General features: G+C 71.6%; 54 protein-coding genes and 1 riboswitch (2 of these 55 running past the window's edge). Of the genes, 15 read left to right on the plus strand and 39 right to left on the minus strand.

Features of this window, described 5'->3' with window-relative positions; all coding sequences use genetic code 11:
* The 7 genes from hisG to ribD all read right to left on the minus strand — a co-directional run.
* On the minus strand, positions 1-721 hold the 5' portion of the coding sequence (gene hisG / locus ABZ934_RS21775) for an ATP phosphoribosyltransferase (RefSeq protein ID WP_361315657.1). 128 nt of this gene lie to the left of the window's left edge; 721 of the gene's 849 nt are visible here — the first part of the coding sequence; it begins with the start codon at positions 719-721; its stop codon lies off the left edge, out of view.
* 73 nt (positions 722-794) lie between these two features.
* Positions 795-1076 (minus strand): phosphoribosyl-ATP diphosphatase, encoded by a 282-nt coding sequence (locus ABZ934_RS21780; RefSeq protein ID WP_136210765.1) that lies wholly within the window; start codon positions 1074-1076, stop codon positions 795-797.
* Positions 1077-1111: 35 nt separating this feature from the next.
* Positions 1112-1597: a 6,7-dimethyl-8-ribityllumazine synthase gene (gene ribH, locus ABZ934_RS21785; RefSeq protein WP_007262951.1), complete on the minus strand. Its 486-nt coding sequence runs from the start codon at positions 1595-1597 to the stop codon at positions 1112-1114.
* A 57-nt stretch (positions 1598-1654) separates the two neighbouring features.
* On the minus strand, positions 1655-2956 hold the full coding sequence (locus ABZ934_RS21790) for a bifunctional 3,4-dihydroxy-2-butanone-4-phosphate synthase/GTP cyclohydrolase II (protein ID WP_361315659.1): 1302 nt from the start codon (positions 2954-2956) through the stop codon (positions 1655-1657).
* A complete protein-coding gene (locus tag ABZ934_RS21795) occupies positions 2953-3606 on the minus strand; it encodes a nicotinamide mononucleotide transporter family protein (RefSeq protein ID WP_361315662.1) in 654 nt (217 codons plus the stop codon). The genes ABZ934_RS21790 and ABZ934_RS21795 overlap by 4 nt, the downstream gene beginning before the upstream one ends.
* Positions 3603-4226, minus strand: coding sequence for a riboflavin synthase (locus ABZ934_RS21800; RefSeq protein ID WP_361315664.1), 624 nt, complete (start codon positions 4224-4226; stop codon positions 3603-3605). The genes ABZ934_RS21795 and ABZ934_RS21800 overlap by 4 nt, the downstream gene beginning before the upstream one ends.
* Positions 4227-5306 carry a bifunctional diaminohydroxyphosphoribosylaminopyrimidine deaminase/5-amino-6-(5-phosphoribosylamino)uracil reductase RibD gene (gene ribD, locus ABZ934_RS21805; protein WP_361315837.1) on the minus strand — a complete coding sequence of 360 codons (1080 nt, stop codon included), beginning with the start codon at positions 5304-5306 and terminating at the stop codon, positions 4227-4229. It lies immediately after the preceding gene.
* A 216-nt stretch (positions 5307-5522) separates the two neighbouring features.
* Positions 5523-5653: riboswitch (FMN riboswitch) on the minus strand.
* A gap of 322 nt (positions 5654-5975) precedes the next feature.
* On the opposite strand from ribD, the gene ABZ934_RS21810 reads away from it, so the two are divergent.
* From ABZ934_RS21810 to ABZ934_RS21835, 6 genes are all read left to right on the plus strand, one after another.
* Positions 5976-8330, plus strand: coding sequence for a chitinase C-terminal domain-containing protein (locus ABZ934_RS21810; RefSeq protein ID WP_361315667.1), 2355 nt, complete (start codon positions 5976-5978; stop codon positions 8328-8330).
* 95 nt (positions 8331-8425) lie between these two features.
* Positions 8426-9346, plus strand: a complete 921-nt coding sequence (locus tag ABZ934_RS21815) for an RNA polymerase sigma-70 factor (protein ID WP_361315840.1) — start codon at positions 8426-8428, stop codon at positions 9344-9346.
* Positions 9347-9376: 30 nt separating this feature from the next.
* Positions 9377-10117 carry an NAD(P)H-binding protein gene (locus ABZ934_RS21820; RefSeq protein WP_361315669.1) on the plus strand — a complete coding sequence of 247 codons (741 nt, stop codon included), beginning with the start codon at positions 9377-9379 and terminating at the stop codon, positions 10115-10117.
* A 202-nt stretch (positions 10118-10319) separates the two neighbouring features.
* On the plus strand, positions 10320-11540 hold the full coding sequence (locus tag ABZ934_RS21825) for an MFS transporter (RefSeq protein ID WP_361315671.1): 1221 nt from the start codon (positions 10320-10322) through the stop codon (positions 11538-11540).
* Between the two features lie 78 nt (positions 11541-11618).
* Positions 11619-13022: a solute carrier family 23 protein gene (locus tag ABZ934_RS21830; protein WP_361315674.1), complete on the plus strand. Its 1404-nt coding sequence runs from the start codon at positions 11619-11621 to the stop codon at positions 13020-13022.
* A 75-nt stretch (positions 13023-13097) separates the two neighbouring features.
* A complete protein-coding gene (locus tag ABZ934_RS21835; protein ID WP_361315676.1) occupies positions 13098-13772 on the plus strand; it encodes a DUF5995 family protein in 675 nt (224 codons plus the stop codon).
* A 110-nt stretch (positions 13773-13882) separates the two neighbouring features.
* Here the strand turns inward: ABZ934_RS21835 and ABZ934_RS21840 are convergent, their stop codons facing one another.
* The 3 genes from ABZ934_RS21840 to ABZ934_RS21850 all read right to left on the minus strand — a co-directional run bounded on the left by ABZ934_RS21840 (position 13883) and on the right by ABZ934_RS21850 (position 17063).
* Positions 13883-15577, minus strand: coding sequence for an NAD(P)/FAD-dependent oxidoreductase (locus ABZ934_RS21840; protein WP_361315678.1), 1695 nt, complete (start codon positions 15575-15577; stop codon positions 13883-13885).
* 55 nt (positions 15578-15632) lie between these two features.
* Positions 15633-16433, minus strand: a complete 801-nt coding sequence (locus ABZ934_RS21845) for a carbon-nitrogen hydrolase family protein (protein ID WP_361315681.1) — start codon at positions 16431-16433, stop codon at positions 15633-15635.
* 234 nt (positions 16434-16667) lie between these two features.
* The gene (locus ABZ934_RS21850) at positions 16668-17063 is read right to left on the minus strand and encodes a hypothetical protein (protein ID WP_361315684.1); all 396 of its coding nucleotides are present in this window, start codon (positions 17061-17063) and stop codon (positions 16668-16670) included.
* Between the two features lie 474 nt (positions 17064-17537).
* Here ABZ934_RS21850 and ABZ934_RS21855 point away from each other — a divergent pair, with 474 nt between their 5' ends.
* Both ABZ934_RS21855 and ABZ934_RS21860 read left to right on the plus strand, forming a co-directional pair.
* Entirely contained in the window at positions 17538-18290 is a 753-nt protein-coding gene (locus ABZ934_RS21855) for a GNAT family N-acetyltransferase (protein ID WP_361315686.1), read from the plus strand.
* A gap of 275 nt (positions 18291-18565) precedes the next feature.
* Positions 18566-18856 carry a WhiB family transcriptional regulator gene (locus tag ABZ934_RS21860; protein WP_361315689.1) on the plus strand — a complete coding sequence of 97 codons (291 nt, stop codon included), beginning with the start codon at positions 18566-18568 and terminating at the stop codon, positions 18854-18856.
* Positions 18857-18875: 19 nt separating this feature from the next.
* Here the strand turns inward: ABZ934_RS21860 and ABZ934_RS21865 are convergent, their stop codons facing one another.
* Positions 18876-19331, minus strand: a complete 456-nt coding sequence (locus ABZ934_RS21865) for an Lrp/AsnC family transcriptional regulator (protein ID WP_069919364.1) — start codon at positions 19329-19331, stop codon at positions 18876-18878.
* Between the two features lie 10 nt (positions 19332-19341).
* Positions 19342-20796, minus strand: a complete 1455-nt coding sequence (locus tag ABZ934_RS21870) for an amino acid transporter (RefSeq protein ID WP_361315692.1) — start codon at positions 20794-20796, stop codon at positions 19342-19344.
* 369 nt (positions 20797-21165) lie between these two features.
* On the opposite strand from ABZ934_RS21870, the gene ABZ934_RS21875 reads away from it, so the two are divergent.
* From ABZ934_RS21875 to ABZ934_RS21900, 6 genes are all read left to right on the plus strand, one after another.
* Positions 21166-22182 (plus strand): GDSL-type esterase/lipase family protein, encoded by a 1017-nt coding sequence (locus tag ABZ934_RS21875; RefSeq protein ID WP_361315694.1) that lies wholly within the window; start codon positions 21166-21168, stop codon positions 22180-22182.
* A gap of 102 nt (positions 22183-22284) precedes the next feature.
* Positions 22285-23244, plus strand: a complete 960-nt coding sequence (locus ABZ934_RS21880; RefSeq protein ID WP_361315697.1) for an SCO0930 family lipoprotein — start codon at positions 22285-22287, stop codon at positions 23242-23244.
* Between the two features lie 122 nt (positions 23245-23366).
* Positions 23367-24203, plus strand: a complete 837-nt coding sequence (locus ABZ934_RS21885; RefSeq protein ID WP_361315699.1) for a LytTR family DNA-binding domain-containing protein — start codon at positions 23367-23369, stop codon at positions 24201-24203.
* A 212-nt stretch (positions 24204-24415) separates the two neighbouring features.
* Positions 24416-24691, plus strand: coding sequence for a hypothetical protein (locus ABZ934_RS21890; RefSeq protein WP_361315702.1), 276 nt, complete (start codon positions 24416-24418; stop codon positions 24689-24691).
* 151 nt (positions 24692-24842) lie between these two features.
* Entirely contained in the window at positions 24843-26585 is a 1743-nt protein-coding gene (locus ABZ934_RS21895; protein ID WP_361315705.1) for a cation acetate symporter, read from the plus strand.
* A gap of 20 nt (positions 26586-26605) precedes the next feature.
* Positions 26606-27841: a histidine kinase gene (locus ABZ934_RS21900; protein WP_361315842.1), complete on the plus strand. Its 1236-nt coding sequence runs from the start codon at positions 26606-26608 to the stop codon at positions 27839-27841.
* Between the two features lie 606 nt (positions 27842-28447).
* Here ABZ934_RS21900 and ABZ934_RS21905 read toward each other — a convergent pair.
* The gene (locus ABZ934_RS21905) at positions 28448-29890 is read right to left on the minus strand and encodes a GuaB1 family IMP dehydrogenase-related protein (RefSeq protein ID WP_361315707.1); all 1443 of its coding nucleotides are present in this window, start codon (positions 29888-29890) and stop codon (positions 28448-28450) included.
* Between the two features lie 253 nt (positions 29891-30143).
* Here ABZ934_RS21905 and ABZ934_RS21910 point away from each other — a divergent pair, with 253 nt between their 5' ends.
* Positions 30144-30509, plus strand: a complete 366-nt coding sequence (locus tag ABZ934_RS21910; RefSeq protein ID WP_361315709.1) for a hypothetical protein — start codon at positions 30144-30146, stop codon at positions 30507-30509.
* Between the two features lie 5 nt (positions 30510-30514).
* Here ABZ934_RS21910 and ABZ934_RS21915 read toward each other — a convergent pair whose 3' ends face one another.
* From ABZ934_RS21915 to ABZ934_RS22040, 26 genes are all read right to left on the minus strand, one after another.
* Positions 30515-31672, minus strand: coding sequence for an XdhC family protein (locus ABZ934_RS21915; protein WP_361315712.1), 1158 nt, complete (start codon positions 31670-31672; stop codon positions 30515-30517).
* Positions 31672-32952 carry a transposase gene (locus ABZ934_RS21920; RefSeq protein WP_361315715.1) on the minus strand — a complete coding sequence of 427 codons (1281 nt, stop codon included), beginning with the start codon at positions 32950-32952 and terminating at the stop codon, positions 31672-31674. The genes ABZ934_RS21915 and ABZ934_RS21920 overlap by 1 nt, the downstream gene beginning before the upstream one ends.
* Positions 32953-33024: 72 nt before the next feature.
* A complete protein-coding gene (locus tag ABZ934_RS21925; protein ID WP_361315718.1) occupies positions 33025-33672 on the minus strand; it encodes a TMEM175 family protein in 648 nt (215 codons plus the stop codon).
* Between the two features lie 84 nt (positions 33673-33756).
* The gene (locus tag ABZ934_RS21930; protein ID WP_361315721.1) at positions 33757-34098 is read right to left on the minus strand and encodes a nuclear transport factor 2 family protein; all 342 of its coding nucleotides are present in this window, start codon (positions 34096-34098) and stop codon (positions 33757-33759) included.
* An 82-nt stretch (positions 34099-34180) separates the two neighbouring features.
* Complete coding sequence (locus ABZ934_RS21935) at positions 34181-35659, minus strand: ATP-binding protein (protein ID WP_361315724.1); 1479 nt, start codon at positions 35657-35659, stop codon at positions 34181-34183.
* On the minus strand, positions 35656-36915 hold the full coding sequence (locus ABZ934_RS21940; protein WP_361315727.1) for an MFS transporter: 1260 nt from the start codon (positions 36913-36915) through the stop codon (positions 35656-35658). The genes ABZ934_RS21935 and ABZ934_RS21940 overlap by 4 nt, the downstream gene beginning before the upstream one ends.
* Positions 36916-36945: 30 nt before the next feature.
* Entirely contained in the window at positions 36946-37767 is an 822-nt protein-coding gene (locus ABZ934_RS21945) for an FAD binding domain-containing protein (protein WP_361315730.1), read from the minus strand.
* Complete coding sequence (locus ABZ934_RS21950) at positions 37764-40169, minus strand: xanthine dehydrogenase family protein molybdopterin-binding subunit (protein ID WP_361315732.1); 2406 nt, start codon at positions 40167-40169, stop codon at positions 37764-37766. Before ABZ934_RS21950 ends, ABZ934_RS21945 begins: the two co-directional genes overlap by 4 nt.
* Positions 40170-40173: 4 nt before the next feature.
* A complete protein-coding gene (locus ABZ934_RS21955) occupies positions 40174-40722 on the minus strand; it encodes a (2Fe-2S)-binding protein (protein ID WP_361315734.1) in 549 nt (182 codons plus the stop codon).
* Complete coding sequence (locus ABZ934_RS21960; RefSeq protein WP_361315736.1) at positions 40707-41321, minus strand: NAD(P)-binding domain-containing protein; 615 nt, start codon at positions 41319-41321, stop codon at positions 40707-40709. The genes ABZ934_RS21955 and ABZ934_RS21960 overlap by 16 nt, the downstream gene beginning before the upstream one ends.
* A 9-nt stretch (positions 41322-41330) precedes the next feature.
* Positions 41331-42824, minus strand: a complete 1494-nt coding sequence (locus ABZ934_RS21965) for an aldehyde dehydrogenase family protein (protein WP_361315739.1) — start codon at positions 42822-42824, stop codon at positions 41331-41333.
* A 34-nt stretch (positions 42825-42858) separates the two neighbouring features.
* Positions 42859-43599, minus strand: coding sequence for a type 1 glutamine amidotransferase domain-containing protein (locus ABZ934_RS21970; protein ID WP_361315741.1), 741 nt, complete (start codon positions 43597-43599; stop codon positions 42859-42861).
* A 70-nt stretch (positions 43600-43669) separates the two neighbouring features.
* Entirely contained in the window at positions 43670-44416 is a 747-nt protein-coding gene (locus ABZ934_RS21975) for a MinD/ParA family protein (protein ID WP_361315744.1), read from the minus strand.
* On the minus strand, positions 44416-45666 hold the full coding sequence (locus tag ABZ934_RS21980; protein ID WP_361315747.1) for a PP2C family protein-serine/threonine phosphatase: 1251 nt from the start codon (positions 45664-45666) through the stop codon (positions 44416-44418). Before ABZ934_RS21980 ends, ABZ934_RS21975 begins: the two co-directional genes overlap by 1 nt.
* 12 nt (positions 45667-45678) lie before the next feature.
* Complete coding sequence (locus ABZ934_RS21985; RefSeq protein WP_361315845.1) at positions 45679-46119, minus strand: anti-sigma regulatory factor; 441 nt, start codon at positions 46117-46119, stop codon at positions 45679-45681.
* A 14-nt stretch (positions 46120-46133) separates the two neighbouring features.
* Positions 46134-46445 (minus strand): STAS domain-containing protein, encoded by a 312-nt coding sequence (locus tag ABZ934_RS21990; protein WP_361315750.1) that lies wholly within the window; start codon positions 46443-46445, stop codon positions 46134-46136.
* Between the two features lie 16 nt (positions 46446-46461).
* Positions 46462-48609, minus strand: coding sequence for a glycogen debranching protein GlgX (gene glgX, locus ABZ934_RS21995; protein ID WP_361315752.1), 2148 nt, complete (start codon positions 48607-48609; stop codon positions 46462-46464).
* A complete protein-coding gene (locus ABZ934_RS22000) occupies positions 48606-48938 on the minus strand; it encodes an STAS domain-containing protein (protein ID WP_361315755.1) in 333 nt (110 codons plus the stop codon). Before ABZ934_RS22000 ends, glgX begins: the two co-directional genes overlap by 4 nt.
* A gap of 52 nt (positions 48939-48990) precedes the next feature.
* Positions 48991-50811, minus strand: coding sequence for an AGE family epimerase/isomerase (locus tag ABZ934_RS22005; protein WP_361315758.1), 1821 nt, complete (start codon positions 50809-50811; stop codon positions 48991-48993).
* 3 nt (positions 50812-50814) lie between these two features.
* Complete coding sequence (locus ABZ934_RS22010) at positions 50815-51270, minus strand: VOC family protein (RefSeq protein ID WP_361315761.1); 456 nt, start codon at positions 51268-51270, stop codon at positions 50815-50817.
* The gene (locus ABZ934_RS22015) at positions 51270-51881 is read right to left on the minus strand and encodes a DJ-1/PfpI family protein (RefSeq protein ID WP_361315764.1); all 612 of its coding nucleotides are present in this window, start codon (positions 51879-51881) and stop codon (positions 51270-51272) included. The genes ABZ934_RS22010 and ABZ934_RS22015 overlap by 1 nt, the downstream gene beginning before the upstream one ends.
* Entirely contained in the window at positions 51874-53478 is a 1605-nt protein-coding gene (locus ABZ934_RS22020) for a GMC oxidoreductase (protein WP_361315766.1), read from the minus strand. Before ABZ934_RS22020 ends, ABZ934_RS22015 begins: the two co-directional genes overlap by 8 nt.
* 10 nt (positions 53479-53488) lie before the next feature.
* Positions 53489-53869: a nuclear transport factor 2 family protein gene (locus ABZ934_RS22025; RefSeq protein WP_361315769.1), complete on the minus strand. Its 381-nt coding sequence runs from the start codon at positions 53867-53869 to the stop codon at positions 53489-53491.
* 13 nt (positions 53870-53882) lie between these two features.
* Entirely contained in the window at positions 53883-54338 is a 456-nt protein-coding gene (locus tag ABZ934_RS22030; RefSeq protein ID WP_361315772.1) for a nuclear transport factor 2 family protein, read from the minus strand.
* Positions 54339-54367: 29 nt separating this feature from the next.
* Complete coding sequence (locus ABZ934_RS22035; RefSeq protein WP_361315774.1) at positions 54368-54799, minus strand: nuclear transport factor 2 family protein; 432 nt, start codon at positions 54797-54799, stop codon at positions 54368-54370.
* 53 nt (positions 54800-54852) lie between these two features.
* Positions 54853-56368, minus strand: the 3' portion of a protein-coding gene (locus ABZ934_RS22040) for a thiamine pyrophosphate-binding protein (RefSeq protein WP_361315776.1). It continues 122 nt past the right edge of the window; 1516 of the gene's 1638 nt are visible here — the last part of the coding sequence; the start codon falls outside the window, past its right edge — the gene reads right to left on this strand; the stop codon is at positions 54853-54855.

Below are 56368 nucleotides of genomic sequence, written 5' to 3' on the forward strand. Positions count from 1 at the left end.
GCAGCGGGGAGACGGTCGGCGACTCCAGGCCGGGGGTGAGGGCGACCGCGCGCTCCAGGTGCTCGGCGCGGCAGTCGTAATCCATCATCACGTAGCTGCGGGCCACCAGGACGCCCTGGAGGCGGCGCAGGAACTGCTGGGCCTGCGGGTCGTCCTGGTCGGTGCCGTTGCCGCGGATGACGACGGCCTCGGAGGTGAGGATCGGCTCGCCGATGACTTCCAGGCCGGCGTTGCGCAGGCTGGTGCCGGTTTCCACGACGTCCGCGATGATCTGGGCGACGCCGAGCTGGATGGCGGTCTCGACCGCGCCGTCGAGGTGGACGACGGAGGCGTCGATGCCCTTCTCGGCGAGGTGCTTGGCGACGATTCCCTCGTACGAGGTCGCGATCGTCATGCCGGTGAAGTCTTCGGGGCCCTTCGCGGTGCCGGGCAGCGTGGCGTAGCGGAAGGTGGACCGGCCGAAGTTGAGCGGCAGGATCTCCTCGGCGCTGGCGCCGGAGTCGAGCAGCAGGTCCCGGCCGGTGATGCCGATGTCGAGCTTGCCGGAGGACACGTAGATCGCGATGTCCTTGGGGCGGAGGTAGAAGAACTCGACCCCGTTCTCGGGATCGACGACCACGAGCTCCTTGGACTCCTTGCGCATCCGGTAGCCGGCCTCATGGAGCATCGCCGACGCCGGTCCGGAGAGTGAACCCTTGTTGGGGACGGCGATGCGCAGCATGGGGCTTCCTTGGGTGCGTAGGTGCGAGAACGGGTGCGGGCGGGGGACCCGCGGGATGTGCTCCGGCCGGGGTCTACAGGTGCGCGTAGACGTCGTCGAGGGAGATCCCGCGCGCGACCATCATCACCTGGACGTGGTACAGCAGCTGCGAGATCTCCTCGGCGGTGGCTTCCTTGCCCTCGTACTCGGCGGCCATCCAGACCTCGGCGGCCTCCTCGACGACCTTCTTGCCGATGGCATGGACGCCCTTGCCGACCAGCTCGGCGGTGCGGGAGGAGCCGGGGTCGCCGTTGGCGGCCTTGAGCTGGAGCTCGGTGAAGAGCTCTTCGAAGCTCTTGGTGGGTTTGTTCGCCATGATGGTCCTCAGAATAAGGGGTCCCCCGCCGCCGCTCAGCGCCAGGGTTCGCTGACGGTCCGCAGGGTCATGGCGGTGGAGACGGCGGCGGTGACCGCTTCGTGCCCCTTGTCCTCGTTCGACCCCTCAAGGCCGGCGCGGTCCAGCGCCTGCTCGTCGTTGTCGCAGGTCAGGACGCCGAAGCCGACGGGGACTCCGGTGTCGATCGACACCTGTACCAGGCCCTGGGTGACGCCCTGGCAGACGTAGTCGAAGTGCGGGGTGCCGCCACGGATGACCACACCGAGGGCGACGATGGCATCGTAGCCGCGACCGGCCAGTACCTTCGCCACGACCGGCAGCTCGAAGCTGCCGGGGACGCGCAGCAGGGTGGGCTCGTCGATGCCCAGCTCGTGCAGGGCCCGCAGGGCGCCGTCGACCAGGCCGTCCATGACCTTCTCGTGCCACTGGGCCGCGATCACGGCGACCCGCAGGTCGCCACAGTTCTTCACACTCAGTTCGGGTGCGCCCTTGCCGCTCACAGCTCTGCTCCTCGTGGTTCGTGTAGTGGGTCGGTACGGGGTGGGATGGTGACGGGGTTACTGGTTGCCGCAGGCCGAGGTGGTCACGGGCCCCTCCAGCCAGGGCAGGTCGTGACCCATCCGGTCGCGCTTGGTGCGCAGGTAGCGCAGGTTGTGCTCGCCCGCCTCGATCGGCATCGACTCCCGGCCGGCGACGGCGATGCCGTGGCCGACGAGGGCGTCCGCCTTGGCTGGGTTGTTGGTGAGCAGCCGTACGCTGCGGACGCCGAGGTCGGCGAGGATCTGGGCGCCGGCCCCGTAGTCGCGGGCGTCGGCGGGCAGGCCCAGCTCCAGGTTGGCGTCCAGGGTGTCGCGGCCGCGCTCCTGGAGTTCGTACGCGCGCAGCTTGGACAGCAGTCCGATGCCGCGGCCCTCGTGGCCGCGCAGGTAGACGACCACGCCGCGGCCCTCGGCCTGAATGCGGGCCATGGAGGCGTGCAACTGGGGGCCGCAGTCGCAGCGCTGGGACTGGAAGATGTCGCCGGTCAGGCACTCGGAGTGCATGCGGACCAGGATGTCGTCGCCGTCGCCGACCTCGCCGTGGACGAGGGCGACGTGTTCGACGCCGTCGACGGTGGAGCGGTAGCCGTACGCGGTGAACCCGCCGAAGGCGGTCGGGAGGTTGACCTCGGCCTCTCGGCGCACGGTCGGCTCGGCGGAGCGGCGGTAGGCGATCAGATCCTTTATGGAGATGATCGTCAGGCCGTGCTTGCGGGCGAAGGGGATCAGCTCGGGCAGCCGCAGCATGACGCCGTCCTCGCCGGCGATCTCCACGATGGCGCCGGCCGGGCGAAGCCCCGCGAGGCGGGCGAGGTCGACGGCGGCCTCGGTGTGGCCGTCGCGGACGAGGACGCCGCCGGGCTTGGCGCGCAGCGGGAAGATGTGGCCGGGGCGGACGAAGTCCGAGGGCTCGCAGGTCCCGGCGGCCAGCAGCCGCAGGGTGGTGGCGCGGTCGGCGGCGGAGATGCCGGTGGTGACGCCGTGGGCGGCGCTCGCGTCGACGGAGACGGTGAAGGCCGTCCTCATCGACTCGGTGTTGTGCTGGACCATCTGAGGGAGTTCGAGCCGGTCCAGCTCGGGGCCCTCCATGGGGGCGCAGATCAGGCCGCGGCACTCGCTCATCATGAACGCGATGATCTCGGGGGTGGCCATCTCGGCGGCGATGACGAGGTCCCCCTCGTTCTCGCGGTCCTCGTCGTCGACGACGACGACCGGGCGGCCTGCCGCGATGTCCCGCACGGCCTGCTCGACGGGGTCGAGGCGGAAGGTCTCCTCTGGGGCGTCTTCGGGCACGTCCGGCACGGGCTTGAGGGTGGTCATGCCGTTGCTCCTTCGAGGGCCGGGGCGGTGGTGGTGCGCGAGCGCTGGTACCAGTCGTACGCGCCCCACAGGACGAGCGCGAAGTAGACGACGTAGACGAGGCCGGAGAAGGCCAGGCCGTTGGTGAAGGCGAGCGGGACGCCGACGAGGTCGACGAGGAGCCAGGCGAACCAGAACTCGACCAGGCCGCGGGCCTGGGCGACCATCGCGACGATGGTGCCGACGAAGATGTACGCGTCGGCCCACGGGCTCCACGACAGGTTCGGGAACAGGGTGAAGAGGCCGCCCACGGCGAGGGTGCCGAGGGCCGCTCCGGCCAGGAGCAGACCGCGCTCGCGCCAACTCGCGGTGCGCACGGCGATGGAGCCGTCCTGGGCCTGCTGCCGGCCGCGCTGCCAGGCGCGCCAGCCCCATACGGCGACGCCGATGACGAGGAGCTGCTTGCCGACGCCGCCGGCGAGGTGGGCGGAGGCGTAGGCGGCGATCAGGATGAGGCCGGACAGGAGCTGGGCGGGCCAGGTCCATATGGAACGGCGCCAGCCGAGCGCGAGGGCGGCCAGGCCCATCAGGTTGCCGATCATGTCGGACCAGATGACCTTCTGGCCCACGATCTCGAACGCCTGGGCGTTGAGCCAGGTCAGGGCGGTCACTGGTGGTCTCCTTCGGTGCGCAGCGGGTTCACTCCGGCGGCCAGCAGCCGTTCCACGTACTTGGCGAGGACGTCGACCTCCAGGTTGACCGGGTCGCCGGGCTGCTTGAGGCCGAGCGTGGTCAGGGCGAGGGTGGTCGGGATGAGGCTGACCGTGAACCAGTCGGCGGCGGCCTCCACGACGGTGAGGCTGACCCCGTCGACGGTGACGGAGCCCTTCTCCACGACGTAGCGGGACAGGTGCGCCGGGAGGGCGACCTTGACGATCTCCCAGTGCTCGGAGGGGGTTCGGGAGAGGATCTCGCCGGTGCCGTCGACGTGTCCTTGGACCAGGTGGCCGCCGAGGCGTCCGCCGAGCGCCATCGGGCGCTCCAGGTTGACCCGCGAGCCCTTGACGAGGGCGCCGAGGCCCGAGCGGTTCAGGGTCTCCTGCATGACGTCGGCGGTGAACTCGCCGTCCGCGGTCTCCACGACGGTCAGACAGACACCGTTGACGGCGATGGAGTCGCCGTGCTTCGCGCCCTCGGTGACGAGGGGGCCGCGCAGGCGGAAGCGCGAGGCTTCGGCGAGCTGCTCGACGGCGGTGACCTCGCCCAGTTCTTCGACGATTCCGGTGAACACTCAGTGCTCCTTGGGGGCGGTGGTGGGGACGGCGGTGACAGGGACGGCGGTGATGCGCAGGTCGGTGCCGACGCGGACGGCCTCGGTGATGTCGAGGCGCACCGCGTCGGCGATGGTGGTGACGCCGGCGTCGGCGAGGGCCGCGGGGCCCGCGCCGAGCAGGGCCGGGGCGAGGTAGCCGACGACGCGGTCGACGGCCCCCGCTTCGAGGAAGGAGCCCGCCAGGGCGGGGCCGCCTTCGAGGAACACGGAGCGCACGCCGCGGGCGTGCAGCGCCGCGAGGAGTTCGGGGACGGCGACGCGACCGTCGTGCAGGGGCAGCCGGAGCAGGTCGACGCCGGGCAGGTGCCGGGTGTCGGCGTCCTCGGCGACCACGAGCAGCGTCGGGGCCGCGTCGTCGAGGACGCGGGCCCCCGGGAGCAGGGCGGCGTGTGTGTCGAGGGCCACGCGCAGGGGCTGGGTGGCCCCTTCGACGCCGCGTACGGCGAGGTGCGGGTCGTCGGCGCGCAGGGTGCCGCCGCCGACGAGGACGGCGTCGGCCTCGGCGCGCAGCCGGTGGACGTCGGCGCGGGACTCCGGGCAGGTGATCCAGCGGCTGCTGCCGTCGGCTGCGGCGCTGCGGCCGTCGAGGGTGGCGGCGTACTTCCAGGTGACGTGGGGGCGGCCCAGGCGTACGGAGGTCAGCCAGGCGGTGTTCCCCGCCTCGGCCTCGGCTTTCAGGAAGCCGCCCTCGGCCTCGATCCCTGCCGCGCGCAGGGTGGCGGCGCCACCACTGGCCTGCGGGTTCGGGTCGGGGACGGCGTAGACGACACGGGCCACGCCCGCCTCGATGAGGGCCTGCGCGCAGGGCCCGGTGCGGCCGGTGTGGTTGCAGGGTTCGAGGGTGACGTAGGCGGTGCCGCCGCGGGCGGCGGGGCCCGCGGCGCGCAGGGCGTGGACCTCGGCGTGCGGGCCGCCGGCCCGCTGGTGCCAGCCCTCGCCGACGACCGTACCGGCGGCGTCGGTGATGACGCAGCCGACGACGGGGTTGGGGCTGGTGGAGCCGAGTCCGCGGGCCGCGAGCGCGATCGCCCGGCGCATGGCGGCGGCACCCGTCTCGGGTGCGGTCTGCGCGGCGTCTGTCGCCACCGGGTCCTCCTGCCTCATCGGGCACGGACTCCGGGGCCTGTCAGGATACGACAGATGAAGCGGGAAGCACACGCGAGGACGCCGGGCCGGAAAAGCGGGTCCCTCCGGTGGTATCCCGTGGGATACGCCCGATGGACCGCCGACGGCGGCGTACCGGTGACTGGCCCGCCGCGCACTGCCTCCCATCCGGACTTTAACCGTCGGTCCAGGAATTTCACCTGGTCAACCGGCCGCCGGCTGCGGACGGGTCGCGGACTATAACCGCCGGTTCGGAATTACACCGACCCCGGAGTGCGCTGCTACTGGTACTAGGGCCAGTGTGCCACGGGCGTTCTGCGCCCATGCGGGTGAGGCGCTGTGGCCTGGATCACAAACCGGCCATTCTCAAGCGGGCCATCGAGCCGGCCGGAGTGCGCGACGGGGTGTGAGCCGGGAGGCGGCCCGGACGGGGTGCGCACTTTGGTCCAGACCTATTGACGGGGTGGTCTAGTCCTCTTAACGTTCCCTTCATCTTCCCCGGGAGGAGGTCCGCCGGCGTGCGCACGCCGCGGGCCAACCAGCGCCATTCCCCTGTGCGTTGAGCCGCCATGTCCTGCCATCCTCCCCTCCCCAGGAGGCACCATGCCGTCCCCCACACGTACGAGAGCGATGCTCCTGGCATCCGGCGCGGCCATCGCCGGACTGCTGGTCGCCGGGCTCTCGACAGGCGTCTCACACGCCGCCGACCAGGAGAGCTGTCGTCCCGACGGGCTCTACAAGACGCCCGGTGTCAACGTCCCGTACTGCTCGGTCTACGACTCCGAAGGCCGCGAGAAGATGGGCGCCGACCATCAGCGGCGCGTGATCGGCTACTTCACCGGCTGGCGCACCGGCAAGGACGGCACCCCCGCCTACCTCGCCAACAACGTCCCGTGGTCCAAGGTCACCCACCTGAACTACGCCTTCGCCCACGTCGGGGCCGACAACAAGATCTCGGTCGGCGCGGACAACGCGAACAACGCCGCCACCGGCATGACCTGGCCCGGCGTCCCCGGGGCCGAGATGGACCCGACGCTCCCCTACAAGGGCCACTTCAACCTGCTGAACAAATTCAAGAAGCAGTACCCGAACGTCAAGACCCTCATTTCCGTGGGCGGCTGGGCGGAGACCGGCGGCTACTTCGGCGACGACGGGAACCGGGTCGCCTCCGGCGGCTTCTACTCGATGGCCACCAACGCCGACGGCTCCGTCAACCAGGCCGGCATCGACACCTTCGCCGACTCCTCCGTCGCGTTCATCCGCACCTACGGCTTCAACGGCGTCGACATCGACTACGAGTACCCCACGACGATGAAGGACGCGGGCAACCCGCTGGACTGGCAGCTCTCGAACGCCCGTCGGGCCGGACTGGTCAAGGGCTACGCCGCGCTGACGAAGTCGCTGCGCGAGCGGCTCGACCGGGCGGGCGCCGCCGACGGCAAGCACTACCTGCTCTCGGTCGCCGCGCCCTCCTCCGGCTACCTGCTGCGGGGCATGGAGACGTTCCAGATGCAGAAGTACCTGGACTACGTCAACATCATGTCCTACGACCTGCACGGCGCCTGGAACGAGTACGTCGGCCCCAACGCCTCCCTCTTCGACGACGGCAAGGACGGCGAACTGGCCGCCGCCGGCGTCTACTCCACCTCCCAGTACGGCGGCATCGGCTACCTCGACTCCGACTGGGCCTACCACTACTTCCGCGGCTCGATGCCGGCGGGCCGCATCAACATGGGCCTTCCGTACTACACCCGCGGCTTCAAGAACGTCCAGGGCGGCACGGACGGCCTGTGGGGCAAGGCCCCGGCCACCGACTGTCCGGCCGGTGCGGGACTGACCAAGTGCGGTGACGGCGCGGTCGGCATCGACAACCTGTGGCACGACCTGGACACGGCGGGCAAGGAGGCCCCGGCCGGTTCCAATCCGATGTGGCACGCGAAGAACCTGGAGAAGGGCGTCGTCGGCGACTACGTCACGAAGTACGGCTTCCCCGCGAACACCACGCTGACCGGCGCCTACGTCCGCAAGTACGACTCCACGCTGGTGGCGCCGTGGCTGTGGAACGACCAGAAGAAGGTCTTCCTGTCCACGGAGGACGAACAGTCCGTGGCCGCCAAGGCCGACTACGTGGTGAACAAGGGCATCGGCGGCACGATGGTCTGGGAACTGGCGGGCGACTACGGATACAACGCCGCCAAGGGCCAGTACGAGACGGGCGACACGCTCACCACGACGATGTACGAGAAGTTCAAGTCGGCCACCCCCTACGGCGCGAAGCGCGCCACGATCCCCATGCCGACCGAAGCGGTCAAGGTGGACGTGGACTTCACCCAGTTCCCGCTGGGCGACTCCAACTACCCCATCAGCCCCAAGCTCAAGATCACCAACAGTACGACGGCGACCCTGCCGGGCGGCACGGAGTTCCAATTCGACTACGCGTCCTCGGCGCCGAACAACGCCAAGGACCAGTCCGGCTGGGGCACGACCGTCATCCGCAGCGACCACACCGGCAGCAACGTGGGCGGGTTGAAGGGCGATTACAACCGGGTCTCGCTCAAGCTGCCGGCCTGGCAGTCGCTCGCCCCCGGAGCCTCGGTGGAACTGGACTTCGTCTACTACCTGCCGACCTCCACCCCGTCCAACTGGACGGTGACCTTCGGCGGCAGGACATACGGGATCGCCGGCGACCTGGCGCGCGGTACGACGGTGGTCGAGCCGGGCGGCACGAGCACCCCCACTCCCACCCCGACCCCCACCACGCCTCCGACCACCCCGCCCACGACGCCTCCCCCAGGGGGAACCTGCACCGCCCCCGCGTACGTCGCGGGCCAGGTGTACACGGGCGGAACGGTCGTCTCCGACAAGGGCCACACCTGGAAGGCCCAGTGGTGGACGCAGAACGAGGAGCCCGGCACCACCGGCGACTGGGGCGTCTGGAAGGACCAGGGCGCCTGCTGACACCGGCGGGTGAGGGCGGGTGACTCCCGCCTACGGGCGAGGACCCGGTGACCCGGCGGCCACCGGGTCCTCGCCCGTAGGCTGCTCCGGTGAACATGCCCGCATCCGCCTCCGCGGCGGACTTCGAGGAACACCGGGGCCGGATGTTCGGCATCGCCTACCGCATGCTGGGCTCCGCGCACGAGGCCGAGGACACCGTCCAGGACGCGTACCTGCGCTGGAGCGCGGCCGACCGCGGCGACGTCGAGCACCCCGGGGCCTGGCTCGCCAAGACCGTGACCCGCCTGTGCCTCACCCGCCTGACCTCGGCCCGGGCGCGGCGCGAGGAGTACGTCGGCCCCTGGCTCCCGGAGCCCGTGCTCACCTCGGACGGCACGCTCGGCCCGCTGGACTCGGCGGAGCGGCGGGACAGCGTCTCCATGGCCCTGTTGGTGCTGCTGGAGCAGCTCACGCCGATGGAACGGGCGGTGTACGTGCTGCGCGAGGCGTTCGCGTACGGGCACGGGGAGATCGCCGAACTGCTCGACCTCACCGAGGCCAACTGCCGCCAGTTGTACCGGCGTGCGGCCCAGCGGGTGGCGGCGCCGCGACCGCGCTTCCGGGCGGACCCGAGCCGGTGGCAGGGCCTGGTGGAGACCTTCATGGCGGCAGCGCGCGACGGGGACGTGGCGCGGCTGGAGAGCCTGCTCAGCGCCGACGTGCGGTACGTGGCGGACGGTGGCGGCGTGGTCAACGCGGCCCGGCGGCCGATCGTGGGGCGGGACAAGGTGGCCCGCTTCCTGCGGGGGGCGCTGGGGAAGTACACGGCGGGCCTGCCGGTCGCCCACGCGGAGGTCAACGGGATGCCGGCTCTGGTGTTCGGCGGGGCGGCGGTGCTGGTCGTGGAGTTCGAGGAGGGCCCGGACGGCGGGGACGCGCTGGTCGGCGGGATGCGGGCGGTCGTGAACCCGCGGAAGCTGGAATTCGTGCTGCGGCAGCTGTCACATCCGGGGAGGCTGCCCGGTCAGGGCTGGTGAACGCACTTTACCGAAAGGACGCACACCACCATGAGCACGATTCTGGTCACCGGAGGAACCGGCACCCTCGGAGCGCTCGTCGTCACCCGGCTGCGGGCGGCGGGCCACGAGGTCCGCGTCCTGAGCCGGCACGCGAAGGAGTACCCGGTCGACCTGCGGGACGGCAGCGGGCTGGACGCGGCGATGGCGGGCGTGGAGGTCGTCGTGCACTGCGCGAGCTCCCCGAGGGGCGGCGACGACGTGGCGGCCGGCCACCTGATCGAGGCGGCCCGACGGGCGGGGACCGTCACCAACGTCGTCTACATCTCGATCGTCGGGGTGGACGTGGTCCCGTTCGGCTACTACGTGACGAAGCACAAGGTGGAACGGCTGTTGGAGGAGTCCGGGCTCGGCGTCACGATCCTGCGGACCACCCAGTTCCACGACCTGGTCGGGCAGTTCGCGGACGCGCTGGGCAAACTGCCGGTGGTGCCGGTGCCGAAGGACGTACGGGTGCAGCCGATCGCGGTCGGGGAGGTCGCGGACCGGCTCGCGGAGCTTGCGGTACCGGTCGCGGCGGGGCGGGTCCCTGACATGGGCGGGCCGGAGATCCGCCCTCTGACAGGGCTGGTCCGCGCCCGGTTGGCGGCGACGGGCCGCCGGCGGTGGGTGGTCCAGGTGCCGCTGGCGGGCAAGGCGTACGCGGCGTTCCGGCGGGGCGGGCACCTGGCGCCGTCGCAGGCCGTGGGTCGGGAGGGCTTCGCGGAGTTCCTGCGCGGCGCCGCCGGCTGAGGGCGGGGCGCGGGGGCGGGTGCGCCCCCGGCTGCGCGAGCGGCCCCGGATGCGCCGGGCTCCGTGGGGCTCCGCCCCACACCCGGCGCCTCAAACGCCGGCGGGGCTGGTTCGTGGCCCCGGTCGCCGGCGGGGCCGGGTCTCGGGCTGGGTTGTGGCCGCGGTCGGGCCGGCGGCGGGCGCGCTTCGGTAGGTTGTCGGCATGACGACCGGGGAAACGGACCTCACGCCCGTGCGCCTGCGCCGTGCCCGGCTCGCGATCGCCGCCGTGTTCTGCGCGCACGGCGCGGTCACCGGTTCGTTCGCCACCCGTATCCCCTGGATCCAGGAGCACGCCGGGCTCGGAGCGGGCTCGTTGGGTCTGGCCCTGGCCTTCCCCGCCCTCGGCGCCGCCCTCGCGATGCCGCTCGCCGGCCGGATCAACCACCGGTTCGGGCCCCGTACCGCGTTGCGCGGCCTGCTGGCCCTGTGGACCCTGTCCCTCGCCCTGCCGAGCCTCGCCCCCGGCCTGGCCGCCCTCTGCTGCGCGCTGTTCGTCTACGGGGCCACCTCCGGCATGGCCGACGTGGCGATGAACGCGCTCGGCGTGGAGACCGAGGACCGGCTCGGCCGCTCGATCATGTCGTCGCTGCACGGCATGTGGAGCGTGGGGGCGCTGATCGGCTCGGCGGCCGGTACGGTCGCCGCCCACACCGGTACCGATGCCCGACTGCACCACCCGATCGCCGCACTCGTCCTGACGACGGCCGGGCTGTTCGCCGTACGGGGCGTCCTGGACCCGCGCGGCGACGCGGAGGCCGAGGCGCCGCCGCACTTCACGCTGCCGCCGAAGTCGGCGCTGCTGATCGGCGCGGTGGGGTTCTGCGCGGTCTTCGCCGAGGGCGCGGGCCTGGACTGGTCGGCCGTCTACCTGCGGGACGTCCTGCACACCGACGCGGGCCTCGCGGCCGCCTCCACCACCGCGTTCGCCCTGACCATGGCGGTCGCGCGGCTCGCCGGGGACCGGGTGGTCGACCGCTTCGGCCCGGTGCGCACCGTGCGGGCGGGCGGCCTGTTGGCCACCGCCGGCGGGCTGTCGGTGGTCGCGGTCCGGCATCCGGCCGGCGCTCTGGCGGGGTTCGCCCTGATCGGGCTCGGCATCGCGGTGGTCGTGCCGTTGGCCTTCGCGGCGGCGGCGCGCAGCGGGCCCGCTCCGGCGCAGGCCATCGCGGGGGTGGCGACGATCACGTACACCTCGGGGCTGATCGCCCCGTCGGCGATCGGGGCGGTGGCGGACGCGACCTCGCTGGTGGTGTCGTTCGTCCTGGTCACCCTGCTGGCGTTCGCCCTGGTCGCGGGGGCGGCGGTGTTGCGGCGCCGGCCGGCGGGCGGGGAAGGCGGCACCCCGGCCAATCGGGACGAACCGGCCACTATCCGGCCGTAGGATGTCCGCTGGCCGGCGCGATACTTGACCGCGTGCAGCCAATATCGACCATCGGGCGGCGGAACGGAAGTGGTGGACATGGGCTTCGGCGTGGGCTGGACCCTGCACGGGGACGGGCGGACGCCCGCCCCCGGCGCGGTGGTCCGGCCGGACGAGCGGCTGTCGTGGCCGCGTACCGTCGGGCTCGGCGCCCAGCACGTGGTGGCGATGTTCGGCGCGAGTTTCGTCGCGCCGGTCCTGATGGGCCTGAACCCGAACCTCGCCATCATGATGTCCGGCGTCGCCACCGTCCTCTTCCTGTTGGCGACGCGCGGCCGGGTGCCCTCGTACCTGGGCTGTTCCCTCTCCTTCGTGGGCGTCGCCGCGACCATCCGGGCGAGCGGCGGGGACAGCGCGGTCGTCACGGGCGCGGTGTTCGTGGTCGGCGGGGCGCTGTTCCTCGCGGGTCTGGCCGTGCAGCGCTTCGGCGCGCGGGTCATCCACGCGGTGATGCCGCCGGTGGTCACGGGCGCCGTGGTGATGCTGATCGGCTTCAACCTGGCTCCGGTGACGGCGTCGACGTACTGGCCGCAGGACCAGTGGACGGCGTTGCTGGTGATGGTCTTCACCGGACTGGCCGTGGTGTGCCTGCCCGGGTTCTGGTCCCGGATCGCGATCTTCCTCGGTCTGGTCTTCGGGTACGCGGTCTCCTGGGTCTTCGACCTCGCCTTCGGCATGATCCACTCGACGGTGGGCGGCGGGCCCGCGGCCGACCACTGGCGACTCGACCTCTCCGCGGTCTCCAAGGCGGACTGGATCGGGCTGCCGGCCTTCCACGCGCCGGCCTTCGAGTGGTCGGCGATCCTCGTGGCGCTGCCGGTCGTCATCGCGCTCATCGCGGAGAACGCCGGACACATCAAGGCCGTCGGGGAGATGACCGGCGACCCGCTCGACGACAAGCTCGGCACCGCCATCGCGGCCGACGGCGCGGCCTCCATGCTGTCCACCGCGCTCGGCGGCCCGCCGAACACCACGTACTCCGAGAACATCGGCGTCATGGCGGCCACCCGCGTCTACTCGACGGCGGCGTACTGGGCGGCGGCGGGCTTCGCCCTCCTGTTCGGCCTGTGCCCGAAGTTCGGGGCGGTCGTCGCCGCCATCCCGGGCGGGGTGCTCGGCGGCATCACCGTGATCCTTTACGGGATGATCGGCCTGCTCGGTGCCCAGATCTGGCTGAACGCCGGGGTGGACCTGCGCAATCCGCTGAACCTGGTACCGGCCGCGGCGGGCATCATCATCGGCGTCGGCGGGGTCAAGCTGCACATCACCGACACGTTCGAGCTGGGCGGCATCGCGCTCGGCACGATCGTGGTGGTCGGCGGCTACCACGCGCTGCGGTACTTCGCGCCCGCGCACCTCAAGGTCCAGGGGCCACTGCTCGACGCGGGCACCTCCGCGTACGACGACCAGGACACTCGGGACGCCCCGGACACGCGCGGTTGACGGAGTTTCGCCCGAACCGGGGAAGCCTACGGCCAAGTTCCCCGAACGGACGGCCCCGGCTGCGAGTCTGCCTCCATGGAAGCGGTGCTCGCGCGGATGCGCGCCCTGGACGAGCGGCTGCCCGCGCACGACGGCGTGGCCGTCTTCAACCGGGTCTACCTGACGGTGACGGAGACGCTCCAGCGGCGCGTCCGGGAGGGGGACTTCCCCGCGCCGCGCCGGGCCCAGACCCTGACGGTCCGCTTCGCCGAGCGCTACCTGGCGGCGGTGGAAGCGGACCGGGCCCCGGCCTGCTGGCGGCCCCTGCTCCAGTACCGCCGCCACCCCGGCGTCCGTCCGCTCCAGCACGCGCTGGCCGGGATCAACGCGCACATCGGGCACGACCTGGCGCTGGCGGTGGTCGCCACCTGCCACCGGCTGCACTGTGAACCGGCGGCGCTGGAAGGGGACTTCGACCGGGTCGGGGACGTGCTGGTCTCCTTGGAGGAGCGCATCCGCGAGGACCTGATGCCGGGTCCCGACCTGCTGGAGGTCGCCGACCCGCTGACGCACCTGCTCGGCTCCTGGAGCCTGGAGCGTGCCCGCTCGGGCGCCTGGGCGGCGTCCCGGCTCCTGTGGACGCTGCGCCGCACCCCGGACATCGCCGAGGAGTTCCGCGAATCCCTCGACGCGAGCGTCGGCCTGGTCGGCCGCTGCCTGCTGACCCCGACGCCCTTGGTTCCGCGTGTGGCCCGGGCCTTCGCGTCCTGACCCCATGTGCGGGCGGGCCGGGCATGAGGACAGCCCGGGCATGAGAACGGGCCGCCGCCGCGCTGGGGGGGAAGCGCGGGGGCGGCCCGGGATCGGGGGTCCGGGGAGGGTCAGTCCTCGGGGAGTTCGACCGGGGCGATCTCGTCGTAGACGTCGCCCGGGCCGGGGTTGGTGGCGTCGGTGGAGCCGCCCAGGTGGTGCATCACGCCCCAGACCGCGTTGAGGGCCGTCTGGACCGCGCCCTCCGCCCAGCCCGCCGTCCAGGAGATGTCGTCGCCCGCGAGGAAGATGCCGCGCTTGTCCTCGGGGAGACGGTCCTGCATGAAGTGGGTGAACAGGCGGCGCTGGTAGCGGTAGTGGCCCGGCAGGTTCGCCTTGAACGCGCCCATGAAGTAGGGCTCGTTCTCCCAGGACACCGTCACCGGGTTGCCGATGATGTGGCGGCGGATGTCGACCTTCGGGTAGATCTCGCCGAGGGACTTCAGCATGACCTCCATCCGCTCGTTCGCGGACAGCGGAAGCCACTTCAGGCTGTCGTCGCACCAGGTGTACGAGAGGCAGATGACGGCCGGCTGGTCGGGGCCGTTGTCCAGCAGGTAGGTGCCGCGGGTCATCCGGTCCGTCAGCGTCATCGACATGACGTCGCGGCCGGTCTCCTCATCCTTGTCCAGCCAGAACGGCCGGTCCACGGGGATGAAGAGCTTGCTGGACTCCATGTAGTGGGTCCGCTCGATCGCCGTCCAGTGGTCGATCGGGAAGAGCGTGTCGTCGCACGCGATCTTCGACAGCAGCATCCACGACTGGGCCGTGAAGATCGCGGCCCGGTAGGTGCGGATGTCGCCGGACGCGTCCGTGACGGTGATCCGGTTGCCGGCCGTGCGGTGCAGGCGGGTCACGGCCGGGCGCGGGGCGCCGTCGTGCAGGGAGGAGAGCGAGGTGCCCTGGGCCCAGTGGACGATCTTCTCGGGCTCGCGCTCCCACATGCGCAGCGGAAGCTGCTGCGAGCCGCCGACGATGCCGCGGTGGTGGTCGTCCGCCTCGGTGTAGACGACGCGCAGGATCTCCAGGATGGAGTTCGGGAAGTCGGTGTCCCAGCCGCCCGTGCCGAAGCCGACCTGGCCGAAGATCTCGCGCTTGCGGAAGGACTGGAAGGCCTGCGACTCGCACAGGAAGCCGTAGAAGGTCTGGTTGTCGAGCTTCTCGACGAGCTTCGCCCAGATCTCGCGGATGCGCGGGACGTCCCGCTCGCGCATCGCGGTGTTCATGTCGGAGAAGTCCGCGCCCTCCTCCAGGCAGGCGTTCCACGCGGCGGCGACGTCGCGGTAGACCTGCGGCAGGTCGGCGATGGTCTCGGCGTAGTGCGTCTCGCCCTTGAGGTCGACGACCGTCGAGGGGGTGGCCTCGGCGAGCGGGTTCGGGAAGGGCTCCGTGACCAGGCCGACGAGGTCGATGTAGTGCTGGAGGGCGGTGGAGGACGGCGGGAAGCGCATCGCGCCCATCTCGGCCGTCAGGCCGTCCGTGCCCGGGCCGTCGAACCCGACGGTCCGCAGCCGGCCGCCGATCTGGTCGGCCTCGTACACGACGGGCTTGAGGCCCATCTTCATCAGCTCGTAGGCGGAGATGATGCCGGACAGCCCGCCGCCGATGATCGCGACCTCGGTACCGTGCTCGGTCGCCGGTATCTGGCCGAGCCCCGCCGGGTGGGCGAGGAAGTCGTCGTACGCGTACGGGAAGTCCGGACCGAACATGGTGATCGGGGGCTGTCCGTCGCTGTGCGGGACGGCGGTGGGCACCGTGGACGTCATGGGGTACGGCTCCTTGCGAACGGACTGTGGCAGGTGGGGGCAGGCGGGGGCGGGCTCAGACGAGGGAGGCGTAGAGCCCGGGGCGGCGGTCGCGCAGGTACGGGTTGGTCTCGCGCGAGACCCGCAGCAGCTCGGGGTCCACGTCACCGATGACCAGCTCCTCGCCGCGACCGGCCCGCGTGCGGGTGACCCCGTCGGGACTGGCGAGGCAGCTGAGGCCGACGAACTCGAACTCGCCCTCGGGGCCGGTGCGGTTGACGTACGCGACGTACATCTGGTTCTCGAAGGCCCGTACGGGGACCAACTGTTCGGCGACGAACTGGAACGGGTGCATCTGCGCGGTCGGGACCAGGAGGAGGTCGGTCCCGGCGAGCGCGTGGGCCCGGACGTTCTCGGGGAACTCCACGTCGTAGCAGATCATGAGGCCGACGCGGAGGCCGTTCAGGTCCGCCTGGACGACGGGGGTGTCGCCGGGGGTGAAGGCGTCCTGTTCGAAGCAGCCGAAGAGATGGGTCTTGCGGTAGTTCGCCGGCGCGCTCCCGTCGGGGCCGATGAGCTGCGCGGAGTTGTAGACCGCCTCGCCCGCCCGCTCCGGGTAGCCGTACAGGACGGCGACACCGTGGCGGCGGGCGATCTCGCCGACGGCGACGGCGGACGGGCCGTCGGCCGGTTCGGCGAGCCCGGGGATGTCCTGGAGGTCCAGCGCGTAGCCGGTCAGGAACATCTCCGAGGTCACGAGGAGCCCGGCCCCGCCCTGTGCGGCACGCGCCGCGGCCTCGTCGAGCCTCTTGAGGTTCTCGGCGGGGTGGCCGAGTACTCCGGAGCTCTGGAGGAGAGCGGTGCGCAGCGGGGGCATGGGCGTACCTCTGTGACGGGTGGGAAGGGTGTCCCTAGACGGTACGTTCGCCCGTTCGACCACGACAAGACGTGTCCGTTGCGCTCGGAGCATCGATTCGTTGCGTCTTTAGGGGCCGCTACGGACATTCGTTGCGCGGGCGCTGCGTGCGCCCCTCATCGCGGAGGCGGGGGGCGCGGGAACGGCGTACGTACGAGGGTACGCGCGGGCCCGCGCCGGTCCGTGCGCCGGGGGTCAGCGGGGGCCTCCGCCGGGCGGCGCGAGGTCGGGGCGGCCCGCGAGGCGGGCGAGGCGGGCGAGGTCTTCCAGGATGTCGGGGGTGTGGTTGCCGACGACGCGGCCGCTCCAGGTGTCGCACAGGGCGGGCACGGTCAGGATCCCGTCGTAGTGGTGTCCGGTGGCCTCGTAGGCGCGGCGCAGCGCCGCGTGGGTGGCGGGCGGGCCGAGGACGGTGGTGCCGACGGAGTCGGCGAGGCCGAGCAGGGAGAGGGCGGTGGTCAGGCTGTGGGAGCGGGGACAGCCGGCGGAGAGGTAGAGGTGGTAACGGTGGGGCTCCGGCGAGAAGCCGGCGCCGATGCGGCCGCGCAGGGTCGGGGCGGGGCCGGTGCGGGGCAGGACCATCTGGAGCATGGCTCTCCTGGGTGGGTGCGGTGGGAGTGACGCGGGGCACGGGGACGCGGGCCACGGGACGCGGGCCGCGGGGCACGGCAAGGGCGCACCGATACGGCGACCGGGCGTGCGGGTGCGCCACGATGGCGGGGCGGGGGGACGGCGCCGGCTGCCCGCCGGGGCGCGGTGCGCCCACGGGACCGGTCCGCGCCGTGCGGCGCCGGCGACGACGGGTCAGGCGCGCTGCGCGCCGCAGACCCGCAGGAGGTCGATGTAGAGGCGCCGGGTCAGCCGGCAGCGGCGGAGGGGCTGGGCCTCCGTGCCGGGTGTCCGGGGCATGTCCACCGATCCCATCCTGTCCTCGGGCATAAAGCGCCCGGTGCGGGCGCTGACGATCCTGACCGTCCCCCGCAGTGTCGTGGCGTCCCGCAGGGCCGTCAAGAAGGCGGACGCGCCGCGATGCCTCCGCCTCCGACCCGAAGGACCCCGCCGCCCATGGCCCCCGACTCGGACACCCTCACCGCCACCGCCGCCCACCCCCTCGACAATCCGGTCTGGGCGGCCCTCACGGGCACGCACCGGGACTTCGCGGAAGTGGCCGGCCGCGCGGCCCGCTACGTGCGCGACGCCAACCCCTTCGCGGCCCTCGCCGATCCGGTGGACCCGCTGGCCTGGGCGGACCTGGCCGCCCTCGTCGGTCCCGGCCGTGAGGTCTGGCTCACCGGCCTGCCCACCCCACCGGAGGGGTGGGAGACGGTGCGGTCCATACCGGGCGTGCAGTTGGACGGCAGCGCGGTGCGGGCCGAGGCCGACCCCGAGGCGGTCCGGCTGGGAGCGGCCGACGTGCCCGAGATGCTGGAGTTGGTGCGCCTGACCGAGCCGGGCCCGTTCGCCCCGCGCACCGTGGAGCTGGGCACGTACCTCGGGATCCGGCGCGGGGGCCGACTGGTCGCGATGGCCGGGGAGCGGATGCGGCCGCCCGGCTGGTCGGAGATCAGCGCGGTGTGCACGCATGCCGACCACCGGGGCGAGGGCCTGGCCGGGCGGCTGGTCCGCGCGGTGGCCGCCGCCGTCCGCGAGCGGGGGGACGTTCCCTTCCTGCACGCCGCCGCCGCGAACACCGGCGCGATCCGGCTGTACCGGTCGATGGGCTTCACCCTGCGCCGCGAGCCGGTGTTCATCGGGCTGCGCACTCCCGACGCCGAGCCGGACGCGACCCCGGGGGCGGCCCCCGGACGTGGCCTCTGACGTGGAAAGGAAGCCGAAACACGCCGTTCATTGAGTGCGGCCGACCGCTCCCGTAGCGTCGGCGCCGGGTTGAGTGATGAACAGGGGGGTGGCGGTGGACACGCAGTGGACGGGCGGCCTCCCCACCCCCCGCCCCGACTCGGACGGGCCGGCGCGGGAGCGGGCCCGGGGCCGGTGGGCGGACGGTGGGGATTCCCGGACGGGGGAGGGGTTTCAGTGCGCGGGGAAGGGTCACACGCGCTGATACCGACGACTTCCCACGGAAAGGAACCGCCATGTCCGACGTCTCCCGCCTGCCGGGTTCCGCCCACCACCACTGGCAGTGGCAGGCCCGTGCCGCCTGTCGGGACCTGGGTTCCGGCCGGTTCTTCCACCCCGCCGGGGAGCGGGGCGAGGACCGTGAGGTCCGGGACGAGGCGGCGAAGCGCGTCTGCGCCGGATGCCCGGTGCGCGCGGCCTGCCTGGAACACGCGCTGACGACCCGCGAGCCGTTCGGGGTGTGGGGCGGCCTCACGGAAGAGGAGCGCCGCGCCCTGCTGGACGACCGCACCCCGGCCCGCGTCTGAGAGGACCGTCCGAGAGGACCTAGGCGGGGGCGCCGGAGGTGAAGCGGCGCAGCAGCGGGGACAGGACGAGGACCGACTTGGTGCGCTCCACGAAGCGCTCGCCCGCGATGCGCTCCAGCACCCGCTCGAAGTGGCGCATGTCGGAGGCGAAGATCTGGACGAGGGCGTCCGCGTCGCCGGTGACGGTCGACGCGGACACCACCTCGGGGTACCGCTCCAGACCTCGCCGGATGTCGTCCGGCGAGGTGTTGTGGCGACAGTAGATCTCGATGAAGCCCTCGGTCTCCCAGCCCATGGCGGCAGGGTCCACACGGACGGTGAAGCCGGTGATGGCCCCTTCCGCGCGCAGCCGGTCCACGCGCCGCTTCACGGCGGGGGCGGAGAGGCCGACCTCGGAGCCGATGTCCGCGTAGGAGCGGCGGGCGTCCTCGGCGAGGGCGTGCACGATGCGTTCGTCGAGATCGTTCAGTCGCACTGCGGGTGGATCACTTCTCTGCTGTGGCCAGTCGGGAGCGGCGGATGCCGTACAGGAAGTAGACCACGAGGCCGACCGCCATCCAGACACCGAACGCGACCCACGTGGCGCCCGGCAGGCTGTACATCATGTAGGCGCAGGCGATGAAGCCGAGGATCGGCGTCACCGGGTACAGGGCCACCTTGAAGGTGCGCGGCATGTCGGGCTTGGTGCGGCGCAGGATCATGACGGCCACGTTGACCAGGGCGAAGGCGAAGAGCGTGCCGATGCTGGTGGCGTTCGCCAGCTCACCCAGGGGGATGAAGGCGGCGAGCGCGCCGCAGAAGAGCGAGACGATCACGACGTTGGCGCGGGGCGCGCCGGTCTTGGCGTCGACCTTGGCGAAGACCTTGGGGACGAGGCCGTCGCGGGACATCGCGAAGAGGATGCGGGTCTGGCCGTAGAGCACGGCGAAGACGACGGAGAAGATGGCCACGACCGCGCCGGCCGCGAGGACGACGCCCCAGAAGCTGTTACCGGTGACGTTGGTCATGATCTGGGCGAGCGCGGCCTCGGTGCCCGCGAAGTCCTGCCAGGGCAGGGCGCCGACGGCGACGAAGGCGACGAGGACGTAGAGGATCGTGACGATGCCCAGGGAGAGCATGATCGCGCGCGGCAGGTCCTTCTTCGGGTTCTTGGCTTCCTCACCGGCGGTGGAGGCGGCGTCGAAGCCGATGTACGAGAAGAAGAGCGTGGAGGCGGCGGCGCTGATGCCGGTGACGCCGAGCGGGGCCAGCGGGGTGTAGTTGCCGGACTTGATGCCCATGACGCCGATGCCGATGAAGAGCAGCAGCGTGACGATCTTCACGCCGACCATGATCGAGTTGACCGTGGCGCTCTCCTTCGCGCCGCGCATCAGGAAGACCATCGCGAGCAGGACCACGACCAGCGCGGGCAGGTTGATCCAGCCGCCCTCGCCCATCGGGGCGGCGATCTTCTCGGGGATCGTGACGCCTATGGTCCCGTCGAGCAGTTCGTTGAGGTACTGGCCCCAGCCGACGGCGACGGCCGCGACGGACACCGCGTACTCCAGGATGAGGCACCAGCCGCAGATCCAGGCGACGAACTCGCCCATGGTGGCGTAGGAGTACGAGTACGAGGACCCCGAGACGGGGACGGAGCCGGCGAGCTCGGCGTAGGACAGGGCCGAGAACAGCGCGGTCAGGCCCGCGAGGATGAAGGAGATCGTCACGGCAGGGCCCGCCTTGGGGGCGGCCTCACCGAGGACGACGAAGATGCCGGTGCCCAGGGTGGCGCCGATGCTGATCATGGTCAGCTGCCACATGGTGAGCGAGCGGCGCAGGGAGCCGCCCTCACCCTGGCCGCCCTCGGCGACCAACTGCTCGACCGGCTTGCGGCGCAGCAAAGGATGGGCAGGCTTGCGGGGCTCGGACGTGAGCGGTGGCGCCTGGCCGGTTTCGAGCACGAAAGGACTCCTTTGACACTGCGGATGGGGACTTTCAGGCGTCGACCGCAGCGGTCCGGAGCAGGAACAGGCGAGCGGGGAGCCTGCCTGGGCATGGGGGACCGCCGAGCAGGCGGTTCGCGCCACTCCACGTACAGCGAGTGAGCCTACGAGCTGAGTGATACCGCCCGTAATGCACCATCCTTGCACATTGGCGCACGATCGTTGCGCGGATCTGTCCCGGATGGTCCTTTGTTGCGCGCGGATGATCGATCACTGCGCAGACCGCCCCACAGCCGTTTTTGGAGGGGTTCGACCGCGCGGGCGGTGAACCCCTCCCGGCGGGGTACGAATCGAAGCGTTCCCCCACCCCACGACCGGAGGCGATGCGTGAGAGCGGTGAGCGGCGCGGACGACGCGTGGCAGGACCCGGGCCCCTTCCTGCGCGGGGTCGCCTGGCTGGACGAGGGCCGGCCGGTGCGCGCCGACCCGGCGGACACCATGCGACTGCCCTGGGACACCGGTGAACGGGCGACGCTGCCCATCGGGGTGCGGTTGGAGTTCACCGCCGGCCGGGCCCGCGCCGTGGAGATCCGCTACCGCGCGACCGTGCCCCGGCCCACCGACGCGCTGCGTGACGTCGCGCACGGCTTCGCCCTCTGGGACCGCCACGGGGCCCTGCGCGAGGTGTGGACCGAGCCCGCCCCGGAGGCCGTCGTCCGGATCGGACTGCCCGGCGGCGGCGGGCCGTTCACCGTCCACCCGCCCGAGGCCCAGTCGCCGCTGATCCTCGGGGTGCGCGGGATCGGTGGCCCCCTCGCCCCCGCCCCGCCGGCCCTCCGCTGGGTGGTGCACGGAGACTCCATCACCGAGGGCTGGTGGTCCACCCGCCCCGCCCACGGCTGGGCCGCGGTCGCCGGGCGGGAACTGGGCTGGGACACCGTCAACCTGGGGTACGCGGGTGCCGCGCGCGGCGAACTCGCCACCGCCGAACAGCTCGCCAAGCTCCCCGCCGACGTCCTGACGCTCGCCTTCGGCACCAACTGCTGGTCCCGTGTGCCCTTCTCCGCCCCGATGCTCTACGAGACCACGCGCGCGTTCCTCGACCTCGTACGGCAGGGCCACCCACACACACCCCTGCTGCTCCTGTCCCCCGTGCTGCGCCCCGACGCGGAGCGCACCCCGAACCGGCTCGGCGCCACCCTGGGCGCCCTGCGAGACGCCATGGAGCGCGCCGTCCACGACCGGATCGCGGCCGGGGACGGCCGGCTGGCCCTGTTGCCGGGCCGGGACCTGCTCGGCCCCGAGCACCTCGCGGACGGGCTGCACCCCAACGACGACGGGCACCGGGTCCTGGGCCTCGCTGTGGTCACGGCCCTGCGGCGCGCCGGGTTCGACGCGGGTTAGGTGAAAGAGCACACACCGGCCGGGCTGAACAGTGCGCTCCCCCGACGACGTGTCCTGCACACATTGCCGACGCTCCGGCGACGGACTCGGCGGACACCACACGTGGGAGACATCACCATGGGCATCAAGCGCGGAACGTCCCTGGCCGCGATCGCGATCGTCGTCACCATGACGGCGACCGCGTGCGGCGGCGACGACAAGGCGGCCGACACCACCAAGCCGGCCGCGGCCGTCGCCTCCCAGGCGCCCGTCGCCGATCCCTACGGGGCCGACCCGGCGGCGGCCGGCGCGCCCGGCGCGTCGGCCGCCAAGGGCGCCGGGCAGCTGGCGATCGCGGCCGACGGCCAGTTGGGTTCCGTACTCACCGACAGCGCCGGTTTCACCCTCTACCGCTTCGACAAGGACACCGCCAAGCCGTCCAAGTCGAACTGCGACGGCGACTGCGCGAAGAACTGGCCGGCGGTCGCGGCCGGTGACGCCACCGCCGCCGCGGGCATGGACGCGTCGCTGCTCGGCGAGGTGGTGCGGACCGACGGCAGCAAGCAGCTCACCGTGGCGGGTTGGCCGGTGTACCGGTTCGCCAAGGACACCAAGGCGGGCGACACCAGCGGTCAGGGCGTGGGCGGCACGTGGTTCGCCGCGGCGCCGGACGGCAAGAAGGCCGCCAAGCCGGCCGCCGCGCCCGCCGGCGCCGGTCAGGCGACGGGCGCGCTGACCGTGGCGAAGGATCCCACGCTCGGTGAGCACATCGTCGACGGCAACGGGATGACGGTCTACCGCTTCAAGCCGGACACCGCCTGGCCGATGGTCTCCAAGTGCGAGGGCGACTGTGTGGCCAAGTGGCCGGTGGTGCCGCCGGTGGACAAGGCGAACGCCAAGGGCATCGTCGAGAAGAACTTCCTGGTGTCGGACCGGCCCGACGGCAAGAAGCAGCAGACGGTGAACTGCTGGCCCGTCTACACCTTCACCGGGGACAAGAAGGCCGGCGACAGCAACGGTCAGGGTGTGGGCGGCACCTGGTACGCGGTCGCCCCCGACGGCAAGCTCATCACGGCCCCGTAGCGGGCCCGGCACGACCCACGGACCGCGCGGCCCCCGTCCTCCCCTCCCCCCGAGGGCCGGGGCCGCGCACCCGTCTTCCTCCACCGTTCCCCCCCGGCGGAGCGGAACCTAGACTCGGCTCCATGCTGCGCGTACTGGCCGTCGACGACGAGAAGCCCCTCCTGGAGGAACTCCTCTACCTGCTGCGCTCCGACCCGCGCGTGAGCACCGCCGAGGGCGCCTCGGACGCCACCGAGGCCCTGCGTCGGGTCACGAGGGCGCTGGAGTGTGGCCCGGACGGGCCCGACGGCATCGACGTGGTCTTCCTCGACATCCACATGGCCGGGTTGACCGGACTGGACGTCGCCCGGCTGCTGGCCGGTTTCGCGGCGCCCCCGCTGATCGTGTTCGTCACCGCGCACGAGGGGTTCGCCGTCCAAGCCTTCGACTTGAAGGCGGTGGACTACGTACTCAAGCCGGTGCGGCCTGAGCGGCTGGCGGAAGCCGTCCGCCGGGCGTGCGCCCAGCTGGCCCGGGCGGCGGAACCCGCGGCCCCGGGGGACCCGGTCGGGGCCCCGGCGTCGCCTCCCCCGGTCGTGCCCGCGCAGCGCAGACCGGCCCCCGAGGTCACCGTCGCCGACCGATCCGCGGAGCAGATCGCCGTCGAACTGGGCGGGGTGACCCGCTTCGTGGCGATCGCCGACATCGCGTACGTCGAGGCCCAGGGCGACTACGCCCGACTGCACACCGACGACGGCAGCCACCTGGTGCGCATCCCGCTGTCCACGCTGGAAGAACGCTGGGCGGCGCGCGGTTTCGTACGGATCCACCGGCGGCATCTGGTGGCGCTCGGCCGGATCGACGAACTGCGCCTCGACGGGGGCACCACCAGCGTCCGTGTCGGGTCGGCGGAGCTCCAGGTCAGCCGCCGGCACGCGCGGGAGCTGCGGGAGCTGCTGATGCGGCAGGCGACCGGCTGACCACCGGACCCGGGGCCGGGGCGCGCGGGCGCCGTCCGGCCCGCGGTGTACGGCATCCGCCGACCGTCCGGCGTGTGCGGGCGCCGTTCGTCGCGCCGGGACGGGCGTACGGCGATCCGGCGGGCCCGTCGGCCGCAGCGGTGGACGGAACCCGCTCCGGCCGAGGGGCCCTTGCGTATCGTGGATCTTCCGGTCCGGGAGGAGCCCCGCACATGCCCGACATCCAGGCGCTGTTGGACGCGCTCACCGGACTGCCCCGGACCCGGCCCGCCGGCCCGGCCGAGGCCGAGGCGCTGCTCGCCCGGCTGCGCAGCGTGGCGGCGCGCTGGGCCGATGTGCTGTACGACGCCCAGGAGGGCGCGCGGCAGCAGGTGCCACCGCGTGCGGAAGCGGCGCTGACGCTGGCCTTCCGGCGGGCGGAGGAGTCGTACGTGGAGCTGGAGATCGCCCTGCGGGACTGCGCGGAACACCGCGACCCGGCCGTCTGATCCCCCACCGTCGCCGGCCGCCCTGCGACCCTTCCGAACCCCCGCGGGGTGACCTTCGGTTCGGCCGGCCTTGTGCCGGATCGCGTCTGTCGCCCGGTCCTCGGCGCTGCGTACACTCCCAAGACCCCTCTCCCTGTCGAAGGACGCGCCGGTGAACCAGACGTACGCGCTGACCGCGGTCACCGTCGTCGTCCTGGCAACCGTGTTGGTCGGAGCGCTGGGTCTGCGCATATCCCGGACCACCTCCGACTTCTACGTGGCGTCGCGCACCGTCGGTCCCCGCCTCAACGCGGCGGCGATCGGCGGCGAGTACCTCTCGGCCGCCTCCTTCCTCGGGATCGCGGGGCTCGTGCTGCTCCAAGGGCCCGAGATGCTGTGGTACCCCGTGGGGTACACCGCGGGGTACCTGGTGCTGCTGGTCCTGGTGGCGGCCCCGTTGCGGCGCTCCGGGGCCTACACGCTGCCCGACTTCGCCGAGGCCCGGCTGGAGTCCCGGACGGTGCGGCGGATCGCGGTGCTGTTCGTGATCGGTGTCGGCTGGCTGTACCTGCTGCCCCAACTGCAGGGCGCGGGGCTGACCTTGGCCATTCTGACCGGGGCACCGCACTGGGTCGGGGGTGTCGTCGTCGCCACGGTGGTCACGGCGGCCGTGGGGGCGGGCGGGATGCGCAGCATCACCTTCGTGCAGGCGTTCCAGTACTGGCTCAAGTTCACCGCCCTGCTGGTCCCGGCGTTCTTCCTGATCGGCGCCTGGGCCGGGGACGGGGCGCCGCGCGCCACCTTCGACGCCCCGGCGGTGTTCCGCGAGCACACCACCGTCACCCCGGCCGAGGACTTGCGGATATCGCTGGCGGCGCCGCTGACGCTGACGGTGACGGGGCAGGTGGACGGCCGCTCGTACGCGGCGCAGCCGGTGACCCTGGCCGCCGGGCAGCACACCGTGCGGGCCCACGCGGTGCTCCGGTTCCCCCGGGACGGCGCGGTGCCCGAGGCCGCGGCACAGGCCCGGCCGGGGGGCGCCGGCCGGTCGGAACGGCTGGCGGGAACCGGGCGGCAACACCGGCTGTACGCCACGTACGGGCTGATACTGGCCACCTTCCTCGGCACGATGGGCCTGCCGCACGTCGCCGTGCGCTTCTACACGAGCCCCGACGGGCGGACCGCCCGGCGCACGACGCTGGTGGTGCTCGGCCTCGTCGGGGTGTTCTACCTGCTGCCGCCGGTGTACGGGGCGCTCGGCCGGATCTACGCCCCCGAGCTGGCCCTGACCGGGGACGCCGACGCCGCCGTGCTGGTGCTGCCGTCGCGGGTGCTGGGCGGACTGCTCGGGGAGCTGCTGGGGGCGCTGTTGGCGGGGGGCGCCTTCGCGGCGTTCTTGTCCACCGCTTCGGGGCTGACGATGGCGGTGGCGGGGGTGCTGCACCAGGACGTGCTGCCGGGGCGCCGGGTGCGCACGTTCCGGTTCGCGGTGGTGGTGGCGATGCTGGTGCCGCTCCTGGGGGCGGTGGTCTCGACGGACGTGCCGGTGGCGGACGCGGTGGGGCTGGCGTTCGCGGTGTCGGCGTCGTCCTTCTGCCCGCTGCTGGTGCTGGGCATCTGGTGGCGCGGGCTGACACCGCCGGGCGCGGTGGCGGGGCTGGTCACCGGGGGCGGGGCTGCGCTCGGCGCGGTAGTGGCGACCCGGGCGGGGCTGGTGCCGGCGGGCTGGGCGCACACCCTGTTGGCGTGGCCGGCGGTGTGGTCGGTGCCGTTGGGGTTCCTGACGATGGTGGCGGTCTCGCTGGCCACCCGGTCCCGGGTCCCGGCCGGGACCGCGGCCACCCTGGCCCGGTTTCACCTGCCGGAGGCCGTCGCCGGGCGCCGGGCCGTGGGCGCCCGGTGGCCGGGGCGGTGACGGGCGCGATGGCAGGGGCGGTGACGGGGGCGGTGCTGCCGGCGGTGGCCGCGCTGGCGACGGTGGGGCTGCCGGCCTTGGGCTGGGCGGCGGGCCGGTGGCACGCCCGGCGCGGGGAACGCGCCACGGGGATGGACCTGGGCACCCCCGTCGAGCGGGCCACCTTCCACACCCTGCACACCGCTTCGCTGGCCGCTCCCCCGCTGCGGGCCGGCCTGACGGAGGACGCGGCCCGCAAGGCCGCCCGGCGGCTGCGGTCGCTGCTGGGTACCGAGGCGCTGTGCCTGACCGACCGAAAGGCGGTGTTGGCCTGGGACGGGCCGGGCGCCGACCACCACCAGCGGCGGGCGATGGCCCGGGTGGCGGGGATGCTGGAGTCGGGGCGGAGCATGAGCCTGCGCACCGGCTGTCAACGCCCCGACTGCCCACTGAAGTGGGCGGTGTTCGCCCCGCTGACCGGCGAGGACGGGGTGCTGGGCGCGCTCGTCGCGTACGGCTCGCGGGAGTCGGCGGTGCTGGTGCGGGCCGCGACGGAGGTGGCGCGCTGGGTGTCGGTCCAGTTGGAGCTGTCGGAACTGGACCGGTCGCGGACGCGGCTGATGGAGGCGGAGATCAAGGCGCTGCGGGCGCAGATCTCCCCGCACTTCATCTTCAACTCCCTCGCCGCGATCGCCTCGTTCGTGCGCACCGACCCGGAGCGGGCGCGTGACCTGCTGCTGGAGTTCGCCGACTTCACCCGGTACTCGTTTCGGCGGCACGGCGATTTCACCACGCTCGCCGAGGAGTTGCGCTCCATCGAGCAGTACCTGGCCCTGGCGGGGGCCCGGTTCGGGGACCGATTGACGGTGACCTTGCAGGTGGCGCCTGAGGTGCTGCCGGTGGCACTGCCGTTCCTGTGTCTCCAGCCGCTGGTGGAGAACGCGGTCAAGCACGGGCTGGAGGACTCCACCGACCGGTGCCGGATCACCATCGCGGCCCGGGACGCGGGTGCGGAGGCGGTGCTCACCATCGAGGACAACGGCGTCGGGATGGATCCGGCCCTGCTGCGCCGCATCCTGGCCGGTGAGCGGGCGGGATCCTCCTCGGGGGTGGGTTTGCCGAACGTCGACGAACGGATGCGGCAGGTCTACGGGGACGACTACGGGCTCGTCATCGAAACGGGGGTCGGCGCCGGGATGAAGGTCACGGTACGGATTCCCAAGTACCGGGCGGGCGTGCACACCTCCGGCCCGCGGGAACGGTCCGACCGGCCTTGAACGTGGCATCCTGCGGGAGGCGCGGCATGACCGGAGGGACCGCCGAGGTGCGGGTCGGGCGAGAGCATCGGCGTGAGGCTTTACGGGACTGGGTGCGCGGCGGCGCGGCGGGCGGTGGGAGCCGTCTGCTCGTGGAGGGGGAAGCCGGAGCGGGGAAGACCGCTCCGGTGCGGGAGGCGCTGGTCGAGGCGCGGACGCTGGGCTGCCGGGTGCGCTACTGCGTCGCGGACCCGCTCGGGGCGGGGCCCGCGCTGCGGGCCGTACTGGACTGCCTGCACCCCGACGGACCGGACCGGGCGGCGGTCATCGCCCTGCTGCGGGAGGCCGATGATCCGGCCCGGCCTGGCGGAGCCCTGCCGGCGGCGACGGACCGGCTGGTGCGGGGTGGAGGCGTGGTGCGCCCGACGGACCGGTGCTTTGCCGTGGTCACGGTGGAGGCGGCGAGGGCCTGCTCATCGGACCCCCCGGCGCCGACCGGTCGAACGGCACCGCCGAACGGCACCGCCGAACGGCACCGTCCACCGGTCGAACGGCGTGGTCGGTCGGCCGGACATGCCCGTGGCCCCGACCCGTCCGAGCGGACGGTCCGGGGCCACGGGAAGGGAATTAGCTCCAGCTGGCGTGCAGGGGCTTGCCCTCGGCATAGCCGGCCGCCGACTGGACGCCGACGACGGCCTTCTCCTCGAACTCGGCCAGCGAGCCCGCGCCCGCGTAGGTGCAGGAGGACCGCACGCCCGCGATGATCGAGTCGATCAGGTCCTCGACGCCGGGCCGCGTCGGGTCCAGGAACATGCGCGAGGTGGAGATGCCCTCCTCGAACAGGCCCTTGCGCGCCCGGTCGTACGCCGACTCCTCCGAGGTGCGGTTCTGCACCGCGCGCGCCGACGCCATGCCGAACGACTCCTTGTAGAAGCGGCCGTCCGCCGACTGCTGGAGGTCGCCGGGGGACTCGAAGGTCCCGGCGAACCAGGAGCCGATCATCACGTTCGACGCGCCGGCGGCCAGCGCCATCGCCACGTCGCGCGGGTGGCGGACGCCACCGTCGGCCCACACGTGCTTGCCGTGCTTCTTCGCCTCGGCCGCGCACTCCAGCACCGCGGAGAACTGCGGGCGTCCCACGCCGGTCATCATGCGGGTGGTGCACATGGCGCCGGGGCCCACACCGACCTTGATGATGTCCGCGCCGGCGTCGATCAGGTCCTTGACGCCCTCGGCGGCGACGATATTGCCGGCCACGATCGGGACCTGCGGGTCCAGCGCCCGGACGGCCTTGATCGCGTTGATCATCGACTCCTGGTGGCCGTGGGCCGTGTCGATGACGAGCGTGTCCACGCCCGCGTCGAGCAGCTGCTTGGCCTTGCCGACGAAGTCGCCGTTGATACCGACGGCGGCGGCGATGCGCAGCTTGCCGTCGGCGTCGGTCGCCGGGGTGTAGAGGGTCGCGCGCAGAGCGCCCTTGCGGGTCAGGAGGCCGACGAGCCTGCCGTCCTGGTCGACGGCCGGGGCCAGCTTGCGGTGGCCGGCGTCGAGCTTGTTGAACGCCTCGCGGGGGTCGATGTCGGCGTCGATGAGCAGCAGCTCCTTCGACATGACCTCGGAGAGCTGGGTGAAGCGGTCCACGCCGGTCAGGTCGTGGTCGGTGACGACGCCGACGGGCCGGTTGTCGGCGTCGACGACGACCCCGGCGCCGTGGGCCCGCTTGGGCAGCAGCGACAGCGCGTCGGCGACGGTCTGGGTGGGCGCCAGGGTGATGGGGGTGTCCAGCACGAGGTGGCGCGTCTTGACCCAGGAGATGACGTCGGTGACGACCTCGATCGGGATGTCCTGCGGGATGACGACGATGCCGCCGCGGCGGGCGACGGTCTCGGCCATCCGGCGGCCCGCGATGGCGGTCATGTTGGCCACGACGAGCGGAATGGTGGTGCCGGTGCCGTCGGGCGAGGAGAGGTCGACGCCCTGGCGGGAACCGACCGCGGAGCGGCTCGGCACCATGAACACATCGTCGTACGTCAGGTCGTACGGCGGCTTCTGGTCATTGAGGAAACGCACGTGCTGAACATCCCAGTCGATCGGAGTTGGCCCTCGACAGGGCAGCCGAGGAAACGCACGTACTTCATTCTCCCATGGCCCGGCGTTTATGCAGCCCGGTCCGATCGTCCAGGACATAAGGGACCACCTGGTCGCTTCCTCCAGACCGAGGCCGTATCCCCGGCTCGTCGCGACCGCGACGGCCGAGCGGCGCAGAGTGGGAGAGGGGGACGGCTCGGGACACCCGCCTCCGGCGGAACACCTGGGAGGAACCATGCCCGCGATGAAGCGCGACGAGACACCCGTTGTTCTGGCGGACGGCGGCCTGGAGGTTCGGATCGAGGAGATCGGCGGTGACCTGAGCGTGGGCTTCTTCCACCTGCCCGAGGGTACGGACCTGGCCCCGGCGCTCGCGGGGCTGCCCGACGACATGTGCCAGTGTCCGCACTGGGGCTACCTCCTCAAGGGTCGACTGCTGATGCGCTCGCACGATGGGGAGACGGTCTATGAGGAAGGGCAGGCCTTCTACTGGGGGCCGGGGCACGTGCCGGTGGCTCTCGCCGACACGGACTACGTCGACTTCTCCCCCAGCGAAGGGATCAAGCAGGTCATCGACCACGTCAAGGGCGGGGCGGGCTGACGGCCTCATCCCGTTCCCGCCGGCTCGCCCACCGGGAGCATTCGGCGGTGGACGGGGCCGGGGCGGTCGGTCAGCGGGGTCACGCTGCCGCCGTGGCGGACGGCGGTGAACTCGGCGGCGATGGCGAGGGCCGTCTCCTCCGGGGTGCCGCCGCCCAGGTCCAGGCCGATGGGTGAGCGCAGCCGGGCCAGCGCGGCCTCGGGCAGCCCCTCCTCCCGCAGGCGGGCGGCCCGCTCGGTGTGGGTGCGCCGAGACCCCATGGCCCCCACGTACGCGAGCGGCAGCCGCAGGGCGAGGGACAGCAGCGGTACGTCGAACTTCGCGTCGTGGGTCAGGACGCAGACGGCGGTGCGGGCGTCGAGCCGGCCCGCCTCCCACTCGGCGGCCAGATGGCGGTGCGGCCACTCCACGACCACCTCGTCGGCGTCGGGGAATCGGGCCGGGGTGGTGAAGACCGCCCGGGCGTCGCAGACGGTGACCCGGTGGCCGAGGAACGCCCCGATCCGTGCCAGCGCGGCGGCGAAGTCGATGGCCCCGTAGACGATCAGCCGGGGCGGCTCCGCGGCCGACTCGACCAGCAGGGTCAGGGGCCGGCCGCACAGCCCGCCGGCCGTCCCCAGCCCGACGGTGCCGGTACGCCCGGCGAGCAGCAGGTCCCGGACCCGTTCGGCGGCGGCCCGGTCCAGGGCGGGCTCCCCGCCCAGGTGGCCCTCGTAGGAGCCGTCGGCGTGGACGGCCAGCGCCCTGCCGAGCTGGCGGGGCGGGCCGGAGACCACCCGGGCCAGTGCCGTCCGCGCGCCGGTCCCGGCGTGGTCGAGCACCGTGCGCAGGACGGGTCGCACGGGGTCGTGCCCCCGTACCGGGGTGATCAACACGTCCAGGATTCCGCCGCAGGTCAGTCCGACCGCGAAGGCGTCGTCGTCGCTGTACCCGAAGCGGTGGACGCCCCCTTTCCCGGTGACGATCGCCTCCAGGCACAGCTCGTGGACGGCGGACTCCACGCAGCCCCCGGACAGGGAACCGAGCGCGGTGCCCCCGGCGTCGACGGCCAGTGAGGCACCCGGCCCGCGCGGCGCGCTCCCGCTGACGGCGACGACGGTGGCCAGTGCGAACTCGCGCCGCTCGGCGCACCAGGTGCGGAGTTCCCCCGCGATGTCCCACATCAGCGGATGTACGCGCGGCGGGGTGCCTGCCCGGGTATGAGCGGCCTCGGCGGCAGGACGGCGGGCGGGCGGGGTCTGGTCGGGCCCTGGTAGGGCAGGGCCGTCGGGTCGGGGAGGCGACCCCCGGCGCTGCCCAGCAACCGGGCGGCGTGGGCGACGCTGGCGAGGGTGGCGTGATGGTGCCAGCCGCGGAAGGAGCGGCCCTCGAAGTCGCGGATCCCGACGGGTTCGCAGGTCTCGGCGAAGTCCAGGGAGACCCGGTCGGTGAGCTTGGCCAGCAGGAAGAGCTGGGCGAGCGGCCGATCACCGATGTTGGTGATCCAGAACTCGGATGGCAGCAGGGCCGCCTCCGTCCAGGCCCCGACGAGCAGCAGCGGGGTGGGGGGCGGCGGGGCGGCCCGCTCCTCGCCGGCGGTGGCCAGGATGGAGGCCGAGGTCAGCAGGGTGACCGCCCCCTCGGCTCGGCCGTGGCGGGTCCATTCGACGACGCGCCGCTGGGAGCGCAGGGAGTCGATGAGTTCCCGGGCGGGCGCGGTGTGCGGGCCGGGCTTGTGGCGCCCGGACCCGCCGAAGGAGACGGGCAGCGAGCCGTCGACCTTGAAGACGAAGGGGACGTCCTGGAGCGCGAACGACTCGACGCACTGCGGGAGGTCGCTGTTGGCGACCTCCATCACCACCGGGCGCCGCTGGAGTTGCCAGGTGGCGGCCATGCGCTGGACGGCGTGTACGGCGTCCTGGGCGGGGGTGAGCGAGCGAGCGGTGTCGGGGATGCCGGCCCGGCGGCGGCGCAGCAGTTCGCTGGTCCACGGGCCGGGGAGGGTGAGGGTCCATTCGACCGGGAAGCTGGCCTCGCTGGAGGCGAGCCAAATCCCCCCGGCCTGCTGACAGTTCGCGGTGCGCCCGAGCTGGGGGACGAACTGCCGGCCCACTCCCACGGAGCGGTCGCCGGCCTTCTCGATGACCATCGGCTGCACCACCCAGGCGAGCGGGCGTTGGGCGGTGCGTTCGATGTGCTGGGCGAGGGACCGGCGTACGGGGGTCCAGTCCCACGGGGATTTGCTGATGAACTGCTGAAGGCTCTGCTCGACGGAACTCGCGCCGGTTCCGGCGATGTTACGGATTGTTTTCTTCCCATTGGTCCGCACAAGACCATTGAGATAAACGCGGGCCCAGTTTCGCTGGTCCCGCCGGGGTAATGACTCGAAGAACAGAGAGATCAGGACATCGATCAACTCGGAGATTTCCTTTGCGGAATCCTCCGGCAGGACTACGCGAGCCATCTGGGCCTCCCCCGCGACCAGCTAGATCCAATACCCTACTTGACCGCGGATAACGGCCGTAGGCCAGGGCGGCTACTTCCTGAGGTCGCCGGCAGTCGCGAGCCGCTCTTCCTCTACCACGAGTGGGATCGGGATCTGGTTCGCCGCGTAGTAGAGCGCGATCAGGAAGTGTGCGACGAGAGTGAGTGGTGCGGAGAAAAAGGACAGGAGTACCGTCATGGGGTAAGCGATCGCCCCCAGACCGAACCGCATTCGGGTCGCCCGGGCGCCATCCTTGTCGACTTGTTCGTGGAAGAGGTGGCCGACCCGGGTGACGTACCACCAGAAGGCGAGGAACGCCAAGGCGTACGCGACGGTGAGCGAGCTGTAGAGGATGGCGGCCGCGTTGGCCGATCCGCCTTCTTCCATGAGGTGTTCGGCGAGAACCGTGGTCGTGTAGGGGATCACCGATACCACCATCAGCACCAGGAGATTCAGGAACAACAGCGGTCGGTCGACCCGCTTGAGGTGGCTGAAGATGGTGTGGTGGTTCACCCACATGACGCCGATGATGAGGAAGCTCACCACATAGGCGGCGTAATGCGGCCACTGCTCCCATACGCCGTGCCAGAACTCCGACCCCGTTTCTTTCGGAACTTTGAGTTCCAGAACGAGAATCGTGATGACGATGGCGAACACGCCGTCGCTGAATGCCTCGACGCGACCGGTTTCGCGCTCCATTGGCTCCCCTTTGTCACTCGTTCCGCGCATGCGGGGAGGGCGCTGCCCCCGCCCTCCCCGCACACGCTACCCAGTTCTCGGGGCTCAGCCGCCGAATCCGGCGGTCTGCCGCCAGATCCGGCCATCGCGGACCACAAGTGTCCCGAACGCGTGCTCCGGTTGTCCGTTGAGGTTCATGATCGCCCGGTAGAAGATCGTGTCCTCGGTCTCGATGTACTCCTGGAGTTCGACGAGCGTGGGCTTGACCGAGAGGTAGCCGGTGAACGTCTCGCGCACGGCCTCGATCCCCACCGAGGCCCCCTCGAAGCGCAGCAGCACCGCGTCGTCCGTGTAGTTCTTCATGACCGCCTCGATGTCGAGGGCGGCCAGCGCCTCCATCTGCCGGACGAAGACGGGGTGCAGCTTGGAGATGTCGTACGTGGCCATGTTCGACTCCACTCTTTCAACGGGAACGGGCTCAACGGGAACGGGCTCAACGGGAACGGGCTCAACTGGTGCCGCGACCGGCTCAACCGGCCGGAGCGGCTGCCGCGGTCGTCCGCGGCGGGGTGGCGAGCGGCAGCCGCACGACCATCCGGGTCTCTCCCGGACGGGAGCGGGCCGTGATCGACCCGTGGTGGCGCTGGGTCACGATCCGGTAGCTGAGGTGCAGCCCCAGGCCCGTGCCCTTCCCCACGTCCTTGGTGGTGTAGAAGGGTTCGAAGATCCGCGGCAGGACCTCCTCGGGGATGCCGCGGCCGGTGTCGACGACCTCCACGACCATGCAGACCCCCTCGGCCCGGGCCCGCAGGGTGAGGGTGCCGGCGCCTTCCATGGCCTCCGCCGCGTTGTCGACGAGGTTGGTCCACACCTGGTTCAATTCGCCCGGATAACCCGTCAGTTCGGGCAGGTCGGGCTCGTACTCGCGTACCAGGGTGATGCCGGAGAGCTTCGACCGGAGCACGACCAGCGTGTTCTCCAGCCCGCCCGTCACCGGGAAGCGCTGTTCGGGGGCCCGGTCGAGGTTGGCGTAATCGCGGGTGGCGGCGACGAGCTGGGAGATGCGCGGGCCCGCGGCCCGCAGTTCGGCGGCCAGGGAGCGGATCTCCAGCAGCGCCGCCAGGTGGTCCAGGGCGGCGGGCAGGGCCGGCTCGCCGATCCCCTCCAGCCGCTCCAGCAGCCAACCCAGCTCCAGCCCGAGGTCCGAGACGCCCGCTCCGAGGAGTCCCGGCCGCTCGGTGCCCGCCTCCTCGGCCCAGTCGGCGATCTCCTCCTCGGCGTCCGCCTGCGCCAGCGGGTCGGCGGTCTGCGGCGGCGGCAGCTTGTCCAACTCGTCGGTGAGCCGGTCCAGCAGGGAGCGTTCGGGCCCCGAGGCCGCCGCGCCCCAGGCGTGCGCGGTGCGGGTCAGCCGCTCCAGGGCGGGTGCCAGCTCCTGCGCCGCCCGGGCCACCGCTGCCGCCGGGTTGTTCAGCTCGTGCGCGAGCCCCGCGGCGAGGGTGCCGAGCGCCTCCACGGTGGCCCGTTTGCGGGCCTGCACCTCGGACGACTTGATCCGCCAGGCCAGTACAGGCAGCAGGACGGCCGCCACACCGTGGCAGCGGGTGAGCATCTCGAAGAACACCGGCTTCGGGTAACCGACGACGGTGGTCGCGGGACCGGACGCGGACGCGGTGGCCACGTAGGAGCCGTCGGTCAGCAGCGGCAGCTCCCCCGTGAAGCGGTGCGCGGCGGAGGGTTTGCCGTCGTGTTCCTCGGCGGCGGCGCTCTCCTCCTCGGTGGAGTGGCGGGTGAGCACCTCCTCCCGGCCGTCGATGACCTTGGTGACGACGAGTCCGCCGGCGAGGAGCACGTGGAAACAGGTGGCCTCGTCACCGTCGCGGAAGAGGACCTCGCCGTCGCTCAGCACCCGGGGTTCGGAGACCGACACCAGCCAGTCCAGTTGTTCCTCGGTGAGACCGGCGAAGATCTCCAGTTCGCGCAGGGCCGACCGCAACTCCGGGCCGCTCATGCGGTGCTCCCCTCTGCCCTGGTACGGGCCGACAGCCGCAAGGTCACGATCAGGGCCAGCGCGCACACCCCGGCGACGGCGGTCATGAAGCCCACGGAGGTGCGGTGCAGACCGTGGATGTTGGTGAGCATTCCGGCGAGTACCGACGGGACGCTCATGGCGAGGTAGGCGAACACGTAGACGGCTGCGGTGAGTTCGCCGCGGTGGGCGGGATCGGCGAGGGTGCTGAGGGCCCGGAAGGAGCCGAGGAAGGCGGCACCCCAGCCGGCGCCCAGCACGGCCGTGGCGATGAGGAAGACGGGGGCCGAGCCGAGTCCGAGCGCCAGCAGCACCAGCGCCAGGCCGGCCAGCAGGCCCAGCAGTCCGACGACGGCGGTGCGCAGCGCCTCGGTACGGCCGAGCAGCAGTTGCGCGGCCGTCGCGGCCCCCGCGAGCAGGGCCACGGTGGCGCCGCCGACCAGGTAGTTGGTGCTGCGCAGCAGGGACAGGGCCAGGTGCGGGCCGAGCGAGAGGTAGAAGCCGCCGACCGACCAGACGGCGACGATGGTGAGCACCAGGACTGCGAAGCGACCGCCCGCGCCCGGCGGTATCCGGATGCGGTGCGGGGCGACCCGGAAGCGGCCGCCCCGCAGCCCCGGTGCGCTCTCGCCCATTCGGACCACCCCGACCAGGGTGAGCGCGAAGGCCCCGACCAGCAGGGCGTAGCTGAGTACGGTCGGGGCGGGCCCGTACTGGACGAGGAGGCCGGCGCCCAGGCCGCCGAGCCCGATGCCCACGGTGGGGCCCGCGCTGTTGACCTGGGCCCCGAGCGCGGGTTTGGAGCGCGGGGTCAGTTCCAGCAGCGCCGCGCCCATCGCCCCCGTGGCCAGGCCGACAGCCAGCCCCTGCACGGCGCGGGCGGCCAGCAGCAGCCCGAGCCCCTGGGCCCCGGCGAACAGGCCCATGGACACGATCGCGAGGACCAGCGCCGCACCGAGCACGGGCCGCCGTCCGAGGGTGTCGGACAGCGACCCGAACAGCAGCAGCCCGGCCAGCACGGTGACGGCGTACAGGGCGAAGACCACGGTGATGGTGCCCGAGGACAGGCCCCACTTCTGCTGGTAGAGCACGTAGAGGGCCGACGGCACGGAGGAGGAGAGCATCAGCAGCACGAGGACGGCACCCACCACCCAGAAGCCGGTGCCTCCGGTCCCACCGGCCGGCCGGCCGGTCCGGTGCGCGATGTCCCCCGTGGTCGTCTTGGTCGGTTCGGCCACTGTCGTCAACTCCCCCGTGTCGGACGGTGATCAGGCGAGCGCCTGGGCCCTCGCCAGCGCGCGGGCCGTCAGGACCCCCGCGAGATGGCCGAGGTACTCGGCCGAGGTGCCGCGGCCCGGGACGAACAGTTCCCGGGGTTCGGCGCGGAAGGCCGCGAGCACGTTGTCCGTCGTGTACGGGCCTCCGCGCAGCCGGTCCTCGACCCCGCGCAGGCGCAGGGCGCGGGCGGTGGCTCCGGTCACCGCGATGCGGGGGCCGTCGGCGGTGACGCGTACGGCGGTCGCGCACAGCGGGTAACGGGTGGCCCGGTCGGCGCTCTTCTCGAAGGCGGCGGCGGATCCGCCGGCCGGCACCAGCAGCGCCGTGATCACACGGCCCTGCGGCACCCCGGAGGCGGCGAGGTCCTCGGCCGTCACCGTCGACCGCCCCCGCGGACCGGCCAGTTCGACCTCCGCGCCGGCGGCCATGGCCGCCACCGGCAGGTCGGTGGCCCGGCCGGTGGCCGCCAGGTTCCCCCCGGTGGTGCCGAGGTTGCGAGCCTGGGGGTCGCCGTTGGCGCGGGCCGCGGCGGCGATCTCCGGGGCCCGGGCGAGCACCAGCGGGTCCGCGGCGAGTTCGGCGAGCGTGGTCAGCGCCCCGATCCGCAGCGTCCCCTCCGGCGTCGTTTCGACGCCCCGCAGTTCCTCCAGGTGCCGTACGTCGACCAGCAGGCGGGCCCGGGCGGCCCCGGCCCGGAGGTCGGGCAGCAGACTCTGGCCGCCCGCCAGGGCCAGCGCCCCGGGGGTTCCGAGGAGGGTCAGCGCCTCGTCCAGACCGACGGGCCGTACGTAGTCGAACTCGGTCAGGATCACTGGGCTTCCCCTCTCAGGCGGCGCCAGACCTTCTCGGGTGTGAGGGGCATGTCGATGTGCCGGACGCCCAGGTCGGAGAGGGCGTCGACGACGGCGTTGACGACGGCGGCCGCCGGCGGCACGGTGGCGATCTCGCCGGCCCCCTTGGCGCCGAGCGGGTTGTGCGGGCTGGGCGTGGTCGTCTTGTCCAAGGAGAAGAAGGGCACGTCGGCGGCGCGCGGTAGGGCGTAGTGGCCCAGGTCGGCGCTGACGAGCCGGCCGTCCTCGCCGTATTCGGCGATCTCCATCAGGGCCTGGCCGAGGCCGTGCACGATGCTGCCCTCGATCTGGCCGAGGACGATCTTCGGGTTGCCGATGTGGCCCGCGTCGTCCACGGCGGTGTAGGACACCACCTCCGTCTCGCCGGTCAGTTCGTCGACCTCGACCACCGCGACGTGCGTGCCGAACGGGTAGTTGAAGTCCGGCGGGTCGAAGTGGGTGGTCTCGTCCAGGGCGGGTTCGATCTCGGGGGGCAGTCCCCAGCCGTACCACATGGCCATCGCCAGCTCGGCGAAGGTCTTCGCGTTTTCCTCGTTGCCCTCTTCGTGGACACCGCCGTTCGCGTAGAGGACCTTGTCCTCGGGGACACCGAGGAAGACGGCGCCCGCCTTCACGAGCTTCGCCTTGAGCTTGCGGGCGGTGAGGGCGACGGCCGGCGCGGCCATGCTGTAGGAGCGTGAGCCGTAGGTGCCCTGCCCGTACGGCGCCTTCTGCGTGTCCCCCTCCAGCACCTGGACCTGCGCCGGGTCGATGCCGAGCTCGTCGGCCGCGACCTGGGCGAAGACGGTGCCGTGGCTCTGGCCGGTGGAGGCGGAGCCGACGGTCACTGTGACCTCGCCGGTGGGGTGGACTCGGATGTTCGCGCTCTCCCAGGTTCCGCCGAGCATGCCCTCCTTCGACATCCGGGTGGAGGGGCCGACCCCGCAGATGGCGACGTAGGTGGCCAGGCCGACGCCGAGGCGTTTGCCGCGGGTGCGGGCCTCGGCCTTGCGGGCGGGCATGTCGGCGTATCCCGAAAGCTCCACTGCCCGGTCGAAGTTGAGCTGGTAGTCCCCGGAGTCGTAGGTCCAGCCGAGCCCGTTGTCGTACGGGAACTTCTCCTTCGGCACCAGGTTCTTGCGCCGCACCGCCGCCGGGTCCATGCCGATCTCGGAGGCGTACCGGTCGACGAGGCGTTCCATCAGGAACGCGGCCTCCGCGCGTCCGCTGCCGCGCTGGGCGCCGAGCGAGACGGTGTTGGTGAAGGCGGCGTAGACCTCGCAGAAGGCGGCGGGGATCTCGTACATTCCGCTGATGGAGCGTCCCATCAGGGCGGTGGCGACTCCGGGGCCGATGGTGGAGGGGTATGCGCCCAGGTTGGCGTAGCTGGTGGCGCGGACGGCGGTGATCCGGCCGTCGCGGGTGCCGGCGAGGGTGACGTGCTGGCGGTGGTCGCGGCCCTGGACGGTGGAGTTCATCAGGCCGGTGCGGGTGTCCACCCACTTCACGGGCCGGCCGAGCGCCTTGGACAGCAGCAGGACCAGCGCCATGTCGGGGTAGAGGTAGCCCTTGGTGCCGAAGCTTCCGCCCACGGTCGGCGCGATCACGCGGAGCTTGTTGAAGGGGATGCCGAGGACCAGGGCGGAGAGCAGGAAGCGGTGGTTGTGCGGGCCCTGGGTGGAGGCGTAGAGCGTGTACTCGCCGGTGGCCGCGTGGTAGTCACCGACCGCGCCGCGGGGTTCGATCGGGCTGTTGATGGTGCGCTGGTTGACGAGGTCGAGTTCGACGGTGACCTCGGCCTCGGCGATGGCCGCGTCGGTGCGGTCCTTGTCGCCGCAGGTCCAGTAGGCGTTCAGGTTGCCGGGCACGGCCTCGTGCAGTTGGGGCGCGCCTTCGGCGAGGGCCTCGTCGGCCCGGGTGACCACGGGCAGCGGTTCGTACTCGACGGCGATGGCGGCGAGCGCGGCGGCGGCCTGGCGCGGGGTCTCGGCGACGACGACGGCGATCGGGTCGCCGACGTGCCGGACGGTGTCACCGGTCAGGACCGGGCGGGCGCCGGGAAGTCCGTAGGGGTGGGGCGGGAAGTGGCTCTCGACCCCGCCGGGTATCCAGATGCAGGGCAGCGGCATGACGTCGGTGAAGTCGGCGGCGGTGGCCACTTGCAGCACGCCGGGCAGTTGTTCCGCGGCCTTGGTCTCGATGGACAGGATCTTCGCGTGGGCCACCGGGCTGCCGAGGATCGCCATGTGGGCGGTGCCCGGCAGGTCGATGTCGGCGACGTACGTGGCCTCGCCGCGCAGGAGTTGCGGGTCCTCCCTGCTGTCCAGCGGCTGTCCCAGCACTCCGTTGCCCTGGAGAGCGCTCTCCCCCGTTACTGCTGTCATCGCCTCACACCTCCTGTCCGGACGCGGCGGTGGCCGTGGCGGTCGCGGTGGCGGTCGCGGTCGCGGTGGCGGGTTCCTCGGCGCGGGCGGCCGAGCAGGCGCGCTGCACTCCGCGCACGACGCTGTGGTAGCCGGTGCAGCGGCACAGGTTGCCGGTGAGCCACTCGCGGATCTCGGGCTCGGTGGGTGCCTCGCGGTCGGCGGTGTTGTCGACGAGTTCGCCCAGGGCCATGACCATGCCGGGGGTGCAGAAGCCGCACTGGGTGCCGTGCTCCTGGCGCAGGGCCTCCTGGAGGCCGGTGAGTTCGCCGCCGGGGGTGGTGACCCCCTCGATGGTGGTCACCCGGGAGCCCGCGGCCGAGGCGGTGAGGATCAGGCAGCTCTTGACGGACCTGCCGTCGAGCCGGACGACGCACGAGCCGCACTGGCCGGTGTCGCAGCCGACCTTGGTCCCGGTCAGTCCGAGGCCGTCACGGAGCCGTTCCACGAGCAGTTCGTTCGGCGGGGCCGAGAACTGCTCGGGTCTTCCGTTCACGTTCAGTGAGAGATCCATGCGAGCGCCTGCGCTTCCGTGAGCGGCCGGTTGTAGAGGGGTCCGCCGGGCTGTTGGAGGATTCCTCCGGAGTGCAGCGGGCCGGTGTCGACGGGGGCGAATCCCAGATCCGAGATGATTCCCGCGACGATTTCCTTCGCTTTCCCGTCGTCGCCCGCAGTGAAATGGGCCAGTCGTTCGCCCGGTGCGGTGCCGGCCACGGCGAGAGTCTCGAAATGCATGGTGTTCAGGGATTTCACGACGCGGGCGCCGGGATACCAGTCGGCGACCAGGTCGCTGGAGCCGCGGCCGCCGAGGTCGGCGGGGGTCCCGGGGCCGCCGAACGCGTTGGTGGCGTCCACCAGGACCTTGTCCTGTACGACGTGCGGCGGCAGCAGCCCCCGTACGCTATCGAAGGGCACCATCAGCACCACCAGGTCGGCCCGGCCGGCGGCCTCGGCGGGGTGCGCCGCCGAGGCCGTGGGGCCCAGTTCGGCCAGCAGCGGGGCCAGGGCCCGCGGGCCCCGGGCGTTGGCGAGCACGACCTCGTGGCCGGCGGCGACCAGGATCCGGGCGAGGACCGTGCCGATCCGTCCGGTGCCGATGATGCCTGTCCGCATTGACGCTCCTCAGTCCATGCCGATCCAGACCGACTTGGTCTGGGTGTAGCTCTCCAGGGATTCGGGCCCGCACTCACGGCCGTAGCCGGATGCCTTGTAGCCGCCGTAGGGCACGGAGGGGTCGTACTGGTTGTAGCAGTTGACCCAGACGGTGCCCGCCTTGATCTGCGAGGCGACCCGGTGGGCGCGCCGCAGGTCCTTGGTGTGCACCCCGGCGGCGAGGCCGTACGCGCTGTCGTTGGCGATGCGTACGGCGTCCTCCTCCGTGTCGAACGGGATGATCGACAGGACCGGCCCGAAGATCTCCTCCTGGGCGATCCGCATCCCGTTGTCGACGCCGGTGAAGACGGTCGGCAGGAAGTACAGGCCGCCCGACAGGCCCGTGGAAGCGCCCTCGGGCGTCCACCCGCTGCCGCCGGTCCGCAGGACGGCGCCTTCCTTCTCGCCGACCTCGATGTACGAGCTCACCTTGTCGAACTGGCCCCGGTGGGCGAGCGGCCCGAACAGGGTGGCCGGGTCGCGGGGGTCTCCGGGCTTGAGGGCGGAGGCCCGCCGCACCAGCCGTTCGACCATCTCGTCGTGGATGGGGCGCTGGAGCAGCAGCCGGGAGCCCGCGGTGCAGATCTCGCCCTTGTTGTAGTAGATGCCGAAGAAGGCCAGTTCCTCGGCGGCGGCGAGGTCCGCGTCGGCGAAGACGATGTTGGCGGACTTGCCGCCGAGTTCCATCGTGACCTTCTTCAGGGTGCCGGCCGACTTGCGGATGATGGCCTGGCCGACGGCGGTGGAACCGGTGAAGGCGATCTTGTCGATGCCGGGGTGGTCGGTGAGGGTCTCCCCCAGTTCCACGCCCGGACCGGTGATGACGTTCAGCACCCCGTCCGGGATCTCCGCCTCCTGGAACAGCTCGGCGATCTTCAGGGCGGTGAGCGGGGTGGCAGGGGAGGGCTTGTGGACGACCGTGTTGCCCGCGGCGAGGGCCGGGGCGATCTTGGTCATCGAGAGCAGCAGCGGGAAGTTGAACGGGGTGATGGCGCACACCACGCCCAGCGGTTCCCGCAGGGTGTAGGCGAGCTGGCCGCCCGCCGGCGCGCGGGAGGAGCCGTCGACACGGGTGACCGCGCCCGCGTAGTAGTGCATGAGCTGGGCGGCCATGGGGGCGTCGACCGTGCTGGAGAAGGCGAACGGCTTGCCCATGTCCACCGTCTCCAGCAGGGCGATCTCCTCCAGGTCCCGCTCGATGAGCTCCCCGACCCGGTTCAGCCGCAGCGCGCGTTCCTGGGCGGACAGTCTGCTCCACGGACCTTCCTCGTACGCCGCGCGGGCGGCGGCCACGGCCGCGTCCGCGTCGGCGGCGGTGGCCTGGGCCACCGGTACGATCTCCCGCCCGTCCACGGGGCTGACGTCCGGTTCGGTCCGGCCGTCCTGGGAAGGGACCCATCTGCCGCCGATGAAGAGCTTCCCGGGGTTGGCGAGGGGCTGGCCGCTCAGCTCACGCTTGGTCATGGCTGCCTTCCGTGTCTGGGGTGCGGGGGGCCTGTCAGCCCTTCGCGAGCTGCGCTAAGAAGGTCTCGGCGAGGGCCTTGGAGGAGTACGGGTTCTGGCCCGTGGTGAGCTTGCGGTCGACGACGACGTGGGAGTCCCAGATCGCCTCGGCCTTCTCGTAGCGGGCGCCGAGTCTGGTGAGTTCGGCCTCCAGGATCAGCGGGAGCCGGCCGGCCATGTTGGTGACGAGTTCCTCGCTGTGCGAGAAGGCCGTCATCCGGTAGCCCTCGAACGGCCAGCGGCCCTCGCCGTCGCGGAGCGCGAGGAGCGAGGTGTGGCCGTGGCAGACGGTGGCCAGCGGCTTGTCCTGGGCGATGGCCCACCGCAGGATCTGGGCGAGTTCGTCGGACTTGGGCAGGTCCCCGATGGCGCCGTGGCCGCCACTGACGTAGATCCCGTCGTAGTCGGCGATGTCCTTCTCGCCGAGGGTTTCGAGCGCGATCGGGTTCTGCAGCTGCGGGGTGTCCTCGATGACCCGGACGTACTCGGCCGCGTTGGCGGCGTCTTCGTCGGGGGAGCCGGCGGGCCGGACCCATTGGAGGAACTGCGGGTCGATGCTGGTCCGGTCGACCGTCGGCGCCCGGCCGCCGATCGTCGCCACGTCCACGGTGTGGCCTGCGGCGCGGAAGAGGGTGTAGGGCACGACGAATTCCTCGGCCCAGAATCCCGAGGGGTGCTGTTCCCCGTCGAGCAGATGGAGCGTGGCCTTTGCCGTCATGACGACGAGGATCTTCATGACTGATCTCCTTGTTCTGGAATCGCTGCCGATTCAACACGCCGCCCGCGAGGGGCGTAAGGGGGGAGCGTCAGGCGCGCGATACTTCGTCACGTGCGTCCAGCGCCGAGATGATGGTGCGGAATTCACCGACCAGGGGGTGGTCGGGATGGGCTTCTGCGAATATGCGCTCGCCGTACAGAGCGGCCATTTCCGGTACGTACGGAAGGATTCCGGCCAGGGGTGCGCCGTAGACCTCCTCGGCGCGCCGGCGGGCGTCCACCCGGTCGACGCCCTCGGGGGCCATGCTCAGGACGAGCGCCCGCCGACAGGCCAGCCGCCCGGCGAGGGAGATGGTCTCCTCGACCCCGGAGAGGTCGACGCGGTCGGCGCGGGCCATGATCAGCACCACGTCGGCACTGGCCATGGCCGTCACCGACTCGTTGTTGAGCCCGGCGTGGGTGTCGAGCAACAGGACGTCGAGCGCGTAGTACTCGGCCAGCCGGTCGAAGCCCTCCGGGAGCAGCCCCACGTCGTAGCCCGTGGACATGAGCTCGCGCAGGGCCGCGGTCCCGGTCCGGGCGGGTACGACGTACAGGCCGGGCACACCGGTCTTCTGGGCCGCGGTCTCGATCTCGCAGCGGCCGAGGAGGTAGTCGGCGAGCGAGCCGGCGCCGGGGCCGATCCGGAACAGCAGGTCCAGGGTGGGCGACTGGATGTCGGTGTCGACCACCCCCACCCGGCGTCCTTCGGCCGCGATCAGCAGCGCGAGGTTCGCCAGTACCGAGGACTTGCCGGTACCGCCGCGGTGGGAGTGCACCACGATGGTCCGGGTCATCAGGCCGCCGCCGTTCGGTCGGCGTGCGGCCCCCGCGCCGCACGTGGCCGGTGCAGGGCCAGCATGGTGACGTCGTCGTGTTGTTCGGCGGTGCCGGTGTGCTCGCGCACCGCCAGGTCGATCCGGTCGACGACGTCCTTGCCGCTCACCGGGGGGCCGGCGAGCAGTTCCAGCATCCGCTCGTCGCCGAGGAAGGTGCCGCGCGGACAGCGGGCCTCGGGTACTCCGTCCGTGAACGCGAAGAGGGTGTCGCCGGGGTTCAGTTGGGCGTAGCCGAGGGTGTAGACGCAGTCGGGCAGGACGCCGACGGCGGGCCCGGTGACGTCGAGCGGGACGGGTACGTCGCCGGAGCCGGACAGCAGCAGCGGCGGGTTGTGGCCGCCGTTGATGTAGACGAGGCTGCCGGTGAGCGGGTCGAGCACGCCGAAGAACAAGGTGGCGAAGTAGCCCTGCCGCAGGTGGTTGCGGGTGAGGTAGCCGTTGGTCGCGGTGACCGCGTTGAGCAGCGGGGTGGCGCCGACGACCGGGGTACGGCGGCTGCCGCCCGTGCGGCCCGCCGCCATCAGGTGCTGGAGTCCGCTGTTCTCGGCGGTGTGCCGCAGCAGCGAGCGGATGAGGGCCATGAAGAGGGCCGCTCCGACGCCCTTGTCGCAGACGTCTGCGACGACCACCGCGAGGCGGCGGCCCCTGGACATCTCGAAGACGTCGTAGAAGTCCCCGGCGACCTGCCGCGCGGGCCGGAAGCGTACGTCGATCTCCCATCCCGCCGGAACGGGCAGCGATTCGGGCAGGAAGCCGGCCTGGATTTCCCGGCCGATCTCCAACTCCTTCTCATATCCCATCAGTTCTGCGCGGGCGTCCGCCTCGCGCAGGGTTCGGCCGAGCCCGGCCCGCTCGGAGCAGCTGTGCAGCCGGGCGCCGACCAGGGCCGGCAGGAACGGCGGTACGAGGTAGTCGTGACCGAGCCGTACGTGCTGCTCCAGGGCGGCGAACTCGGACACGGTCCACACGACCACGATCGGGGCCCCCGCCCAGCGGCGCAGCCGGCGGACGGCCATCCGCACGCTCTCGCCGTCGGCCTCGGCCGGGGCGAGCAGCACGTCCGCGACGGGCAGCACTTCCAGTGGGCCGCGCAGCAGTTCCGTCAGGGTGCGGGGGACGAGTTCCGCGTCCATCAGCCGGAGTGCGTCGAGCAGTTCGGGCGTCGGAGGCGGGTACTCGTCAAGGATGATCACGGTCGTGGAGGGCATGGGTCCGTCCCCTCAGCCTGCACAGTCAGCGGCCCTCACGGTCAGGGTGCTGATGTTTCGGCCGTCCATGCGTGCGTAGCCGAATTCGTCCACGCTGGTGAGTGCCAGGTGGATGCCGAGACCGCCGACCCGCCGCCGTTCCGGGGGGATCCCGGTGGCGGGGGGCAGACAGCCTTCGACGGGGTCGAAGGGAGGTGCGGCGTCCTCGATGACGATCCGCACCCCGCCGGGACCGGAGTGGCCGCGGACGGTGATGCGTCCGCCGCCGCCCCGGTACCCGTGCATGATGACGTTCGTGGCCAGCTCGTCCACGGCCAGCCGGATCCGGTAGGTGGCCTGCTTGTCCAGGCCCGCCCGGCCGGCCAGCCGCAGGACGAACGCGGCGATCTCGCCCAGTGCCCCGACCTTCGCGGGCACGTCCAGCACCGCGGGCTTGCTCGCCAGTTCGACCATGTCGCCCACGGCCGTCAGTCGTCGGAGAGCTGGATGCTCCGGTCCAGTCCGGCGGTGCGGATGGTCCGGGACACGGGCTCGATGGCGCCGACCACCTTGATGGTGACGTGGTCGGCCACCTTCTGTTGGGCGAAGACCAGGGAGCGCAGTCCGGCGCTGGCCATGTAGCCGACGCCGGCCATCCGGATCTCGACGGTGCTGGTGCCGTGGCCCGCGGCCTTCTCGATGGTCTGGTGGAAGTCCGGGGCCGTCTTGGCGTCCAGCTCGCCCGCCAGTTCGATCACGGTGGTGTCGCCCTCGATGCTCAGGGACACGGAAAGCGGCATGTCAGGTCTCCTTCGGTCAGAACGTCCCGGTCGTCTCGGGCTCGTTCGTGCGGCCCACGAGGATCACGACTGAGCGGGGGCCGATCAGGTACTTGCCGGCGTTGTCCAGCTCCTGTTCCGCACCGGGGGTGCGGATGTCGTACGGCGCCTCGGCCGAGGTGTCGGCGAACAGGTGCCAGGTCCGCCCGCCCGGCAGGGCGGGCAGTTCCAGGTCGTGCGGCTCCCAGTGCGCGTTCATGGCCACGTACACCACGTCGTCGTCCCCGGTGCCGCAGCGGGCCACCGCCAGCAGCCGGCTGTCCTGGGACCAGTCGGGCTGCCAGGCCCGCTCCCCGTGCCAGCTGATGTCGGGCAGCCCGAGGGCGTCCCGCATCTGTCCGGTGGGGTGGGAGGTGGAGCGCAGTTCGCGGTGGTGCTTGCGGAAGGCGATCAACTCCCTCGTGAACCGGAGCAGTTCGGTGTTCTCGTCGACCTGGTCCCAGTCGAACCAGGACAGTTCGTTGTCCTGGCAGTAGCTGTTGTTGTTGCCCTGCTGGGTGCGCGCGACCTCGTCGCCGGACAGCAGCATCGGGATGCCCTGGCTGGTGAAGAGGATGGCCAGCGCGTTCTTCATCTGACGCAGGCGCAGTGCGTTGACCTCGGGGTCTTCCGTGGGGCCCTCGGCCCCGCAGTTCCAACTGGCGTTGTCGTTGCCGCCGTCGTTGTTGCCCTCGCCGTTGGCCTCGTTGTGCTTGTCGTTGTACGAGACCAGGTCGGCGAGGGTGAACCCGTCGTGCGCGGTCAGGAAGTTGACCGACGCCGAGGTGCCGCGGCTGGAGTAGAGGTCGGGCGAGCCCGCGACCCGGGTGGCGAGTTCCCCGGTGACCCCGGGGTCGCCCTTGAGGAAGCTGCGGACCGTGTCGCGGTACTTGCCGTTCCACTCGGCCCAGCGGCCGTAGGCGGGGAAGTTGCCGACCTCGTAGAGGCCGCCGGCGTCCCATGCCTCGGCGATGAGCTTGGTGTGTCGCAGGACCGGGTCGAAGGCCAGCGATTCCAGCAGCGGCGGGTTGGGCAGCGGCGTGCCGTCCGCGGAGCGGCCGAGGATGGCCGCGAGGTCGAAGCGGAAGCCGTCGATGTGGTAGTCGGCGACCCAGTGGCGCAGGCAGTCGAGTACGTAGTTGCGCACCACGGGGTGGTTGCAGTTGACGGTGTTGCCGGTGCCGCTGAAGTTGAAGTAGTACCCCTCGGGCGTGAGCATGTAGTACGTGGCGTTGTCGAGCCCCTTGAAGGAGATCGTCGGGCCCTGCTCGTTGCCCTCGGCGGTGTGGTTGAAGACGACGTCGAGGATGACCTCGATGCCGGCCGCGTGCAGGTCCTTGATCAGTGTGCGGAACTCGTCGCCCTGCATGCCGTAGCGTCCGGTGGCCGCGTAGCCGGCCTTGGGCGCGAAGAAGGCGATGGTGTTGTAGCCCCAGTAGTCGTAGAGCTTTTCGCCGGTCTCCGGGTTGCTGCGCGGGTTGTCGCTCTCGTCGAACTCGAACACCGGGAGCAGCTCGATGCAGTTGATCCCGAGTTCCTTGAGGTACGGGATCTTCTCGCGCAGCCCGGCGAACGTGCCGGGCGCCGTGACCCCCGAGGAAGGGTGCCGGGTGAAGCCGCGTACGTGGGCCTCGTAGACGACGAGGTCCTCGGCGGGGATCCGCAGCGGGGTGTCGTGGCCCCAGTCGAAGTCCTGGAGGCAGACCCGCGAACGGTACTGGTAGCCGCGGCTGCGGTCCGGTTCCACGCCCCATACGTCGCGGCCGGCGATCAGCCGTGCGTACGGGTCGGAGAGCACCTGGCGGGCGTCGAAGCGATGGCCGGTGACGGGGTCGTAGGGGCCGTCGGCCCGGTACCCGTACTCGATGTTCTCGTGGTCGAGGCCGAAGACCGTCATCGCGAAGACGCTGCCGGTGCGGAATTCGTCGGGGAACTCCAGTTCGGCCATCGGCTCGGGCTCGCCGCGCTTGTAGATGACCAAGGTCATGGAAGTGGCCTGGTCGGAGAAGACGGAGAAGCTGACCCCGCCGGGGACCACGTTGGCTCCGAAGGGGTAGGGCTTGCCGGCGCGGACCCGGTACCCGCCCACCTCGTGGGTGGGGTAGGCGTCGACGCGCAGCACCTGTTCGGTCGTGGATTCGCTCATAGCGCTGCCTGGGCCTTCGCGGTGGCCGCCGCCGCCTCGCCGGTGGAGAAGAAGTCCAGGAAGCCGGTGGCCGACATGACGAACCGGACTTCCTCGCTCACCCCGTACAGGGTGACGGCGACCCCGGCGTGCTGGGCCTCGCGGTAGACGACGAGCAGGGTGCGCAGGCCGGCGCTGGAGACGTAGGTGACGGCCGTGAGGTCGATGCGCAGCGACCGGCCCTCGCGGACGAGCGGCAGCAGTGCCTGGAGCAGTTGCCCCGAGGTCTCGCTGTTGATCTCGCCGGTGGCGACGAGCACCGTGCCGCCCTTGTTCCGGCGTTCTTTCACGTGAAGAGTCATTGTCTTCTTCCCCTCATGGTGGGGCGCCCCCCGTTGGGCATTACCTGGTGACCGGCCGAAGCCGGACCTTGACCTTGACCCGGCCCTGGACGTCGGGCAGCCGGACCGTGAGGCCCTTCGCGTCGAAGTCCGTCCACGGCTTCTCGTCGATCTCGACGGACGCGACCTCGACGGAGCCCGCGGGCAGGAGGTCGGGCGAGACGCGCAGGACGCGGTCGGGCAGATCCGTGGGGTCGGGCTGGAAGTGGAAGTCCATTTCCCGGCCGTTGATGAGCAGGTTGTTGTAGACGGCGGAGAGGTAGCAGAGTTCCGCCGAGTGGTACATGGACATCGAGTGGCTGCCCTTGAGCCGCTCGGTGCCGAGCAGGTAGGGCGTGCCGCTGGCGAGCACGTTGAAGTAGACGGCTCCCTCGTCGTGGTCGAGGAAGAAGGTGTTGTAGAACGCCTCCGCCTGCCGGGCCTCGCGCAGGAAGTCGTCCCCGCCGGTCGTGCCGTTCAGGATGAGGTAGGCGAGGATCGCCTGCTCCTGCTGCCACCACGCCTTGCGGTCGTGCCAGGCGAAGCGGTACGACTCCTCGTCGCCCTCCTTCACCCGCTCGACCACGTCGTACCAGCCGCCGCGCTGGCGGTCGCTGCCGACGGCGGGCATGATCTCGCCGATCTTGCGGGCGAGTTCCTCATAGGCCGGCTTGGCCTTGAGGGAGTTCATCCGCATCAGGTTCCAGGCGATCTTGAGGTTGTGGCCGACCACGGCGCGGTTCTGCTGCCAGCTGTGCGTCGTGTCGTGCGACCAGTCGCGGTAGAAGCGCTCCTGGACGAAGGGGCTGTTCTTGTAGTCCGGGAACTTGTCCGCGATGGTGTCGAAGGTGTACTCCAGGAAGTCGGCGTACTTCTGGTCGCCGGTCGCCAGGTACAGGTTGATCAGGTAGGCGGGCGCGTGGTCGCCGACCGAGTTCCAGTTCTTGCGCTCCGCGTTCTCGCCCAGCGACTCGTGGTCGGCGCTGAAGAGGATCGGGTCGATGTGTGAGTAGTAGCCGCCCAGTTCCTCGTCCTTGAAGAACTTGTCGAACAGTCGGATGGTGGCGTCCGCGTCGTTCTTGATCCGTACGTCACCGGTGACGCGGTACGTCTGGATGGGGCCGGCCAGGGCGTAGATCTGCTCGTACATCGGGATCGCGTCGTAGTCGTCGGAGAACTCCGAGGTGAACAGCTTGCGTTCGCTGTCCCCGTCGACGCGGATGCCGTGGTACCAGAAGACCACGTCCTCCTCGCTGTCCACGACCCGCATGTGCTTGCGCAGGTACTCGGTGCCGCGTTCGGCGACCTCCAGGTACTCGTCCTTGCCGGTCAGCAGGTAGGCGGAGGCCATGCCGTAGACCAGACGGGAGATCGTGTCGGTCTCCTGGACGTGGCTGGCGGTCTTGTCGCCGCCGAGCCGGATCTCGGTGCGGTACTGGGCGAAGTCCACCGGTCCGTCGCCGAACTGGGCCCGCTTGTAGAAGTCGGCCAGCGACTCGATCTGCTTGATCCACCAGCTGGGCTCCTCGAACCGGTAGTCCTCGGCGCTACGGCCGAGGAAGACCAGGCGCTTGGCGTCGAAGCGCCCGCCCGACTCCGGGTAGTGGACGCCGTAGACGAACAGGAGCCGGCCCGCCGAGAGCATCTCGTCGATGTGTCCGGAGGCGTCGATGTACGGCTCGTCGAGGTTGCGGACCAGCTCTGCGCTCGGATCCCCGGCCAGCGACACGTCGAACTCGCGGCCGTCGGAGGTCTTCAGCCGCAGCAGCCGGCTGTGGGAGTCGAAGCGGACGACGTAGCCCGCGATCGTGTCGGAGAAGGAGAAACCCACGGCGTCAGCCATGTTTCACACACCGTCCTTGTCGTGAGAGCTGTCGTCCTCGTATCCCTGGCTGACCTCGACGATCACCCCGTCGGGATCGCGGACCCACACGGTCCGCCACCCGCAGATGAAGTCGTCGAAGTCCAGCGGCCCCAGGGTCACTTCCGCCGCGTCGCCCAAGTCCGCGAGGAACGCGTCCACGCTGTCGGTCTGGAAGGCCAGATGGCGCATCCGCCCCGGGCCCTGTGGCCCGTCTCCCCCGGCCGTGTCGGTGGGGACCCCCGGTGCGGGCCGGGCCGGTTCGCTGTCGGCCGCGAAGAGTTCCAGGTACGCGTCCCCCTTGCGCAGGAACACGATCTGCGACTCGCCGAGGTCGACCACCCGGGCCCGGGCGAAGCCGAAGTACCGGGTGTAGAACTCCTCGGTGGTCTTCTGGTCCGTGCAGTTCAGGCCCACGTGGGACCAGACCATCCGCCGCATCAGCCGGCCCCCCGGCCCCGCCCCGCCGCGATGAGCTCGATGATCCGGCGGGCGAAGAGGTGGTGGTGGGCGCCGGTGCGCCCGGTGACCAGGTCCCCGTCCACCACCACGTCCTCGTCGACGTACTGGGCGCCCATGTTGCGGACGTCACCGATCAGGTTGTTATGGCAGACGACCTTGCGACCGCGGACCTTGTCGGGGATGGAGGCGGCCAGCCACATGCCGTGGCAGATGATCCCCTTGAGGACCGTCGGCTCCTCGAACGCCCGGCGCAGCAGCTCCGCGGCGGGGGCGAGGACGTCCACGTCCTCGGTGTAGCGCAGCCGGTCGGCCACCATGCCCGAGGGCACGATGATCGCCGCGTACCGGCGCAGCTCCTCGTCGCTCAGCCCCTCCAGGGACTTGTCGGCGGTGAACGGCGCCCGGTATTCGTGGCCGGTGAAGGTGATGGAGTCGTTGCCCCACAGCCGGGTCAGGAAGTCGACCTCGGCGCCCTCCTCGGCGAACCGGCGTCCGTAGTAGAAGATCTCGGGCTCGTAGAAGTCGCTCTCGACCAGGACCGCGATCCGGGTCCCGGACAGCGCGCCCTCGCGCAGTACGACGTCAGGCACGTGACACCCCCCTCAGGAAGTCCGCCGCGCGCTCCGCGATCATCGCGATGGCGGTGTGGCAGTTGCCCGACGGGACGGCGGGCATCACGCTCGCGTCGACGACGCGCAGGTTCCGTACGCCGTGCACCCGCAGTTCCGGGTCGACGACGGAGAGGTCGTCGATGCCCATGCGGCAGGAACCGGCCTGGTGGTGGTAGCTCTCGGACTTCTGCTTCACGAAGGTCCGCAGGTCCTCGTCGCTCACGTAGCCCGGCCCGGGCTGGAGCTCCTGCTTGTACCAGGGCGAGAACGCCGAGGTCGCGAAGAGCTCCCGGGCGAGTTTCACGCCCTGCACCATCCGCTCCAGGTCCCACCGGTCGCCCAGGTAGTTCGGGTGGACCAGCGGGTGGGCCAGCGGGTCTGTGCTCGCGAGCTTGATCCAGCCGCGCGAGACGGGCCGTACGACCCCGGGCAGGATACTCACCGTGTTCGGGTGGTCCTGGCCGACGATCACGTCGAACGGCACGTGGACGAAGGCGATCTGGAGGTCGGGCGCGGGCAGGCCGGGTCGGGAGGACAGGAACAGAGCGCTCTCCGACAGGTTCTGCGCGGGTGCCGGCAGTTCCTGGGTGACCTCGGCCATCAGCCCGGTCAGGACGTGGTTGTGGAAGTTCTCGCCGACCCCGGGAAGGGCGGCGGTGACCCCGATGCCGTGTTCGCGCAGCTGCTCGGGGTGCCCGATGCCGGAGAGCAGCAGCAGCTTGGGGGACTCGATCGCCCCGGCGGCCACGATCACCTCGCGGCGGGCCCGTACGGTGTGCGTCCCGGGTCCCGTGGCGGCGCTGTGTCCGTCGCCCACCACCCGGCCCGGGATCGGGGCGGGCGGTGCGAGCCGCACGTACTCGACGCCGGTGCAGGTGTCCCCGTCGAAGAGCAGCCGGGTGGTCTGCGCCTGGGTGCGCAGGGTCAGGTTGGACCGCTCCAGCGCCGGCTCCAGGTAGGCGGCGAGTGCGCCCTGGCGGCGGCCGTCCGCGACGTCGATGTGGTGCCAGCCGGTGCCGAAGAGTCCGCGCCGGGGCCCGTCGGTGTTGAAGTCGGCGATCTCCCGGTGGCCGAGCTCGACCGCCGCGTCGATGAAGGCGCGGGAGGTCGGGTTCGGGTGGTGCCGGCCGGCGTGGGTGATGCGCTGCGGGCCGTCGGTGCCGGTGGTGGCGGCCGTGGCGTCCTCTTGACCCTCCAGGAGGGCGAAGTAGGGCAGCACGTCCTCGTACGCCCAGCCCGCGGCGCCCTGGTAGGCCCAGTTGTCGAAGTCCGAGGCGTGGCCCCGGATGTGCATCATGATGTAGAGGTTGCTGCTGCCGCCGGGGGCCTTGCCGCGCGGTTCGTACGTACGGCGGCCGTCGAGCCCCGGCTGCGGGACGCTGGTGTAGCCCCAGTCGACGGGTCCGCCCAGCAGCTTGTACCAGGAGGACGGATCGTCCACCTCGGGCGGGATGCGGTCGCCGCCGGCCTCCAGGACGAGGACGGAGACGTCCGGGTCCTCGGAGAGCCGGTTCGCCAGGACGCTGCCGGCGGTACCGGACCCCACGATGATGTAGTCGTACTCATCTCTCGCCATCACGCCGCCCTCAGCCCTGGCCGAGCACCTGGAAGGGCACGGTGTCGTGGTGGTTCGCCATGTAGACGATCTTTCCGTCCACGATCCGGAAGAAGTTCATGACCTCGGCCTCGATGACCTCGCCGGCGGGGCCGACCGCGGTGACGTGGGAGACGGCCGCGGCCTTCTCCCCGTCGACGAGGAAGTGCGCGGGCTCGTTCCGGAAGCTCCGGTACATCGTTCCCATGCCCTTCATCATCGAGCGCAGGACGTCCAGGCCCTCGATGTGTCCGGCGAGCTGCTCGTCCATGACCTGGTCGTCGGCGAACAGGTCGCACCAGCGGTCCCAGTCCCCGGCATTGGCGTACTCGTAGTACTTCCGCAGAATCTCTCGTGCGTCCGACGCGCTCATCGCGCTCATCCCCCTATCGGTCCCTGCGGGTTCCGTCCGGCGCGAAGGGCGCCCAGAACTGGCTGAAGGCGGTAGCCGTGTCGCCGAAGAGCCCGTCGCGGCCCTCGACGATCCGGCCCTCGCGCCACCGCATGTAGTGGAAGACCGGATAGTCCATCCGCTCGTACGGGGACCCGCTCGCCCCGTCCGCGCCGTCGCGCACGGCGACGTTGCGGCACACGTCGGCGCTGCAGTCGTCACCGACGAGCACCGCCTCGATGTCCATCCGGAAGGTGCCGCCCGTGAGCTTGTGGGTCTGCCCCATCAGCTCCAGGAAGGCGTCCAGGCTCTCGTACCAGCCGGCGAGCGGGTGGTTGCCGGGCACCAGCCAGCGCAGGTCCTCGGAGTAGAACTCCAGGATGCGCGCCCGGTCACCGGAGCCGAGCGCCTGGTAGGCCGCCCGCACCCGCTCCCGTGTCACTTCGGTCATCGCCCCTCCTCCTACGTCTTCGCAGCCGGTCAGAGGGAACCGGAACCGGGCATCGGCGCCAGCTCGTTGACGGTGTACTGCTTGATCAGCGGGCCGTCCTGGCCGGCCACCACGACCCAGGTCTGGTCGGCGTCGAACCCGAGCCACTGGCTGCGCGCGGCCGGCGGGTCCCAGATCTTGGCCTGCCAGTTCACGAGGACCCGTACGATCGCGCGGTCGCCCTCGATGACGGGCTCGACCTTCGTGACGGTGTGGACCTCGTCGAAGAAGCGGGAGGTCACGGCCGCGTACCAGCGGCCGAAGCCCTCGTGTCCGAGGAAGGTGTCCTCGGGGACCTTGAACTCCAGGTCCTCGGTGATGAGGCCGAGCACCCGGTCCAGCGGAAGGTGCTGGTCCAGCGCCACGTACCAGTTCTCGGCGAAGCTGCGGATCGCGTCCTCGGTCAGCCGCTCGGCGGGCATGCGGTCTCCTCCTGTCCGTACCGGTGCAGTGATGTCAGGGCGTGGTGCGGGGGTCAGATCTGGATGTCGACGAGGTACGGGCCCGGGTGGTCCAGCATCCGGCCCACGGCCGCGACCGCCTCGTCCGGCTTCTCCACCCGCGTCCCGTCCGCGCCGAGGGCGCGGGCCAGCCCCGCGAAGTCGATCTCGGGGTGGGAGAGGTCGAAGGAGCCCGGGAAGTCGTGCTCGGCGATGTCCCGTTCCCGCCAGTACTGGGCGATGTTGTCGTCAAGCAGCCGGTACTTGCGGTTGTTGCAGACCACGAACTTGGCGTCGATGCCGTGCCGGACCGCGGTCCACAGCGTCTGGTAGGTGTACATCGACCCGCCGTCGCCCGCGAAGCCGACGACGAGCCGGTCGGGCCGGGCCAGCTTGGCGCCGACCGCTCCCGGGAAGCCCACCCCGAGCGAACCGCCCCGAGTGAGGTGGTAGTCGCCCGGCCGCTCGGCCGGCAGGTACCGCGTGACCAGCGGCGAGGTGGTCAGCGCCTCGTCGAAGACGATGAGGTCGCCCCCCGTCCGCTCGGCGAGGGTCCGCAGGAAGACGGCCATCGGCGTGCCGTCGGTGTCCCGTACGTCCGCCTCCGCGGCCCGCTCCCGGGCGCGGGCGGCCAGCCGGCCGGCCGCGGCGGCGCGCTGCCGGGTGGTCAGCCGGTGCTCCAGTACGCCGGCCAACGCGCGCAGGGCCTGCTTGGGGTCGGCGGCCAGGCCCAGGTCCACGGGGTGGTTCTTGGCGATCTCGTAGGCGTTGAGGTCGATGTGCACGACCCTGGCGCCGGTCCTGAAGGGGCTCTCCAGCTCGGGGAACACCTCCGGGAAGACATAGGTGCCGACGATCAGCACCCCGTCGGCGTCGCCTATGAGGCCCTTGCTGTGCGGGCCGAACATGTGGCCCGTTTGGCCGCGGCGCAGCGGGTGCGACGCCGCGATGTTGACCTCGGAGGAGTCGACTTCGTACACGTCGGCGCCCAGCAGCTCGGCGACGGCGACGAGTTCGGCCTGCGCCCCGGAAAGCGCCACCCCGTCGCCGATCAGAACGACCGGGTGTTCGGCGGCGGCGAGCAGCTCGGCCGCCCGGCCCACCGAGGCGGGTGAGGGCGCCACGTCCGTGCGCGGCACCGTGGCGGGCAGCACGGGCTCGGAGTTCGGCTCGTCCAGCACGTCCATCGGCAGGGCCACGAACACCGGTCCGCGGGGCGGGGTCAGGGCGATCTTCACGGCCCGCCGGATGGTGCGGAGCACCGAGCGCGGGTCGGTGACCCGGGTCGCGTACTTCGTCACCGGCTTGGCCATCGCCACCAGGTCGGAGGCCATTTGCGCGTCCATGGCGTCGTAGCGGACCCCGGCGTCCCCGGCGACCACGACGAGCGGGGTGTGGCCGCGCAGCGACTGGTAGAGCATGCCGATGCCGTTGCCCAGGCCCACCCCGGAGTGCAGCTGGAGCAGGGCCGCGCCGCCGGTGGCCCGGGCGTATCCGTCGGCGATGCCGGCGGCGACGGTCTCCTGGAGGGCGAGGACGTAACGGAAGTCC

It is taken from the genome of Streptomyces sp. NPDC046557, assembly GCF_040645975.1.
Classification (GTDB): domain Bacteria; phylum Actinomycetota; class Actinomycetes; order Streptomycetales; family Streptomycetaceae; genus Streptomyces.

What these genes read in the sequence shown, in the direction of transcription:
- ABZ934_RS21780 (WP_136210765.1), bottom strand. Translation starts at nt 1,076, where the DNA reads ATGGCGAACAAACCCACCAAGAGCTTCGAAGAGCTCTTCACCGAGCTC.
- ABZ934_RS21790 (WP_361315659.1), bottom strand. Translation starts at nt 2,956, where the DNA reads ATGACCACCCTCAAGCCCGTGCCGGACGTGCCCGAAGACGCCCCAGAG.
- ribD (WP_361315837.1), bottom strand. Translation starts at nt 5,306, where the DNA reads ATGCGCCGGGCGATCGCGCTCGCGGCCCGCGGACTCGGCTCCACCAGC.
- ABZ934_RS21810 (WP_361315667.1), top strand. Translation starts at nt 5,976, where the DNA reads ATGCCGTCCCCCACACGTACGAGAGCGATGCTCCTGGCATCCGGCGCG.
- ABZ934_RS21815 (WP_361315840.1), top strand. Translation starts at nt 8,426, where the DNA reads ATGCCCGCATCCGCCTCCGCGGCGGACTTCGAGGAACACCGGGGCCGG.
- ABZ934_RS21820 (WP_361315669.1), top strand. Translation starts at nt 9,377, where the DNA reads ATGAGCACGATTCTGGTCACCGGAGGAACCGGCACCCTCGGAGCGCTC.
- ABZ934_RS21825 (WP_361315671.1), top strand. Translation starts at nt 10,320, where the DNA reads ATGACGACCGGGGAAACGGACCTCACGCCCGTGCGCCTGCGCCGTGCC.
- ABZ934_RS21830 (WP_361315674.1), top strand. Translation starts at nt 11,619, where the DNA reads ATGGGCTTCGGCGTGGGCTGGACCCTGCACGGGGACGGGCGGACGCCC.
- ABZ934_RS21835 (WP_361315676.1), top strand. Translation starts at nt 13,098, where the DNA reads ATGGAAGCGGTGCTCGCGCGGATGCGCGCCCTGGACGAGCGGCTGCCC.
- ABZ934_RS21840 (WP_361315678.1), bottom strand. Translation starts at nt 15,577, where the DNA reads ATGACGTCCACGGTGCCCACCGCCGTCCCGCACAGCGACGGACAGCCC.
- ABZ934_RS21845 (WP_361315681.1), bottom strand. Translation starts at nt 16,433, where the DNA reads ATGCCCCCGCTGCGCACCGCTCTCCTCCAGAGCTCCGGAGTACTCGGC.
- ABZ934_RS21850 (WP_361315684.1), bottom strand. Translation starts at nt 17,063, where the DNA reads ATGCTCCAGATGGTCCTGCCCCGCACCGGCCCCGCCCCGACCCTGCGC.
- ABZ934_RS21855 (WP_361315686.1), top strand. Translation starts at nt 17,538, where the DNA reads ATGGCCCCCGACTCGGACACCCTCACCGCCACCGCCGCCCACCCCCTC.
- ABZ934_RS21860 (WP_361315689.1), top strand. Translation starts at nt 18,566, where the DNA reads ATGTCCGACGTCTCCCGCCTGCCGGGTTCCGCCCACCACCACTGGCAG.
- ABZ934_RS21885 (WP_361315699.1), top strand. Translation starts at nt 23,367, where the DNA reads ATGCTGCGCGTACTGGCCGTCGACGACGAGAAGCCCCTCCTGGAGGAA.
- ABZ934_RS21890 (WP_361315702.1), top strand. Translation starts at nt 24,416, where the DNA reads ATGCCCGACATCCAGGCGCTGTTGGACGCGCTCACCGGACTGCCCCGG.
- ABZ934_RS21910 (WP_361315709.1), top strand. Translation starts at nt 30,144, where the DNA reads ATGCCCGCGATGAAGCGCGACGAGACACCCGTTGTTCTGGCGGACGGC.
- ABZ934_RS21915 (WP_361315712.1), bottom strand. Translation starts at nt 31,672, where the DNA reads ATGTGGGACATCGCGGGGGAACTCCGCACCTGGTGCGCCGAGCGGCGC.
- ABZ934_RS21920 (WP_361315715.1), bottom strand. Translation starts at nt 32,952, where the DNA reads ATGGCTCGCGTAGTCCTGCCGGAGGATTCCGCAAAGGAAATCTCCGAG.
- ABZ934_RS21925 (WP_361315718.1), bottom strand. Translation starts at nt 33,672, where the DNA reads ATGGAGCGCGAAACCGGTCGCGTCGAGGCATTCAGCGACGGCGTGTTC.
- ABZ934_RS21930 (WP_361315721.1), bottom strand. Translation starts at nt 34,098, where the DNA reads ATGGCCACGTACGACATCTCCAAGCTGCACCCCGTCTTCGTCCGGCAG.
- ABZ934_RS21935 (WP_361315724.1), bottom strand. Translation starts at nt 35,659, where the DNA reads ATGAGCGGCCCGGAGTTGCGGTCGGCCCTGCGCGAACTGGAGATCTTC.
- ABZ934_RS21950 (WP_361315732.1), bottom strand. Translation starts at nt 40,169, where the DNA reads ATGACAGCAGTAACGGGGGAGAGCGCTCTCCAGGGCAACGGAGTGCTG.
- ABZ934_RS21955 (WP_361315734.1), bottom strand. Translation starts at nt 40,722, where the DNA reads ATGGATCTCTCACTGAACGTGAACGGAAGACCCGAGCAGTTCTCGGCC.
- ABZ934_RS21960 (WP_361315736.1), bottom strand. Translation starts at nt 41,321, where the DNA reads ATGCGGACAGGCATCATCGGCACCGGACGGATCGGCACGGTCCTCGCC.
- ABZ934_RS21965 (WP_361315739.1), bottom strand. Translation starts at nt 42,824, where the DNA reads ATGACCAAGCGTGAGCTGAGCGGCCAGCCCCTCGCCAACCCCGGGAAG.
- ABZ934_RS21970 (WP_361315741.1), bottom strand. Translation starts at nt 43,599, where the DNA reads ATGAAGATCCTCGTCGTCATGACGGCAAAGGCCACGCTCCATCTGCTC.
- ABZ934_RS21975 (WP_361315744.1), bottom strand. Translation starts at nt 44,416, where the DNA reads ATGACCCGGACCATCGTGGTGCACTCCCACCGCGGCGGTACCGGCAAG.
- ABZ934_RS21980 (WP_361315747.1), bottom strand. Translation starts at nt 45,666, where the DNA reads ATGCCCTCCACGACCGTGATCATCCTTGACGAGTACCCGCCTCCGACG.
- ABZ934_RS21985 (WP_361315845.1), bottom strand. Translation starts at nt 46,119, where the DNA reads ATGGTCGAACTGGCGAGCAAGCCCGCGGTGCTGGACGTGCCCGCGAAG.
- ABZ934_RS21990 (WP_361315750.1), bottom strand. Translation starts at nt 46,445, where the DNA reads ATGCCGCTTTCCGTGTCCCTGAGCATCGAGGGCGACACCACCGTGATC.
- glgX (WP_361315752.1), bottom strand. Translation starts at nt 48,609, where the DNA reads ATGAGCGAATCCACGACCGAACAGGTGCTGCGCGTCGACGCCTACCCC.
- ABZ934_RS22005 (WP_361315758.1), bottom strand. Translation starts at nt 50,811, where the DNA reads ATGGCTGACGCCGTGGGTTTCTCCTTCTCCGACACGATCGCGGGCTAC.
- ABZ934_RS22010 (WP_361315761.1), bottom strand. Translation starts at nt 51,270, where the DNA reads ATGCGGCGGATGGTCTGGTCCCACGTGGGCCTGAACTGCACGGACCAG.
- ABZ934_RS22020 (WP_361315766.1), bottom strand. Translation starts at nt 53,478, where the DNA reads ATGGCGAGAGATGAGTACGACTACATCATCGTGGGGTCCGGTACCGCC.
- ABZ934_RS22025 (WP_361315769.1), bottom strand. Translation starts at nt 53,869, where the DNA reads ATGAGCGCGTCGGACGCACGAGAGATTCTGCGGAAGTACTACGAGTAC.
- ABZ934_RS22030 (WP_361315772.1), bottom strand. Translation starts at nt 54,338, where the DNA reads ATGACCGAAGTGACACGGGAGCGGGTGCGGGCGGCCTACCAGGCGCTC.
- ABZ934_RS22035 (WP_361315774.1), bottom strand. Translation starts at nt 54,799, where the DNA reads ATGCCCGCCGAGCGGCTGACCGAGGACGCGATCCGCAGCTTCGCCGAG.